This is a genomic window from Aminobacter sp. J41 (assembly GCF_000526635.1).
In the GTDB taxonomy this organism is placed as follows: domain Bacteria; phylum Pseudomonadota; class Alphaproteobacteria; order Rhizobiales; family Rhizobiaceae; genus Aerobium.
Genome location: NZ_JAGL01000012.1, coordinates 54,737 through 102,055 on the forward strand (window position 1 = coordinate 54,737; position 47,319 = coordinate 102,055).

44 protein-coding genes and 1 pseudogene (1 of these 45 running past the window's edge) are annotated in these 47,319 nt (G+C 64.3%); 28 read left to right on the top strand and 17 right to left on the bottom strand.

What is annotated here, in order from left to right:
- From L630_RS0110450 to L630_RS0110465, 4 genes are all read left to right on the top strand, one after another.
- Positions 1-856, top strand: the 3' portion of a protein-coding gene (locus L630_RS0110450; protein ID WP_024848204.1) for a pirin family protein. It extends 65 nt beyond the left edge of the window; the window shows 856 of its 921 coding nt (coding positions 66-921); its start codon lies beyond the left edge, outside the window; it ends in the stop codon at positions 854-856.
- Between the two features lie 89 nt (positions 857-945).
- On the top strand, positions 946-2,859 hold the full coding sequence (gene dxs, locus L630_RS0110455) for a 1-deoxy-D-xylulose-5-phosphate synthase (protein WP_024848205.1): 1,914 nt from the start codon (positions 946-948) through the stop codon (positions 2,857-2,859).
- A 14-nt stretch (positions 2,860-2,873) separates the two neighbouring features.
- Positions 2,874-3,635 carry a TlyA family RNA methyltransferase gene (locus L630_RS0110460; RefSeq protein WP_024848206.1) on the top strand — a complete coding sequence of 254 codons (762 nt, stop codon included), beginning with the start codon at positions 2,874-2,876 and terminating at the stop codon, positions 3,633-3,635.
- Positions 3,632-4,876, top strand: coding sequence for a class I SAM-dependent RNA methyltransferase (locus L630_RS0110465; RefSeq protein WP_024848207.1), 1,245 nt, complete (start codon positions 3,632-3,634; stop codon positions 4,874-4,876). The genes L630_RS0110460 and L630_RS0110465 overlap by 4 nt, the downstream gene beginning before the upstream one ends.
- A gap of 563 nt (positions 4,877-5,439) precedes the next feature.
- On the opposite strand, the gene L630_RS0110470 is transcribed toward L630_RS0110465, so the two are convergent.
- Positions 5,440-6,135: an NAD-dependent deacylase gene (locus L630_RS0110470; RefSeq protein WP_024848208.1), complete on the bottom strand. Its 696-nt coding sequence runs from the start codon at positions 6,133-6,135 to the stop codon at positions 5,440-5,442.
- A 74-nt stretch (positions 6,136-6,209) separates the two neighbouring features.
- Between L630_RS0110470 and L630_RS0110475 the strand changes: the two genes are divergently transcribed.
- Positions 6,210-6,581 (top strand): MbcA/ParS/Xre antitoxin family protein, encoded by a 372-nt coding sequence (locus tag L630_RS0110475; protein WP_024848209.1) that lies wholly within the window; start codon positions 6,210-6,212, stop codon positions 6,579-6,581.
- A complete protein-coding gene (locus tag L630_RS0110480) occupies positions 6,574-7,089 on the top strand; it encodes an RES domain-containing protein (protein WP_024848210.1) in 516 nt (171 codons plus the stop codon). The genes L630_RS0110475 and L630_RS0110480 overlap by 8 nt, the downstream gene beginning before the upstream one ends.
- Before the next feature lie 10 nt (positions 7,090-7,099).
- Here L630_RS0110480 and tldD read toward each other — a convergent pair whose 3' ends face one another.
- Together tldD and L630_RS0110490 are read right to left on the bottom strand one after the other, a co-directional pair.
- Entirely contained in the window at positions 7,100-8,515 is a 1,416-nt protein-coding gene (gene tldD, locus L630_RS0110485) for a metalloprotease TldD (RefSeq protein ID WP_024848211.1), read from the bottom strand.
- A 107-nt stretch (positions 8,516-8,622) separates the two neighbouring features.
- Positions 8,623-9,141 carry an invasion associated locus B family protein gene (locus tag L630_RS0110490; protein ID WP_024848212.1) on the bottom strand — a complete coding sequence of 173 codons (519 nt, stop codon included), beginning with the start codon at positions 9,139-9,141 and terminating at the stop codon, positions 8,623-8,625.
- A 297-nt stretch (positions 9,142-9,438) separates the two neighbouring features.
- Between L630_RS0110490 and coxB the strand changes: the two genes are divergently transcribed.
- The 11 genes from coxB to rnhA all read left to right on the top strand — a co-directional run bounded on the left by coxB (position 9,439) and on the right by rnhA (position 18,401).
- Complete coding sequence (gene coxB / locus L630_RS0110495; protein ID WP_245263707.1) at positions 9,439-10,311, top strand: cytochrome c oxidase subunit II; 873 nt, start codon at positions 9,439-9,441, stop codon at positions 10,309-10,311.
- A gap of 34 nt (positions 10,312-10,345) precedes the next feature.
- A complete protein-coding gene (gene ctaD, locus L630_RS0110500; RefSeq protein ID WP_024848214.1) occupies positions 10,346-11,998 on the top strand; it encodes a cytochrome c oxidase subunit I in 1,653 nt (550 codons plus the stop codon).
- Between the two features lie 89 nt (positions 11,999-12,087).
- On the top strand, positions 12,088-13,026 hold the full coding sequence (locus L630_RS0110505) for a heme o synthase (protein ID WP_024848215.1): 939 nt from the start codon (positions 12,088-12,090) through the stop codon (positions 13,024-13,026).
- Entirely contained in the window at positions 13,020-13,187 is a 168-nt protein-coding gene (locus L630_RS23155) for a hypothetical protein (RefSeq protein WP_034329937.1), read from the top strand. The genes L630_RS0110505 and L630_RS23155 overlap by 7 nt, the downstream gene beginning before the upstream one ends.
- A gap of 10 nt (positions 13,188-13,197) precedes the next feature.
- Positions 13,198-13,824: a cytochrome c oxidase assembly protein gene (locus L630_RS0110515; RefSeq protein WP_024848216.1), complete on the top strand. Its 627-nt coding sequence runs from the start codon at positions 13,198-13,200 to the stop codon at positions 13,822-13,824.
- A 1-nt stretch (position 13,825) separates the two neighbouring features.
- A complete protein-coding gene (locus L630_RS0110520; protein ID WP_024848217.1) occupies positions 13,826-14,707 on the top strand; it encodes a cytochrome c oxidase subunit 3 in 882 nt (293 codons plus the stop codon).
- A gap of 83 nt (positions 14,708-14,790) precedes the next feature.
- The gene (locus L630_RS0110525; protein WP_024848218.1) at positions 14,791-15,189 is read left to right on the top strand and encodes a DUF983 domain-containing protein; all 399 of its coding nucleotides are present in this window, start codon (positions 14,791-14,793) and stop codon (positions 15,187-15,189) included.
- Positions 15,186-15,935 (top strand): SURF1 family protein, encoded by a 750-nt coding sequence (locus L630_RS0110530; protein WP_024848219.1) that lies wholly within the window; start codon positions 15,186-15,188, stop codon positions 15,933-15,935. Before L630_RS0110525 ends, L630_RS0110530 begins: the two co-directional genes overlap by 4 nt.
- Before the next feature lie 53 nt (positions 15,936-15,988).
- On the top strand, positions 15,989-16,990 hold the full coding sequence (gene ispH, locus L630_RS0110535) for a 4-hydroxy-3-methylbut-2-enyl diphosphate reductase (RefSeq protein WP_034329940.1): 1,002 nt from the start codon (positions 15,989-15,991) through the stop codon (positions 16,988-16,990).
- Between the two features lie 5 nt (positions 16,991-16,995).
- Positions 16,996-17,964 (top strand): homoserine kinase, encoded by a 969-nt coding sequence (locus L630_RS0110540; protein WP_024848221.1) that lies wholly within the window; start codon positions 16,996-16,998, stop codon positions 17,962-17,964.
- Positions 17,961-18,401, top strand: a complete 441-nt coding sequence (rnhA, locus tag L630_RS0110545) for a ribonuclease HI (protein ID WP_024848222.1) — start codon at positions 17,961-17,963, stop codon at positions 18,399-18,401. The genes L630_RS0110540 and rnhA overlap by 4 nt, the downstream gene beginning before the upstream one ends.
- Positions 18,402-18,445: 44 nt before the next feature.
- Here the strand turns inward: rnhA and L630_RS0110550 are convergent, their stop codons facing one another.
- A complete protein-coding gene (locus L630_RS0110550; protein WP_024848223.1) occupies positions 18,446-18,928 on the bottom strand; it encodes a peroxiredoxin in 483 nt (160 codons plus the stop codon).
- A 76-nt stretch (positions 18,929-19,004) separates the two neighbouring features.
- Positions 19,005-19,826 carry a protein-disulfide reductase DsbD domain-containing protein gene (locus tag L630_RS0110555; RefSeq protein WP_051473193.1) on the bottom strand — a complete coding sequence of 274 codons (822 nt, stop codon included), beginning with the start codon at positions 19,824-19,826 and terminating at the stop codon, positions 19,005-19,007.
- 144 nt (positions 19,827-19,970) lie between these two features.
- On the opposite strand from L630_RS0110555, the gene L630_RS0110560 reads away from it, so the two are divergent.
- A complete protein-coding gene (locus L630_RS0110560; RefSeq protein ID WP_245263709.1) occupies positions 19,971-20,555 on the top strand; it encodes a YqgE/AlgH family protein in 585 nt (194 codons plus the stop codon).
- 38 nt (positions 20,556-20,593) lie between these two features.
- On the opposite strand, the gene L630_RS0110565 is transcribed toward L630_RS0110560, so the two are convergent.
- The 4 genes from L630_RS0110565 to thrC form a co-directional block, all read right to left on the bottom strand.
- Positions 20,594-23,401, bottom strand: coding sequence for an EAL domain-containing protein (locus L630_RS0110565; protein ID WP_084465903.1), 2,808 nt, complete (start codon positions 23,399-23,401; stop codon positions 20,594-20,596).
- Positions 23,402-23,485: 84 nt separating this feature from the next.
- Positions 23,486-24,082, bottom strand: coding sequence for a GNAT family protein (locus L630_RS0110570; protein WP_024848227.1), 597 nt, complete (start codon positions 24,080-24,082; stop codon positions 23,486-23,488).
- Positions 24,083-24,098: 16 nt separating this feature from the next.
- Positions 24,099-25,385, bottom strand: coding sequence for a pitrilysin family protein (locus tag L630_RS0110575; protein ID WP_024848228.1), 1,287 nt, complete (start codon positions 25,383-25,385; stop codon positions 24,099-24,101).
- A gap of 14 nt (positions 25,386-25,399) precedes the next feature.
- Positions 25,400-26,800, bottom strand: coding sequence for a threonine synthase (gene thrC / locus L630_RS0110580; RefSeq protein ID WP_024848229.1), 1,401 nt, complete (start codon positions 26,798-26,800; stop codon positions 25,400-25,402).
- A gap of 119 nt (positions 26,801-26,919) precedes the next feature.
- On the opposite strand from thrC, the gene L630_RS0110585 reads away from it, so the two are divergent.
- Positions 26,920-27,498 (top strand): hypothetical protein, encoded by a 579-nt coding sequence (locus L630_RS0110585; RefSeq protein ID WP_024848230.1) that lies wholly within the window; start codon positions 26,920-26,922, stop codon positions 27,496-27,498.
- A 65-nt stretch (positions 27,499-27,563) separates the two neighbouring features.
- On the opposite strand, the gene L630_RS0110590 is transcribed toward L630_RS0110585, so the two are convergent.
- Positions 27,564-28,253 carry an HAD family hydrolase gene (locus tag L630_RS0110590; protein ID WP_024848231.1) on the bottom strand — a complete coding sequence of 230 codons (690 nt, stop codon included), beginning with the start codon at positions 28,251-28,253 and terminating at the stop codon, positions 27,564-27,566.
- Between the two features lie 144 nt (positions 28,254-28,397).
- Here L630_RS0110590 and L630_RS0110595 point away from each other — a divergent pair, with 144 nt between their 5' ends.
- On the top strand, positions 28,398-29,531 hold the full coding sequence (locus L630_RS0110595; protein ID WP_024848232.1) for a site-specific DNA-methyltransferase: 1,134 nt from the start codon (positions 28,398-28,400) through the stop codon (positions 29,529-29,531).
- A 335-nt stretch (positions 29,532-29,866) separates the two neighbouring features.
- Here the strand turns inward: L630_RS0110595 and L630_RS0110600 are convergent, their stop codons facing one another.
- Positions 29,867-30,475 (bottom strand): HAD family phosphatase, encoded by a 609-nt coding sequence (locus tag L630_RS0110600; RefSeq protein WP_024848233.1) that lies wholly within the window; start codon positions 30,473-30,475, stop codon positions 29,867-29,869.
- Entirely contained in the window at positions 30,472-31,590 is a 1,119-nt protein-coding gene (gene mutY / locus L630_RS0110605) for an A/G-specific adenine glycosylase (RefSeq protein ID WP_024848234.1), read from the bottom strand. Before mutY ends, L630_RS0110600 begins: the two co-directional genes overlap by 4 nt.
- Positions 31,591-31,624: 34 nt before the next feature.
- Between mutY and L630_RS0110610 the strand changes: the two genes are divergently transcribed.
- From L630_RS0110610 to smc, 3 genes are all read left to right on the top strand, one after another.
- Positions 31,625-32,119: a DUF721 domain-containing protein gene (locus tag L630_RS0110610; RefSeq protein ID WP_024848235.1), complete on the top strand. Its 495-nt coding sequence runs from the start codon at positions 31,625-31,627 to the stop codon at positions 32,117-32,119.
- A 132-nt stretch (positions 32,120-32,251) separates the two neighbouring features.
- Complete coding sequence (locus tag L630_RS0110615) at positions 32,252-32,947, top strand: DsbA family protein (RefSeq protein WP_024848236.1); 696 nt, start codon at positions 32,252-32,254, stop codon at positions 32,945-32,947.
- Positions 32,948-33,001: 54 nt separating this feature from the next.
- Entirely contained in the window at positions 33,002-36,460 is a 3,459-nt protein-coding gene (smc, locus tag L630_RS0110620) for a chromosome segregation protein SMC (protein ID WP_024848237.1), read from the top strand.
- Here smc and L630_RS0110625 read toward each other — a convergent pair.
- Together L630_RS0110625 and L630_RS0110630 are read right to left on the bottom strand one after the other, a co-directional pair.
- Positions 36,457-36,801 carry a GFA family protein gene (locus L630_RS0110625; protein ID WP_024848238.1) on the bottom strand — a complete coding sequence of 115 codons (345 nt, stop codon included), beginning with the start codon at positions 36,799-36,801 and terminating at the stop codon, positions 36,457-36,459. The two genes, smc and L630_RS0110625, sit on opposite strands and share 4 nt — an antisense overlap.
- Positions 36,802-36,818: 17 nt before the next feature.
- A complete protein-coding gene (locus tag L630_RS0110630; protein ID WP_024848239.1) occupies positions 36,819-37,163 on the bottom strand; it encodes a VOC family protein in 345 nt (114 codons plus the stop codon).
- Positions 37,164-37,367: 204 nt separating this feature from the next.
- Between L630_RS0110630 and ppdK the strand changes: the two genes are divergently transcribed.
- Positions 37,368-40,037: a pyruvate, phosphate dikinase gene (gene ppdK, locus L630_RS0110635; RefSeq protein ID WP_024848240.1), complete on the top strand. Its 2,670-nt coding sequence runs from the start codon at positions 37,368-37,370 to the stop codon at positions 40,035-40,037.
- 538 nt (positions 40,038-40,575) lie between these two features.
- Here the strand turns inward: ppdK and L630_RS0110640 are convergent.
- Entirely contained in the window at positions 40,576-42,195 is a 1,620-nt protein-coding gene (locus tag L630_RS0110640; RefSeq protein WP_024848241.1) for an ABC-F family ATP-binding cassette domain-containing protein, read from the bottom strand.
- Between the two features lie 67 nt (positions 42,196-42,262).
- The gene (locus L630_RS0110645) at positions 42,263-42,667 is read right to left on the bottom strand and encodes a hypothetical protein (RefSeq protein WP_024848242.1); all 405 of its coding nucleotides are present in this window, start codon (positions 42,665-42,667) and stop codon (positions 42,263-42,265) included.
- A 154-nt stretch (positions 42,668-42,821) separates the two neighbouring features.
- Here L630_RS0110645 and L630_RS0110650 point away from each other — a divergent pair, with 154 nt between their 5' ends.
- On the top strand, positions 42,822-44,450 hold the full coding sequence (locus tag L630_RS0110650) for a 3-(methylthio)propionyl-CoA ligase (RefSeq protein WP_024848243.1): 1,629 nt from the start codon (positions 42,822-42,824) through the stop codon (positions 44,448-44,450).
- A 196-nt stretch (positions 44,451-44,646) separates the two neighbouring features.
- Positions 44,647-45,477, top strand: a complete 831-nt coding sequence (locus L630_RS0110655) for a DUF1499 domain-containing protein (RefSeq protein ID WP_024848244.1) — start codon at positions 44,647-44,649, stop codon at positions 45,475-45,477.
- Here L630_RS0110655 and L630_RS0110660 read toward each other — a convergent pair.
- Positions 45,448-46,353, bottom strand: coding sequence for an MBL fold metallo-hydrolase (locus L630_RS0110660; protein WP_024848245.1), 906 nt, complete (start codon positions 46,351-46,353; stop codon positions 45,448-45,450). The two genes, L630_RS0110655 and L630_RS0110660, sit on opposite strands and share 30 nt — an antisense overlap.
- A gap of 110 nt (positions 46,354-46,463) precedes the next feature.
- Between L630_RS0110660 and L630_RS0110665 the strand changes: the two genes are divergently transcribed.
- Together L630_RS0110665 and L630_RS22840 are read left to right on the top strand one after the other, a co-directional pair.
- A complete protein-coding gene (locus L630_RS0110665; protein ID WP_024848246.1) occupies positions 46,464-47,054 on the top strand; it encodes a biotin transporter BioY in 591 nt (196 codons plus the stop codon).
- 98 nt (positions 47,055-47,152) lie between these two features.
- Positions 47,153-47,319: pseudogene (locus L630_RS22840) on the top strand (IS5/IS1182 family transposase); the annotation flags it as partial.

A 47,319-nucleotide genomic window follows, 5' to 3' on the forward strand; every position in this document is an offset into this window, starting at 1 on the left:
GCTGATCATCCCGAACGCGAAGGACCTCGCCGGTTTCGAGGTGCGCCGGGCGCTGCCGACGGCGCGACGCAAGCTCGTCGGTCCGTTCATCTTCTTCGACCGCATGGGCCCCGCTATCCTGCGGCCCGGGCGGATGATCGATGTGCGGCCGCATCCGCATATCGGCCTCTCCACCGTGACCTATCTTCTGGACGGCAAGATCCGCCACCGCGATTCGCTCGGCACCGAAATGGTGATCGAGCCGGGCGACGTGAACCTGATGACGGCGGGGCGCGGCATCGTCCATTCCGAACGCTCGCCGGAAGAACTGCGGGGCAATCCGATGTCGATGTCTGGCCTGCAGACCTGGCTGGCGCTGCCGGACGGGCAGGAAGAGATCGACCCGATGTTCCAGAACACGGGGCGCGGCGAGCTGCCGGAAATCGACGCCGAGGGCATCTCCGGCCGCGTCATCATCGGCTCGTTTCATGGCTGGAAGTCGCCGGTGCGCACGGCCTCCGAAACGCTCTATGTCGAGCTTCGCCTTGCGCCCGGCGCGCGGCTGCAAATCCCGGCCGATGCCGAGGAACGCGCCATCTACATCCTCGACGGCGAGGTCGACGTGCTCACCGACCGCTTCCCGGCAGACCGGCTGCTCGCCTTTCGCCCCGGCGACGAGATCGTCGTCTCGACGGAGCGCGGGGCGCATCTGATGTTGTTCGGCGGCGACTCGCTCGGCTCGCAGCGCTACATCTGGTGGAACTTCGTCTCCTCCTCGAAGGAGCGCATCGAGCAGGCCAAGGAGGAATGGCGAACCGGGCGTTTCGACATCGTCCCAGGCGACGAACACGAATTCATCCCCTTGCCGCAGTACTGACTCAGGCCTTTGCACGGCAGCGCGCATTTACTTTCTTGGCCCGAAAGCCTATTTCCCCCTCAAACCAACAGGAACGGTCGAAAAAGCCCGTGTCGCCAGCCCCCAGCACGCCACTCCTCGATAAGGTCCGGATTCCGGCTGACCTTCGCGCCTTGCCCGAAACCGATCTCCCGCAGCTCGCCACCGAGTTGCGCACGGAGCTGATCGACGCGGTATCGCAGACCGGCGGGCATCTCGGCGCGGGGCTGGGCGTCGTCGAGCTGACGGTCGCGTTGCACTACGTCTTCAACACGCCGGACGACAAGGTGATCTGGGACGTCGGCCACCAGGCCTATCCGCACAAGATCATCACCGGCCGCCGCGATCGTATCCGCACGCTGCGCCAGGAAGGCGGCCTGTCGGGCTTCACCAAGCGCGACGAGAGCGAGTACGACCCGTTCGGCGCGGCGCATTCCTCGACCTCGATTTCGGCTGGCCTTGGCATGGCGGTCGGCCGCGACCTCAAGGGCGGCACCAACAATGTGATCGCCGTCATCGGCGATGGCGCGATGTCGGCCGGCATGGCGTATGAGGCGATGAACAATGCCGGCGCGCTCGATGCGCGGCTGATCGTCATCCTCAACGATAACGACATGTCGATCGCCCCGCCGAGCGGCGCGATGAGCCACTATCTGGCGCGCCTTGCCTCGGGCAAGACATACCAGGGCATCCGCGACTTCGGAAAGAAGCTGACTTCTTATCTCGGCAAGCGCATGGACCGCGCCGTCACGCGCGCCGTCGAGCACGCCCGCGGCTATGTGACCGGCGGCACGCTGTTCGAGGAGATGGGCTTCTTCCACATCGGCCCCATCGACGGCCACAATCTCGAGCATCTCGTTCCGGTGCTGCGCAACGTACGAGACCACATCACCGGTCCGGTGCTGATCCACGTCGTCACGCAGAAGGGCAAGGGCTACGCACCCGCCGAAGCTGCGGCGGACAAATACCACGGCGTCAACAAGTTCGACGTCATCAGCGGCGCGCAGGCCAAGGCGCCCGCCAATGCGCCGGCCTACACCAAGGTGTTCGCCGAAAGCCTGATCCAGGAAGCGAAGCTCGACGACCGCATCGTCGCGATTACGGCGGCCATGCCGAGCGGCACCGGCCTCGACCTGTTCGGCGAAGCATTTCCGACCCGCACCTTCGACGTCGGTATTGCCGAGCAGCATGCGGTAACCTTTGCGGCTGGCCTTGCGACGGAAGGGCTGAAGCCGTTCACCGCGATCTACTCGACCTTCCTGCAGCGCGCCTATGACCAGGTGGTTCACGACGTCGCGATCCAGAAGCTGCCGGTGCGCTTCCCGATCGACCGCGCCGGCTATGTCGGCGCTGATGGCCCGACCCACTGCGGCGCGTTCGACATCACGTACCTTGCCTCGCTGCCGAACTTCGTGGTGATGGCCGCTGCCGACGAGGCAGAGCTGCGCCATATGGTGCGCACCGCGGCCGACTATGACGAGGGTCCGATCTCGTTCCGCTATCCGCGCGGCAATGGCGTCGGCGTCGAGATGCCGGAACGTGGAAAATTCCTCGAGATCGGCAAGGGCCGCATCGTCAAGGAAGGCACCAAGATCGCGCTGTTGTCGCTCGGCACGCGCCTCGCCGACTGCCTTGCGGCAGCCGAGGAACTTGATGCGGCAGGCCTTTCGACCACAGTCGCGGACGCGCGCTTTGCCAAGCCGCTCGACGTTGACCTCCTGCGCCGTCTTGCGCGCGAACACGAGGTGCTGATCACCGTCGAGGAAGGTTCGATCGGCGGCTTCGGCAGCCACGTGCTGCACCAGCTGGCGCATGACGGCCTGCTCGACAACGGGCTCAAGGTGCGCCCGCTCGTCCTGCCGGACGAGTTCACCGACCACGGCAAGCCGGAGAAGATGTACGCTCGCGCAGGGCTTGATGCTGCCGGGATCGTCCGCACCGTCTTCACGGCGCTCGGCCGCTCGACCAGCGCGGCATCTGCCTGAGCGGCGGAGCGGGCGTGAGCTTGCCCACCTCCACCGAGAAGCTGCGGCTGGACGAACTGCTCGTCCGGCGCGGCTTTTTTGCCAGCCGCTCGCGGGCGAGGGACGCGGTGGCGCGCGGGGCGGTTTCGGTCGGCGGCAAGGTGGTCTCGAAGCCGGGACAGCCGACGCCGGAAGATGCAGACATCGTGGTTGATGACCCGGCGCGCGGCTATGTCTCGCGCGCGGCGCTGAAGCTGATTGCCGGGCTCGATGCGTTTGGCTTCGATCCGGCGGGGATGGTCGCCATCGACATCGGCGCCTCGACCGGCGGGTTCACGCAGGTGTTGCTTGAGCGCGGCGCTTCCCACGTCTACGCGGTCGACGTCGGTCATGGCCAGATCGATCCGGGGCTGGCAAGCGATCCGCGGGTGACAAACCTCGAGAAGCTGAACGCACGGGAGCTTTCCGCCCATCACATCGACGGTGCGGCGCCGAATTTCGTCGTCTCGGATGTGAGCTTCATTTCGCTGAAGCTGGCGCTGCCGCCTGCACTTGCACTTGCGGCCCCGGGCGCACGCTGCGTGCTGCTGGTGAAGCCGCAGTTCGAGGCAGGCCGCGAGGCGATCGGCAAGGGCGGCATTTTGCGCGATCCGGCACTCGGGCCGAAGATCGCCGAAGATCTTTCCGCCTGGCTGGGCACCCAGCCCGGCTGGCGCAGCATTGGAACTGCTCCGTCCCCCATCGAAGGCGGCGACGGCAACATGGAATTCCTGCTTGGCGGGATAAAGGACAGATGAGCAGCATAGTCACGATCTCGCGCCTCGGCGCACAGGCCGACGGCATCGCCGAGACCGAAGGCGGGCAGGTCTTCGTGCCCTTCACGCTGCCCGGAGAGAAGGTGAACATCGCCGTCGGCGGCAAGCGCGCCGACATCGTCGCGCTGCTGGAGACCTCGCCGCAGCGTGTTGCCCCGCCATGCCGGCATTTCGGCGATTGCGGCGGCTGCGCGATCCAGCACCTCGAGCACGGCGCCTATCGCGATTGGAAGCGGCAGATCCTGGTCGATGCGCTGCGCGCCCGCGGCATCGAGACGGAAGTCGACTCGATGGTCGATTGTCCGCCGCATTCGCGCCGCCGCGCGGCACTCACCGCCCGCAAGACCGAAAAGGGCCTGCTCCTCGGCTTCAACGCCGCCCTGTCGCACCGCATCGTCGACATGGAAGAATGCCCGGTGATGCTGCCGTCGATCGTCGAAAAGCTCGACGTGCTGCGCCAGCTTGGGCTGCTCGTCGCGCAGACGAAGGATCCGTTCCGCTTCGGCGTGACGCAGACGGCCTCAGGCCTGGACGTCGCGGCGCAGGACAGCGGCAGGCTCGAAGGCCCGGCGCGGCAGGCGGCGATCGAGTTCTGCCTCGCCAACGGCATTGCGCGCCTGTCGGTCGATGGCGAGATCATCGTCGAGCCGAAGAAGCCGATGGTGATGGTCGATGACATCGCCGTCATTCCGCCCCCCGGCGCGTTTCTGCAGGCGGTCGAGAGCGCCGAGCAGGTGATGGCCGGGCTCGTGACCGAACACTTGAGGAAGGCCAAGCGCGTCGCCGACCTCTTTGCCGGCATTGGCACCTTCGCGCTGCGCCTTGCGCGTCAGAGCGAGGTGCATGCGGTGGAGGGCGACGCGCCGGCGCTCGCCGCGCTCGACCGCGCCTTCCGCTTCGGGACGGGCCTGAAGCGCGTGACGATCGAGAAGCGCGACCTGTTCCGCCGCCCGCTGACCTTCAAGGAACTTGATTTTGGTTTCGACGGCCTTGTTTTCGACCCGCCGCGCGCGGGCGCCGAGGATCAGGCGAAGCAGATCGCACGCTCGAATGTGCAGCGTGTGGCGGCGGTGTCGTGCAATCCAACGACGCTCGCGCGCGACCTGCGGATTCTCATCGACGGCGGCTATACGCTGAAGCGCGTGGTGCCGGTCGACCAGTTCCTCTGGTCGCCGCATCTGGAAACCGTCGCTCTGCTCGAGAAGCCGAAGAAGCGGAAGTAGGCGAGCGGGACGCTTGTCTCGCCCCCTCCGGCGCTTCGCGCCACCTCCCCCGCTTCGCAGGGGAGGATCCTCGTGCAGTGTCGGTCCGGCGTAGCACGCAACCGGAGATGCTCCGGCATGGACCCTCGGGTCAAGCCCGAGGGTGACGATGTGGGGATGTGGTCGGCCAGATGGGGTCGTCGCGCCCTCGGGATCGTCGCGCGCTCGGCCACCTACTCGTTCCAAAGCCCTGAACTCAAGGGTCTCGCCAAGGTGTTATGGTGCTGGATGAATGCAACCCGATCTCGCAGACACCACTTCTTAGCTAAGGCTTCGCCAATGCCTAGAAAACCGGGCGCAGGGTGCGGGTGACCTCAGCGACAGTCGTGGAAGTTTGAGCTCAACATCTCAATCTTCGTCACCCTCGGCTTGACCCGAGGGTCCATGCCTGAACGCTAAAAGCGGCAGAGCCGTCGCGGGTTATAAGGTCATCCCCGAGCGACGAGGTTGCATAGTTGAAGCATCGGCGGAACGGTTCAATGCGTCGACGCTCTAAACCCGTAAACCCTTAGGATTCTACGTCCCTATCCCCTTAGCACCTTCTCCACATACTCCGGCACGATGTCCGTCGCCTTGCCGTGGATGGTTTCGTGGAAGGCGGAGGCGTTTTCGGACGGTTCGAGGTTGAGCATCACGGTATGCGCGCCGTTGAGGCTGGCTTCCTCGACGAAGTCGGCGGCCGGATAGACCGCGCCGGAGGTGCCGATGGCGATGAAGAGGTCGGCCGTCGCCAGCGCCTGATAGATCTTGTCCATGTGGTAGGGCATCTCGCCGAACCAGACGATGTCCGGCCGCAGGCGCCCCGGCGACTCGCAGGACGGACAGCGAGAGTCGATCGTCATGTCGCCGAGCCACGGGCTGCGCGCGCCGCGGGAGCGGCACAGCGCCGAACGCAGCTGGCCGTGCATGTGGATGAGGTTCTTCGTGCCGGCAGTCTCGTGCAGGTCGTCGACGTTCTGGGTGATGATCGTCACCGATCCGGAAAATTCACGCTCGAGGCGGGCGAGCGCATAGTGCGCCTCGTTGGGTTTCACCTCATGCAACTGGCGCCGCCGCGCATTGTAGAAGTCGTAGACGCGGGCAGGGTGGCGGGCAAAGGCATCGGGCGTGGCATAATCGCGCCAGTCGAACTTCGACCAGATACCGTGGGCGTCGCGGAAGCTGGCGATCCCGGATTCCACCGAAATGCCCGCGCCGGTGAGGATGACGATCGAATTCACGGGTCTGCCTTGAACCGAACAGATGTTGAGCTCATATTGAGCACGTGAGTGCCAAAACGCGCAAGGATTTTGTCATGGCAGACGCTGTCCTCGACATTCAGGCTTCGAAGTTCGGCGAGAAGGGATCGCCGTTCCTGTCGCCGCGCCGTGTTGCAGAGCTTCTTGGCGTTACGATGACCGAGCTCGCCGGCCTGATCGGGGTGGCCCGCAACACCTTGGCGGCCAAGACAGGCGCGCGCAAGGTTGATGCCGCCCTGAGCCCGGTGGTGCGCGTGCTGGCCATGGCCTCCGAAATGGCGGGTGGCGAGGAACGCGCAGCGATCTGGTTCAAGCACCAGCCGATACCGGGCTGGGCCGGCAAGACGGCTTACGATCTGGTTCAGGAAGGCAAGGCGGACAAGGTGCTCGCCTATCTCGAGGCAGTGCGCTCCGGCGTCTATGCCTGAGAAGCAGGACGAACCGGTCGACCTCTGGCGTGCCTACGTGCCGCAATGGGCGCATGCTCCTCTGTCCGGAGACGGCGCGGCGCGGTTCGGCGGCAGGTGGAACCCGGTAGGTGCCCCCACCATCTACGCCGCGCGCGAACTGTCGACGGCCTGGGCCGAGTACAACCAGGGTTTCGTCCAGCATCCGGCGCTCATCGCCAGGCTGATCCTCACTGGAGCAAGGCTGGCGGATTTCACCAACGGTGATGTGCTGGCGTCATTCGGCGTGGATAAGACGATCCACGCCTGCGAATGGCGCGCCGATCTGGACGAGGGAAGGCGGCCGGCAACGCACCGGCTGCGCGAGGAGCTGCTGAAACAGGGCTTCGACGGCCTGATCTATCCGTCGTTCATGTCGCCGGGCGGAACCTGTGTCGCGCTGTGGCGCTGGAATCGCGGGGAGGGGCCGCGGCTCGAGGTGATCGATCCGGAAGGCAGGCTGCCGAAGACGCCTGCCTCCTGGCTCTGAGGCGGCCGCGTCAGGTGCGGGTGCCGCCGATCGTCATCGCGTTCATGCGCAGGTGCGGCTGGCCGACGCCGACCGGCACGCCCTGACCGGCCTTGCCGCACATGCCGATGCCATTGTCGAGCTTCATGTCATTGCCGATCATGGTGATGCGGTGCATCGCATCCGGTCCGTTGCCAATAAGCATCGCGCCCTTGATCGGCTGGGTCACCTTGCCGTTTTCGATCATGTAGGCCTCGGTGCAGCCGAACACGAACTTGCCGCTGGTGATGTCCACCTGGCCGCCGCCGAACGAAACGGCGTAGATCCCGTTCTTGACCGAGGAGATGATCTCCTCCGGCGTGTGGGAGCCTGCGGTCATGTAGGTGTTGGTCATGCGCGGCATCGGCGCGTGCGCGTAGGATTCGCGGCGGCCGTTGCCAGTTGGCTTCATGCCCATCAGCCGCGCGTTCTGCCGGTCCTGCATATAGCCGACGAGCTTGCCGTCCTCGATGAGGACGGTGCGGTTGGTCGGCGTGCCTTCGTCGTCGATGGTAAGCGAGCCGCGGCGTTCGGTGATGGTGCCGTCGTCAACGACGGTGACGCCCTTGGCGGCAACCTGCTGGCCCATCAGCCCGGCAAAGGCCGATGTTTTCTTCCGGTTGAAGTCGCCCTCAAGGCCGTGGCCGACCGCCTCGTGCAGCATGACGCCCGGCCAGCCGGAAGAAAGAACGATGTCGAAGGTGCCGGCGGGTGCCGGGACCGCCTCGAGGTTGACGAGTGCCTGGCGCAGCGCTTCCTCGCAGGCATGCTGCCAGGAGCCTTCGGCAAGGAACTCACCAAAACCCTTGCGGCCGCCCATGCCGTAGGAGCCGGTCTCCTGCCGGTCGCCTTCACCCACGACGACCGAGACGTTGAAGCGAACCAGCGGGCGGATGTCGCGCGCAACGCGGCCATCGGCGCGCAGGATTTCGACGTGCTGCCAGGAGGCGGCCACCGAGGCCGTCACCTGCCGCACGCGCGGGTCCTTGTTGCGCAGGTAAGCGTCGACCTCCTGCAGGAGCTTCGCCTTGTCGGCAAAGCCTGGCTCGGCGATCGGGTTCTCTTCGCCGTAGAGTTTCACGTTGGTGCCCGACGGCGCTTCGGCGAGCGTGCCGGAATACCCGGCCTTCACGGCCGAGACGGCGGACGAGGCGCGAAGCAGTGCCGCCTGCGACAGCTCGCCCGCATGCGCGTAGCCCGCAGCTTCGCCGGCAACGGCGCGCAGGCCGAAACCCTGCTCGGTGTTGAAGTTGGCCGTCTTCAGGCGGCCGTTGTCGAAGACAAGCGCCTCGCCCTCGCGGTATTCGACGAAGAGCTCGCCGTCGTCCGCGCCGGCGACCGTCTCCGCCACGATGCGGCGCAACGTCTCTTCGGACACATCGAACTGTTCGAGAAGTCTGGCTGTCACCGCATCGCTCCGAAATCTGAATGGCGTTGGCGAGTCATATAGTCGCCCGCAAGGCAAGTTGCACCTTGCGATTGGCCGTCAGAGCGTTTCGGCGGCGTTAAGCCCGATCAGGGGAGAGCGGCAAAACCCGCGGAAAAACCTTCGAGGTCGACCGGGATGCCGACGCCTTCCTCAGGCGTCTGGAAGACGATGAAGGTGGCCGACTTGCCGGACTTGAGAGTGCCGAGCAGCGGCTCCTCCAGAATCACCTCGGCGTAGCAGCCGTCCTGGAAGCAGCGGACGAAGTAGGCGCGGCCGATGTCCTTGCCGTCGACATTGAGGCCGAGGCCGTTGGGCAGAAGCACGCCGAGCGGCGCGAGCACGCGGAGAATCTCGGCGCTCTTGTCGGCAGTGCGCAGCACGACGACCGAGAGGCCCACTTCCGGGCGATCCTCGGCGACGACGTTCTGCATCAATGCGCACTGTTCGCTGGTGGCACCGCCGGGGGTGTCGCAGATGATCGACCAGCTGCCGTGAGTCGAGCGGACGACGCCTTGCTGCTGCTTCTGCTGGGCTGCGGCCGGCAATGCCAGCAGTGCCGCGCAGGCGGCTGCGGCAGAGATCTGCACGAACTTACGAAGCGACATCCAACCAATCCCGACTTTGCGAATCACGCCAATTTAGCGTGCCCGCGCCTGTGCGCAACAAGCCTGCACGCCATGCGCGACGAATGGTCTCCAATTTGGTATGAGTTGAGCGAAATCAAGGCGGGACTGAAAAACTTCGCCCTGCGCGCGCAAAAATGCCGCACATATCCACCGACGCCTTCCTTGCGGTAGATATGAGAGTGTGTTTGAAGTCACGATGATCGCCGCGCGCCTTACACGAGGAGCGAGCTGGCGCCTTAAGATTTCGTCGAGAGGATCGACTGGGAGATGAAGAGGGTGACTAAGAGAATCATTGCGGGACTGGGCGCATTTTCGCCGGTCCTGGCGGCGACGGCTGCATTTGCAGGCCAGCCGACTGCGTGGCAGCTGAACTTCCAGGAACCTGCAACGCGAATCATGGAAGAGATCATCTGGTTTGAACGCTACACGCTGGCGTTCATCGTGCCGGTGACTCTCTTGGTTCTGGCGTTGCTGCTTTGGTGCCTGATTCGTTACCGCGAGAGCGTCAACAAGACGCCGTCGCGCACCAGCCACAATACTCTGATCGAGGTGATCTGGACGGTCGGCCCGGTCATTGCCCTCATTTTCATTGCTGTTCCCTCGTTCCAGTTGCTCACCGCGCAGTACACGCCGGAAGAGGAGCCTGGCCTCACGGTCAAGGCGACCGGCGTCCAGTGGTACTGGGACTATGAGTACCAGGACGAAGAGCCTCTCACCTTCTCGTCGTTCCGCCTCGTGGACGAAGATCGCGAGGCAACGGGCAAGCAGGACACTGCGCGCTACCCGCGTCTGCTGGCCGTCGACAATGACCTTGTCGTTCCGGTCAACACGACCGTTCGCGTCCTCGTGACCGGCGGCGATGTGATTCACGCCTTCGCGGTTCCGTCTTTCGGCATCAAGGTCGACGCCGTGCCGGGCCGTATCAACGAAACCTGGTTCAAGGCAGAGCGCGAGGGCATTTTCTACGGCCAGTGCTCGGAGCTGTGTGGCAAGGATCATGCCTTCATGCCGATCGCGGTCCGCGTCGTGAGCCAGGAGCAGTACGACATCTGGCGCGCCGCTGCGCAGAACGATCTTGGCGAAGCGAACAAAGCGCTGCTGGCCGCAGTTGATGGCAAGCAGCTCAACGTCGCCAACGCAGGCAACTGAGTTGGCGCAGAATAACAAGATACGGAGCGGGAATATGGCAGGCGCTGCGGCCCATGGAGCCCACGACGACCACAAGCCGACTGGCTGGACGCGTTGGGTCTATTCTACAAACCACAAGGACATCGGGACGCTCTATCTGATCTTCGCGATCTTTTCGGGTCTCCTCGGTTTCTTCCTTTCCGTGATGATGCGCTGGGAGCTGGCTGAGCCCGGCATCCAGATCTTCCACGGCCTTGCCTCGATGGTCTACGGCCTCGAGGGTGATGCCGCGATCGATGGCGGCAAGGAGATGTTCAACGTCTTCACCACCTATCACGCCCTGATCATGATCTTCTTCATGGTCATGCCGGCGCTGATCGGCGGCTTCGCCAACTGGATGATCCCGATCATGATCGGTGCTCCGGACATGGCGTTCCCGCGTCTGAACAACATCTCGTTCTGGCTGCTGCCGCCCGCGCTGCTGCTGCTGATCATCTCGTTCTTCATGCCGGGTTCGGCTGGTAGTTATGGTGCCGGTACTGGCTGGACGATGTATCCGCCGCTGTCGACGATGGGCTCGCCTGGGCCGGCTGGTGACTTCGCGATCTTCTCGCTGCACGTTGCTGGTGTCTCGTCGATCCTCGGCGCCATCAACTTCATCACCACGATCTTCAACATGCGTGCGCCGGGCATGACCCTGCACAAGATGCCGCTGTTTGCCTGGTCTGTGCTGGTGACGGCATTCCTGCTGCTGCTGACGCTGCCAGTTCTCGCTGGTGCGATCACCATGCTGCTGACCGACCGCAACTTCGGCACTGCCTTCTTCACGCCGGAATTCGGCGGTGACCCGATCCTGTACCAGCACCTGTTCTGGTTCTTCGGTCACCCGGAGGTGTACATCCTGATCCTGCCGGGCTTCGGCATCGTCAGCCACATCGTCTCGACCTTCTCGCGCAAGCCGATTTTCGGCTACCTGGGCATGGCCTACGCCATGGTCGCGATCGGGGTCGTCGGCTTCGTCGTGTGGGCGCACCACATGTACACCACCGGCATTTCGCTCAATGCACAGCGCTACTTCGTGTTCGCCACGATGGTGATCGCCATCCCGACGGGCATCAAGGTGTTCTCGTGGATCGCGACCATGTGGGGCGGCTCGCTCTCCATGCGCGCTCCGATGCTGTGGTCGATCGGCTTCATCTTCCTGTTCACGGTTGGTGGCATGACCGGCGTTCAGCTCGCGAATGCAGGCCTCGACCGCTCGCTGCATGACACCTACTATGTGGTTGCGCACTTCCACTACGTGCTGTCGCTGGGCGCCGTGTTCGCGATCTTCGCTGCCTGGTACTACTGGTTCCCGAAGATGTTCGGCTACATGTACTCGCCGCTGATCGCGCGCACCCACTTCTGGGTCACCTTCATCGGCGTAAACCTGATCTTCTTCCCGCAGCACTTCCTGGGTCTGGCCGGCATGCCGCGCCGCTACATCGACTACCCGGATGCATACGCTGGCTGGAACATGATCTCGTCTTGGGGTTCGTACATCGCGGGCATCGGCGTCCTGATCTTCCTCTACGGCGTGTTCGAGGCCTTCTCGAAGAAGCGCGAGGCTGGCGCCAATCCGTGGGGTGAGGGTGCAACGACCCTCGAGTGGCAGCTTTCGTCGCCGCCGCCGTACCACCAGTGGGAGCAGCTGCCGAAGATCAAGTGATCGCCGGTAACTGACCAAAAGAATCCGGATCGCCGGCTCCGGCCGGCGATCCAACCAGAATAAGAAATAACAAGTGGAACACGTGAGTAATGTCCCTCGTGGAAAAGCAAAGTTTCGATGACGTCGCGCTTCGTGTGTCAGAGGCACACGCGAGCGATTACATCGCGCTTCTGAAGCCACGGGTGATGTCGCTCGTCGTCTTCACGGCATTCGTCGGACTCGTCACTGCGCAGGCCCCGATCAATCCGTTCATCGCCTGCTTCGCCATCATTGCTATCGCAGTCGGTGCGGGTGCGTCCGGCGCACTCAATATGTGGTACGACGCCGACATCGACGCCGTCATGTCGCGCACCCACAAGCGGCCGGTGCCGGCGGGGCGCGTGCTGCCGGGCGAAGCACTTGTCTTCGGCCTGGTGCTTTCCGGTTTCTCCGTGCTTGCGCTCGGTCTGATCGCCAACTGGCTGGCCGCCGGGCTGCTCGCCTTCACGATCTTCTTCTACGCTGTGATCTACACGATGTGGCTGAAGCGCTGGACGCCTCAGAACATCGTCATCGGTGGCGCCGCGGGCGCGTTCCCGCCCATGGTGGGCTGGGCAGCTGCGACCGGCGACATCAGCCTCTACAGCGTTCTCCAGTTCATGATCATTTTCCTGTGGACCCCGCCGCATTTCTGGGCGCTCGCGCTGTTCAAGTCGGGAGACTATGAGCGCGCCGGCGTTCCGATGATGCCCAATGTGGCAGGCGAGGCGTCCACTAAGCGGCAGATCTTCGCCTACGCCGTCCTGGTTGCCATCACTGGCGTCTTGCCCACGTTGGCGGGCTATGCCGGCTATTCCTACGGTATCCTGGCTGCGGCTCTCGGTGCCGGCTTTGTCTGGTACTCCTGGAAGGTCCTGCTGATGCCGGAGAGCGACCGCGGCATGAAGCCCGCCAAGGCGCTGTTCGGGTATTCGCTGCTGTATCTCTTTGCCATCTTCACGGCGTTGCTTGCCGACAGCATCCTCGCAGATTTCGGAGTTGCATGGTGACTGCCGTGGGTAATGACCGCATCGAGTTGACCGACAAGCAGAAGAAGGCGCGCCGCAACCGTTCGGTCGCGCTGGGCGTGGCGCTCGCCGCCTTCGTCGTGGTGGTCTACATCGTCACCATCGTGAAGATGGGTCCGAACGTCTTCAGTCGGCCTTTTTAGGAAGATCGGGATGAGCGACGCACAGCCACCTGTCAGCGACAACGTCCAGCGGTCCAACCGCCGGCTGGCCCTCGTCTGTGTCGGGTTCTTTGCCGGCATGATCGGCATGGCCTACGCGGCAGTCCCGCTCTACGACATGTTCTGCCGCGTGACCGGTTATGGTGGCACGACGCAGCGCACCAACCAGTATTCGGATGTCATTCTCGACAAGGAGATCAAAGTCCGCTTCGACGCCAACGTGTCGGGCGGGCTTGGCTGGGAGTTCACGCCGAAGCAGCGCGAAGTGACGCTAAGGATTGGCGAGACTGTCCAGGTAGCCTACGAGGCCACGAACATTACGTCTAAGCCGCTCGCAGGGCGCGCCACCTTCAACGTATCGCCGCCGCTGTCCGGCGCCTACTTCATGAAGATGGAATGCTTCTGTTTCACGGACACGACACTGCAGCCGGGAGAGACTATGGAGATGCCGGTTGTGTTCTACGTTGACCCGGAAATAGTCAACGTCAAGGAACTGAAGAACCTTACCACATTGACGCTGTCCTATACCTTCTTCCCGATAAACGGGGAGAAGTCGGAGGTTTCATCGGCAGCGTCGATCAAGAGCAAAACTGACGCCGATACCAGTTTCGGGGGATGACATGGCAGAAGCACACGCAAAACAACACGACTATCACATCATCGACCCCAGTCCCTGGCCGTTCCTGGCGGGCGTATCCGTCTTCACCATGGCGGTGGGCGGCGTCTCGTGGATGCAGTACCTGAAGGGTAACGTCGATTACACCTTCCTCGGTATCCCGCTTGCGACGCCGTGGCTGTTCTTCGTTGGTCTCGCCGGTGTGCTCTATGTGATGTACGCTTGGTGGGCTGACACCATCCGCGAGGCACACGAAGGGCACCACACCCGCGTGGTCTCCCTGCACCTTCGCTACGGCATGATCATGTTCATCGCGTCCGAAGTGATGTTCTTCGTGGCGTGGTTCTGGGCTTTCTTCGACGCGAGCCTCTTCCCGAATGAGGCAGCGCAGGTTGCCCGCGTCGAGTACACCGGTGGCCAGTGGCCGCCGAAGGGTCTGGAGATCATCGACGCCTTCCACCTGCCGCTCTACAACACCATCATTCTGCTGCTGTCCGGCACGACGCTGACCTGGGCGCACCATGCGCTGCTCGAGAACGACCGCCGCGGTCTTGTCTGGGGCCTGGTCATCACGGTCCTGCTCGGCATCCTGTTCACCGGCGTGCAGGCCTACGAGTACATGGTTGCCCCGTTCGACTTCACCAACTCGATCTACGGCGCGACCTTCTTCATGGCGACCGGCTTCCACGGCTTCCACGTGATTGTCGGAACCCTCTTCCTGCTCGTCTGCCTGCTGCGCGCCATGGCAGGCCACTTCACGCCGAAGCAGCATTTCGGCCTCGAGGCAGCCGCCTGGTACTGGCACTTCGTTGACGTGGTGTGGCTGTTCCTCTTCGCCGCGATCTACGTCTGGGGTTCGTGGGGCGCACCGATCGCGCATCACTGATCCCGCGGTGATTAGACAATGAAAGGCGGTCGCGTGGCGCGGCCGCCTTTTTTCTATCGCCTGGCTATGCAAAGAACCGCGCAATGAGTGAACATCACCATCACGACGAAGCTCTCTGGCCGCCGGTCGACCCGATCAAGGCCGGTCTTTCCGGCCACTGCCCGTGCTGCGGGCAGGGACGCCTGTTCAAGGGTTTTCTGTCGGTCGGCGAGCGCTGTGGCGTGTGCCGCCTCGATTACTCCTTTGCCGATTCTGGCGACGGTCCGGTCGTCTTCGTCATTCTGTTGATTGGCTTCCTGGTCTGCGGCCTCGCCCTGTGGCTGGAGGTCTCCTACAACCCGCCGCTCTGGTTGCACTTCGTGTTGTGGGTACCGATGATCCTTATCCTCGGCCTGATGGCGCTCAGGATGCTGAAGGGCCTGCTGATCGTCCTGCAGTACCGCAACAAGGCCGCGGAAGGCCGCCTCGGAGACCGGCAATGACCCAGGCCGGCACTGCCCGCGGCGGCTGGGGTCTGGGGCAGGTCGTATTCCTGGCCGCGGCGCTGGTCGCGCTGGCGATCCTGCTGGGCCTCGGCACCTGGCAGGTGCAGCGCCTGGGCTGGAAGGAGAACCTGATCGCGACGATCGAGCAGCGCGTCGCCTCGGAGCCGCGCCCGCTTGCGGAGATCGAGCAGTTGCTCGGGTCGGAAGGCGATGTCGACTACTGGCCGGTTACGGTGGAAGGCACCTTCCGTCACGAAGGCGAGCGCCATTTCTTCGCGACCCACGAGGGCAAGTCGGGCTACTACGTCTACACGCCGCTCGAATTGCAGGACGGCCGCCTGCTGTTCATCAATCGCGGCTTCGTCCCCTTCGACCTGAAGGATGCCTCGAAGCGCCAGGACGGCCAGGTGGAGGGCGTCATGCGCATCACCGGTCTTGCGCGCAACGAGCTCGACGGCAAGCCGTCGATGATGGTGCCCGACAACGACCTGGCGAAGAACGTCTTCTACTGGAAGGACCTGCAGGCTATGGCGGGGACTTCGGGTGTCGGCCAGCCGGATAACTATCTCCGCTTTTTCGTCGATGCCGACGATACGCCTAACCCGGGCGGGCTGCCGGTCGGCGGGGTGACGATGATCAGCCTGCCGAACAGCCATCTTGAGTACGCGCTCACCTGGTACAGCCTTGCCGCGGTGCTGGTGGGGGTCCTTGCTGTATGGCTGGTGCGCCAGCGCAAAACTTGACATCGCGGGCCGGCAGACGCCATCTGCCTTCCGTGAACAGGCACGATTTGGACATGTCGATGAAAACTCCGTTGACCATCAGGCTCTGCAACCCGCGCGGCTTCTGCGCCGGCGTGGATCGGGCCATCCAGATCGTGGTGCTTGCGCTGAAGAAATACGGCGCGCCGGTCTATGTCCGCCACGAGATCGTCCACAACAAGTATGTGGTCGAGGGGCTGGAAGCCAAGGGCGCGATCTTCGTCGAGGAACTCGACGAGATCCCGGCGGAACATCATTCGCAGCCGGTGGTGTTTTCCGCCCATGGCGTGCCGAAGTCGGTGCCGGCGGATGCCGAGCAGCGCAACTTGTTCTATCTCGACGCGACCTGCCCGCTGGTGTCGAAGGTGCACAAGCAGGCGATGCGCCATGAGCGCCAGGGCCGCCATGTGCTGCTGATTGGCCATGCGGGCCACCCCGAAGTTATCGGCACGATGGGTCAGCTGCCGGAAGGCTCGGTGACGCTTGTCGAGACCGAGGCTGACGCTATGGCCATCCAGCCGAACGATCCGGACGCGCTCGGCTTCGTCACCCAGACGACACTGTCGGTGGACGACACCGACGGCATTATCCGTGTGCTGAAGCAGCGCTTCCCGAACATCCAGGCGCCGGCGGCCGAATCGATCTGCTATGCGACCACGAACCGGCAGGAAGCAGTGAAGTACGCGGCACCCGGCACCGACCTCTTCCTCGTCGTCGGTGCGCCGAACTCGTCGAACTCCAAGCGCCTCGTTGAGGTCGCCGAGCGGGCTGGCGCCAAGCGCAGCATGCTGGTGCAGCGGGCCGATGAAATCCCGTGGGGCGAGATCGGCGACATTTCCGTTCTCGGCCTGTCCGCGGGTGCCTCTGCGCCGGAGCTGATCGTCGACGAGATCATCAACGCCTTCCGCGATCGCTTCGAGGTTGCCGTCGAACTGGCTGTTACTGCCGAAGAGACCGAAAACTTCCCCGTCAACCGCGTGTTGCGCGACGTCGAGCTGACGGCCGCCGACATGGCTTTCGTCAACGGAAACGCCTGACCCACATGGCCGTCTACACCGACATCACCGAGCAAGAGCTTGGCGCATTCCTGCGCGATTACGACATTGGCGATCTGCTGTCCTACAAGGGCATCGCGGAGGGCACGGAAAACTCGAACTTCCTGCTGCACACGACCAAGGCGTCCTACATCCTGACGCTCTACGAAAAGCGCGTCGACCGCAACGATCTGCCGTTCTTCCTCGGCCTGATGGTACATCTCGCCACGCGCGACGTCACCTGCCCGCTGCCGGTGAAGCGCAATGACGGCAGCCTGATCGGCGACCTTGCCGGGCGCCCGGCGGCGATCATCACCTTCCTCGAAGGCATGTGGCCACGCCGTCCGACGGCCGTCCACTGCCGCGCGGTCGGCGAGGCGCTGGCAAAGCTGCATGTGGCGGGCTCTGACTTTGAACTGAAGCGCGCCAACGCGCTTTCAGTACCGGGATGGAAGACGCTGTGGGACGGCTGCCATGAGCGCGCCGACGAGGTCGAGAAGGGTCTGGTGGCCGAAGTCGATGCCGACTTTGCCGCCATCGCCTCGGCATGGCCGAAGGACCTGCCGGCGGGCGTGATCCACGCCGACCTGTTTCCCGACAACGTCTTCTTCCTCGGCGACGAGCTGTCGGGACTGATCGACTTCTACTTCGCCTGCAACGACTTCTTCGCCTACGATCTGGCGATCTGCCTCAATGCCTGGTGCTTTGAGCGCGACCATTCGTACAACCTGACCAAGGGCACTGCGATGCTGGCGGGCTACCAGAGCATCCGGCCGCTGCGGAAGGATGAGGTCGAGGCGCTGCCGCTGCTATGCCGTGGCGCATCGCTGCGTTTCATGCTGACCCGCCTCTACGACTGGCTGCACGGTCCCAACGGCGCGCTGGTGCAGAAGCGCGATCCGCTCGAGTATGTGCGCAAGATGCGGTTCCACCGCCAGATCGCCTCGGCCAGCGAATACGGCCTCGAGAGCAAATGAAGCGCGTCGAAATCTTTACCGACGGGGCTTGCTCGGGAAATCCAGGTCCCGGCGGATGGGGCGCGATCCTGCGCTTCAACGGCGTGACCAAGGAACTGAATGGCGGCGAGGCGGAGACGACCAATAACCGCATGGAGCTGCTGGCGGCCATCACGGCGCTCAACGCGCTGAAGGAGCCGTGTGAGGTCGATCTCTATACCGACAGCAAATATGTGATGGATGGCATCTCGGGCTGGATCCATGGCTGGAAGCGAAACGGCTGGCGAACGGCCGACAAGAAGCCGGTGAAAAATGCCGAGCTGTGGCAGGCGCTCGACGAGGCGACGCGTCGCCACAAGATCCACTGGAACTGGGTGAAGGGCCACGCCGGACATCCGGAGAACGAGCGCGCCGACGAACTGGCGCGCCTCGGCATGGAGCCTTTCAAGAAGAGATAGGCGAAGGCCGCGCCCATAAGGACGCGGCCAACTGCAATCAGCTATCAGAGCTGCTGGAGAATCGTGGCGGCACCCGACGCGTCGACGCCAGCGCCTTCCTCTATGTTAAGCGACTTGACCACACCATCCTCGACGATCATCGAGAAGCGGCGGTTGCGGAGGCCAAGGCCACGCTCCGACAGATCGAACTCGAGGCCGGCGGCCTTGGCAAACTGGGCGCTGCCGTCTGCGAGGTGCAGGATCTTGCCTTCCGCGCCGGAAAAGCGGGCCCAGGCACCCATGACGAAGGCATCGTTGACGGCGACCACGGCGACGGTGTCCACGCCCTTGGCGAGGATCGCGTCGAGGTTTTCGAGGTAACCCGGCAAGTGGTTGTTCGAGCAGGTCGGCGTGAACGCGCCGGGCACGCCGAACAGCACGACTTTCTTGCCGGCAAAGACTTCGCCCGTGGTGATCGGCTTCGGACCGTCAGACGTCGGGGTCATGAAGGTCACGTCAGGCAGCTTCTGGCCTACAGCAATGGTCATGGAGTACCTCGAAAAATGAGAGAGCGGTTTCGTTCCCGGTCAGCGATAGCCGGGCGCAGGTCGCTTTGCAACGAAACTAACGCAGGGAGAGTTCCCCGCTGAAAGCTCCGGCACTCGTCTGCAGCGTGTAGCGAAGCCGCTCAGGCTCCGCGCCCGGCGTGCGGAATGCGACTGGAATGCGGAAGCGGGGCGAGGTTCCGCCGCCCGCGGAAACGAGTTCGGGCGCCTCCAGCGACAGGTTTTCGTTGCCAGCAACGAACAGGTCGAGCGCAGAAACGCCCTCAGGCAGCTTTGTATCGATAACGATTGCCTTGTCGTCGGTGCTGACGAGGTCGACGTTGAGATTCTCCTCCGCAGGGGCGGGGAGGGCAGCAAAGGCCGCATCAACGATGGCTGCTTCTTCCGCAGCGTCCGCATTGTCGCCGAGCGACAGCGTCAGTTCCGCCTGCACGGGAATGCAGATCGTCTCGCAGACGCCCAGGAAGGTATGAGCGGTGACGTCCTGTGCGTTGGCGACGCCTTCCGGCAGGCGGAAGGTGAGGGCAAGGGCAACGGGTTCGTCGTAGCCGGCCCACTGGGCATAGCCGTCATCGAAACGCTGCGGCGCCGGAAAGCCGACCTCGACCTCGGCGGCCTTGTCCTGCACGTTGACCGACACTTGCGGCGGCACGCCGAAGGAGCCAGGGTCAAGCCAGTAAGTCTTCCAGCCGGGAGCCAGGTCGATCTGCAGCGCGCCCCTGATCAAACCGTCAGGACCGGGCTGGCCCGCCGTGACGAAACGGATGGCTCCGCCCTCGACCTGATACCACTCGCTTGACGCGGAAAAGGCGGGCGAGGCGAGCAGCAGGACCGGAGATGCGAGTGCAAGGAGGCGGATCATCGACATGGTACGGAACATTGTCTTTCACGCTGCATTAGGCAATCAGGGCGGCCTCGCAAGAGCATCATAAATGTGTGAGTGTAGTGACTGCACGAATTGTGTGCTGGCCAACCAAGCGCGAAAAGCAGTAGCTTCGTGTCGATGAGCTTGATGGGTTCGAAAATGAAAGCCAAGAGCGGCTTCCTCGATCACCAGTTCCTGGTGGCCATGCCCGGCATGCAGGACGAGCGCTTTGCGCGGTCGGTGATCTACATGTGCGCCCACAGCGAAGAGGGCGCCATGGGCATCATCATCAACCAGGTGCAGGAACTCCAGTTCCCCGACCTGATGGTGCAACTTGGCATTCTCGACGAGAAGCAGGCGATCCGCCTGCCGTCGCCGGCCCGCGACATCATCATCCGCAATGGCGGCCCGGTGGACCGCAGCAGGGGCTTCGTGCTCCACAGCGACGACTACATGGTCGAATCCACAATGCCGGTCTCCGACGATATCTGCCTGACAGCGACGGTCGACATTCTCCGCGCGATTTCCTCCGGCCGCGGCCCTCGCCACGCGCTGATGGCGCTCGGTTATTCCGGGTGGGGTGCGGGGCAGCTGGAGGATGAGATCGCGCAGAATGGCTGGCTGACCTGCCCGGCGAATACCGAACTGTTGTTCGACGCCGATATCGACCACAAGTACGAGCGGATTCTCGCGTCGATCGGCATCAATCCGATGCACCTGAGTTCGCAGGCCGGTCACGCCTGAGCGCCGTCCCTGAAACGCCGGGGCGGCTTTTTCCCTAATCAGACCTGAACCAGCGGATACTGCTCCTTGAGGAGCTTCATTGCCACGTCTGACGTCAGCGGCGGGCCAAACAGGAAGCTCTGAACGTATTCGCAGCCCATCTGACGCAGCTCGAGCGCGTCGTTCTCGTCGGCAACGCCTTCGGCGACAACCGACAGGCCGAGATCGTGCGCCATGTTGACCATGGAGCGCAGCAGCACCGAGCGCTTCGGGCTGGTGTCGTCGATGAAGCTGCGGTCGATCTTGATCGTGTCGAACGGGAAGCGCGTCAGGTAGGACAGCGACGAGTAGCCGGTACCGAAATCGTCGAGCGACAGGCCGACGCCAAGCTGCTTGAGGCGCGACAGGACGTGGGCCGACTGCTCCGGATTGTCCATCACCAGCGATTCCGTCAGCTCCAGCCGGAAGCAGCGCGGGTTGAGGCCGGCGCGGGCGACGACAGAGCGGACGTCGCTGATGAGGTCGCGGCGGATGAGCTGCCGGCTCGACAGGTTGACCGAAACGGACAGCGGCACGTCGCCGATCTGCTTGAGCCAGGATGCGAGGTCGTCTGCCGCCTGCTGCATCGCGAACAGGCCGAGCTGGACGATGAGGCCGCAGGACTCGGCCACCGGGATGAAGTCTGACGGCGGGATCGAGCCGCGGCGCGGGTGCTCCCAGCGCAGCAGCGCCTCGAAGCCGGCGACCGAGCGGTCCTCTAGACGGACGATCGGCTGATAGACGAGACGCAGTTCCTGACGCTCGACGGCCCGGCGCAGGTCCGATTCCAGTTGCAGCCGGTCGGTGCCCACGGAGCGGAAGGCCGGGCGGAACGGCTCGATGCGGTCGCCGCCGAAGCGCTTGGCCTGATACATGGCAAGCTCGGCGTCCTTCACCATGTCCTCGGCGCTCGACTGCGACGAGTTCCACGAGACGAGGCCGATCGATGCGGCGAGGATGATCTCGCGCTTGGCGAAGGTGATCGGCAGGTTGATCGCCTGCTTCACAGCTTCGGCCACGTCGGCGATGCGCTGCGAGTTCTGCTCCGACAGGATCAGCATGGCGAACTGGTCGCCGGCAAAGCGCGACAGCGAGTCGCCGGGCTTGAGCAGCCGGTGCAGGCGCCGGGAAATAGTCAGGAGGATCGTGTCGCCGCCCGAAATGCCAAGGCCTTCGTTGACCATCTTGAAGCGGTCGAGGTCGATGACCAGTACCGTCGGGCGCACGTTCTCCTCGGTCTTGGCGATCGAGATGACGGCTTCGAGGCGGTTCAGGAAAAGCTCGCGCGAGGGCAGGCCGGTGAGGTTGTCGTGGACGGCGTCGTGCAGCAGGCGCTCTTCCGCTTTCTTCTGCTCGGTGACGTCGACCAGCGTGCCGACGCAGCGGATGATCTCGCCGTCGGAGCCGATGACCGGACGCGCGCGCAGCGTGAACCAGTGATAGTGCCCGTCGGCGCCGCGCAGGCGGAACGACTGCGAGATGCGGCCGCGCCGGTGCTCGAGGATCACGTCCAGCGTGGTGCGGAAGGTGTCGCGGTCGTCGGCGTGCAGCGCAGGCAGCCAAAGGCGCGCAGCGCCGTGCAGCGCGCCGGGCTCGAGGCCGATCATGCGGCTGACATCCGGCTTGGTGATGACGCGGTCGCGCAGCACATCCCAGTCCCAGACGATGTCGCCGGAGCCGGTGACCGCGAGCGCTTGGCGCTCCATGTCGCTGAACAGGCCCTGGTGCAGGGCGCCGCCGGCAAAGGCGTGCTGCATGACGGTGAAGCCGATCAGCAGGATGATGAGGACGAGGCCGCCGGTCAGAGCCGACTGGACAATGTCGTTGGCGAGCGAGCCGGTGACGGCGAGCCAGCCGCCGGCGAGCCAGACCAGGATCATCAGCCAGCTGGGCACCAGCATAATGGCGCGGTCATAGCCCTGGAACGACAGGTAGGCGATGATGCCGAGGCCGACGACGGCGGTGAGCGCAAACGAGAAGCGGGCAATGCCGGCCGCGACAGCCGGGTCGAAATAGGCGACGCCCGCAAGCAGGCAGAGCGCCAGCACCCAGGCGGCCGTGCCGTAGCTGAAATGCAGATGCCAGCGGTTGAGGTTGAGGTAGGTGAACAGGAACACGACCAGCGTCGCAGCAAGCGCCACCTCCGTGCCCGCGCGCCACAGCCGCGCATCCTGCGCCGAGATCGACAGCATCTGGTTGAGGAAGCCGAAGTCGATGCAGATATAGGCGAGCACCGCCCAGGAAAGCGCCGCGGTGGCCGGGAACATCGACGTTCCCTTGACCACGAACAGGATGGTCAGGAACAGCGCCAGCAGGCCCGCGATGCCGATGACGATGCCTCGGAACAGCGTGTAGGAGTTGATGGTGTCCTTGTAGGCCTCCGGCTCCCAAAGATAGACCTGCGGCAGGTTCGGCGAGGACAGTTCGGCGATGAAGGTGACGATCGAGCCGGGGTTGAGCGTGACAAGGAAGACGTCGGCGTCGCGGCTCGGCTGGCGGTCGAGCGCGAAGCCCTCGCTCGGCGTGATCGCCGCGATGCGGTTGGAGCCGAGATCCGGCCACGCAAGTCCCGAGCCGACCAGGCGGTAGTGCGGCGCCACGATCAGGCGGTCGATCTGTTCGTCGGTGGTGTTGGCGAGGGCGAATACGGCCCAGTCACCCGTCGAACGCTCATCGAGCGCGCTCACCTCGATGCGGCGGACGATGCCGTCGAGGCCCGGGGCTGTGGATACCTGAAAGTTTTCGCCCTGGTCGCGGTAGATTTCCACAGCGCGCGAGAGGTCGAGGGCAACATCGTTCTTCGAGATCGTGATCGGCTCAATCGCCATCGCCGGCAGCAGGGGCAACGCGAAGAGAAGCACCAGCGCCGCGCAGACAGAGGAGAGCGCCGTTCGAACCGTTGATCTCACCGATCAGCCTCTTGTTTCATTGGCCCTGCGGTCATCCGCGATCAGGGCGTAGATGAAGTGATCCTGCCAGACGCCATTGATGCGCAGGTAGGAGCGCAACAGGCCTTCGCGCGTAAATCCGGCTTTTTGAAGCACATGAATGGAACGTGCGTTTGAGGGAATACAGGCCGCCTCGATCCGGTGCAACCTCATCTGGTCGAACGCATAGGAAATCAGGGCCTGAATGGCGTCCTGCATGTAGCCTTTGCCGGCGTAGCGCTCTCCCATCCAGTAGCCGATCTGCGCGGTCTGAGCCACGCCGTAGCGGATGTTGCCGATGGTGATGCCCCCCACCATCCGGTTCTCTTCGTTCTCGAAGATCAGGTAGGCGATGGCCGATCCGGCGGCATATTCCTGCCGGTAGCGGCGGACGCGGTTGTTCCAGCCGCTGCGATGCAGCTCGTCGGGAGCCCAGCGTGGCTCCCACGGCTCAAGGAAGGCGCGGCTGTCACGGCGCAGCGCCGCCCATTCGCGATAATCGGAGGGGCGTGGAAAGCGGAGCGTGGCACGCTTCCCCTTCAGCACCGGAGGTTCGCGGCGGAGGAAGGGGAAGTCGAACACGCGCAGTGCCCGGCACCTAGACGGCGAGCTTGCGCTCGACCGGGGAGGGCAGGGCGCTGCTGATCGCCTCGTAGGCGGGCAGCTTGCTGACGGGGCCGACCGCGGCAATCGTCGGTCGGGTCGAGAACAGCCGCTGCGACAGGTCGCGGAGGCGCTCGACGGTGAGCGCGCCGAGGCGCGTCATCAGCTCGTCCTTGTCCACAGGCTTGCCGAACAGCAGCATCTGCCGGGCGATCTGCGAGGCGCGGCTTGCCGCGCTTTCCTCGGACATGATCAGGCCGGCGCGGTATTGCGCGCGGGCCCGGTCAAGCTCTTCCTGGGTGATGTTCTCGCCGGCGCGCTGCAGCTCCTTGGCGATGACCGGGACCAGCTTGGCGATGCCGCCCTTGTCGGTCGCGGCGTGGATTCCGAAGATGCCGGTGTCGGAAAAGCCCCAGTGGAACGCGTAGACCGAGTAACAGAGGCCGCGCTTCTCACGCACTTCCTGAAACAGGCGTGACGACATGCCGCCGCCGAGGATCATCGACAGAACCTGCGAGGCGTAGAAGTCGCGGACGTGGTAGGCGCGGCCCTCGAAGCCGAGCACGACCTGCGCGTCCATCAGGTCGCGCACCTCGCGGAAGTCTCCGCCGACATATTTCGCCGGCTGCGGGTCCTCGACCTGCGCATGCGGACGGAAGGTGCCGAACTTCTTTTCGACCTCGCGCACGAACTCGTCGTGGGTAACGCCACCGGCGGCGACCACGACCATGCGGTCGGCGCCGTACTGGCGCTCGATGAAGGCGCGCAGATCCTGCGAGGTGAAGGACTGCACCGTCTCGGGCGTGCCGAGAATCGAGCGGCCGAGCGTCTGGTTGAGAAAGGCGGTCTCGGTGAAGCGGTCGAACACGATGTCGTCAGGCGTGTCGTGCGCCGCACCGATTTCCTGCAGGATGACATGCTGTTCGCGCTCGAGCTCCATCGGATCGAACTTCGAATCCGTGAGGATGTCGGCAAGCAGGTCGATGGCGAGCGGGACGTTGTCCTTCAGCACGCGGGCATAGAAGGACGTTGATTCAACGCTGGTGGCGGCGTTGATCTCGCCGCCCACATCTTCGATTTCCGAGGCGATCTTCCAGGCGCTGCGGCTTCCGGTACCTTTGAAAGCCATGTGTTCGAGAAGATGGGCGAGGCCGTGCTCGTCGTCGCGCTCGTTGCGCGCACCCGACTTTACCCAAACTCCCAAAGCGACGGATTCGAAATTCGGAATGGTTTCGGTTGCGACTGTCAGGCCGTTCGACAGACGGCTTACCTCAACACCCATATAGTCTGAACTCCCTAGACTTGGGTCGCCCTTGTCAGACGGCCAATATGATCTTCCACCATTTTCGGGTCCGATGGAAGCACCGTAAACTTCTCATCCCGCTCCATCAGTTTGCCAAGCCACAGCGGAAGCGCGGGCGAGATGCCGGAGGCCTTTTCCACCGCTGTGGGGAACTTCGCCGGATGAGCCGTCGACAGGACGATCATCGGCGCGGCCGTCGAAGCCTGCTCGCGCGCAACCTTGATGGCGGTCGCGGTGTGCGGGTCGGCGAGGTAGCCGGACGATTCGAGCACGCTGCGGATGGTCGCCGCGGTCTCGTCCACCGAGGAGCGGCCGGCCGAGAATTCGGCACGGATGCGCTCAAGCTCGTCCGCGGCAATCGTGAACTGGCCGGACTGCTTGAGGCTCTGCATGTAGCGGACGACCGTGTCCGCATTGCGGCCAGCGGCTTCGAACAGCAGGCGCTCGAAATTGGACGACACCTGGATGTCCATCGACGGCGAGGTCGTCTCGATGACGCCGCGCGTCTCATAGACGCCGGTGGCGAGGGTGCGGGCGAGGATGTCGTTGTCGTTGGTGGCGATCACCAGCTTCTCGATCGGCAGGCCCATGCGCTTCGCTGCATAGCCGGCGAAGATGTCGCCAAAATTGCCGGTCGGAACCGTGAAGGAAACCGGACGGTCTGGAGCGCCTACGGAAAGGGCCGACGAGAAGTAGTAGACGATCTGGGCCATGATGCGGGCCCAGTTGATCGAGTTGACACCTGCTAACTGCACGCGGTCGCGGAAGGCATGGTTGTTGAACATGCCTTTCACGAGGTCCTGGCAGTCGTCGAAGTTGCCCTCAACGGCGATAGCATGGACGTTCGCCGCGCTCGACGTCGTCATCTGGCGCTGCTGCACCGGCGAGACGCGGTTGTGCGGGAACAGGATGAAGATGTCGGTGCGGTCGCGGCCGCCGAAGGCTTCAATCGCGGCGCCGCCAGTGTCGCCCGAGGTGGCGCCGGCAATGGTCGCACGCTGGCCGCGCTCGGCAAGCACATGGTCCATCAGCCGCGCAAGCAGCTGCATCGCGACGTCCTTGAACGCCAGCGTGGGGCCATGGAAAAGCTCGAGGATGAACTCGTTCGAGCCGGTCTGGACGATCGGGCAGACCGCGTCGTGGCGGAAGGTGGCGTAGGCCTCGTGCACGATGCGCGAGAAGGTCTCGGCCTCGATCTCCCCGTCGACGAACGGGGTGAGAAGCTTGACCGCGAGCTCGGGGTAAGAAAGGCCGCGCAGCGAGCGGATCTCGTCGCCCGTCAGCGTCGGCCATTCGGCGGGCACGTAGAGGCCGCCGTCGCGCGCCAGCCCTGCCAGCAGTACATCGCGAAAACCGAGTTCGGGCGCGCTGCCCCTTGTGCTCACATAGCGCATATCGGACTGTCCATTTTGTCGTAGACGATGATGTATGGGTAAAAACCGCAAACGCCCCGTCGCATTTTCGTTGGCGCGTTGGTATAGAACGGCAGCTTTGCTGTAGGGAAGTGCAGTTTATGGTGGCACGAGCATCTCGACGCGGGTCTGCCGCAGTTTTTTCCATTCTGGGCCTGGCGCTCGCGCTTTCCGGCTGTCAGTCGAGCAATCCGCTTGCTGCACTCGGCGGCGGCGCGAGCGAGCAACAGCAGGTGCAGCAGACGATCCCGGAGGGGAAGGTCACGGCCGATGAGCTGCTGGCCTACTGCCCGGCAGTGTCGATGCGCGAGCGCAACGCGGTGCACGACACCTACCAGCGCGGCGGTGATGGTGACCCGTCCAAGCTGGTCTACCGCGCGATGATTTCCGATGCGACCCGCGCCTGCACCTATGGCAACGGCATGACCAACATGACGATCGCGGTCGCGGGCAGGGTCATTCCGGGTCCGGTCGGCGCCGTCGGCACCGTCCAGCTGCCGCTGCAGATCACCATTTACCGGGACAACGAGGTCATCGACGAACGGACGATCAATCATCAGGTCGCCATCTCCGATACCGTCGGCGCAACGCAGTTCATGCTGACCGACACCTCGGTTTCGATGCCCAATCCGGATCAGCGCAACATCCGCATCCTGATCGGCTTCAAGCAGCCGAAGTAATTCGGCAAAGCCTCCGGCATTTCCGCGGGGGCCGCGGAAATGCTCCTTGCGCGTGCGGCTGACGCTCACGCGTCTTCCGACCATTCCGACAACGCGGCGAGCACCGCAGGGAAATCCGCCCAGCGGCGGATGACGGTTTCCGCGCCTGCTTCCATCAACAGGTCCGCATGGCCGGGATGCGTGTGCGACGCGCCGGTAAAGCCGATGACGCGCATGCCGGCGGCCTTGGCCCCGGCAATGCCATGCACCGAATCCTCGATCACGAAGCAGCGCTTCGGGTTCGCTTCCATCTTCTCAGCCGCATAGAGGAACACGTCCGGTGCCGGCTTCGGCCTCGCGGACGGAGTTTCGAGTGAGGAAAAGATCACGTCCTTGAAGTAGGGCGCGAGATTGGTGCGCGCCAGCATCGCGTTGATGCGCTCCTTCGCGGAGTTCGAGCAGATGCAGCGCTTGCCGGTGACCGAGCCAACGGCGGCATGCACGCCCTCGATCGGCTTTACCTCGGTTGCAAGCCGGCGGTCGACTAGCTTCTCGGCCTCGTCGATCAGCGTCGCCTGGAACAGCTGCTGCGATTCCTGCTCGATGCGCAGCATGATCTCCTTGAAGGTCAGACCCGCATAGACGCGAGCAAGGTCTTCCGGTTCGATCGGGTAGCCGGCCTTGGTCAGCAGCTCGGCTTCGACGCGCGCGGCGATGATTTCGGAGTCCACGAGGACGCCGTCGCAGTCGAAGATGACGAGATCGATTTCTGACATAGGCGCTACTCCAGCAATTTCGCGATCAGGCCGCGCCGCTTACACCATGCGCGCCGCGCCGGCAAATTTTCGAGGTTCACCAAAAATTTACGCTGCTCGGTAACCATAACGGACAGTAAACCAGTAAGCGTTTTTCGGTGTCCCATGTCAGCAGTGCGTCCTTTCCACGAGCTTTCCTCAGTCGCTCCTGCAGCCCAGTGGCTCGACACGATCCTGAAAGGGGATTGTGTGGCGGCGCTGAACCGCTTGCCGGAGAAGTCGGTCGACGTGATTTTCGCTGACCCTCCCTACAACCTGCAGCTCGACGGCGACCTGCACCGTCCGGACCAGTCCAAGGTCGACGCGGTCGACGACGAGTGGGACCAGTTCGAGAGCTTCGAGGCCTACGACGCCTTCACCCGCGCCTGGCTGCTGGCCGCGCGCCGCGTGCTGAAGCCCGAAGGCACGATCTGGGTTATCGGTTCGTACCACAACATCTTCCGCGTCGGCGCCATCATGCAGGATCTCGGCTTCTGGATCCTCAACGACATCATCTGGCGCAAGACCAATCCGATGCCGAACTTCCGCGGGCGCCGGTTCCAGAACGCGCACGAGACCATGATCTGGGCTTCACGCGATCCGAAGGCAAAGGGCTACACCTTCAATTACGAGGCGATGAAGGCCGCCAACGACGACGTGCAGATGCGCTCGGACTGGCTGTTCCCGATCTGCACCGGCTCGGAGCGCCTCAAGGACGAGAACGGCGACAAGATCCACCCGACGCAGAAGCCGGAGGCGCTGCTGGCCCGCGTTCTGCTGTCGTCGACCAAGCCGGGCGACGTCGTCCTCGACCCGTTCTTCGGCTCGGGCACGACCGGCGCCGTCGCCAAGCGTCTTGGCCGTCACTTCGTCGGCGTCGAGCGCGAGCAGAAATACATCGACGCGGCCCTCGACCGCATCGCCAAGGTGCATCCGCTCGGACATGCCGAGCTCAAGGTCATGACCGGCAAGCGCGCCGAGCCGCGAGTCGCCTTCGTCAGCCTGCTCGACAACGGCCTCATCAAGCCGGGCGCACGCCTTTATGACGCCAAGCGTCGCTACTCGGCGCAGGTCCGCGCCGACGGCACGCTCGACTGCGGCGAGCTGACCGGCTCGATCCACAAGGTCGGCGCCCATGTTCAAGGGCTGGACGCCTGCAACGGCTGGACCTTCTGGCACTATGAGCGCGAGGGTGGCCTGATGCCGATCGATGAACTGCGCCGGATCGTCCGCCTCAGCATGGAGAAGGCCGGGGCGTAAGGGACTGGACGGCGAGACGAATATGGAAAAGGGTCGCTGATGCGGCCCTTTTTGTTTGGCGTTGGTTTTCTCAAGGGCGTGGGTTCTGCGCCGCCGCCCCGCTTCACAGTTCCGGCATGGATGCCCGTGTCGAGCACGGGCATGAGGGAAGTGGATATGTATTTTCCCTCGCTTCGTTCGCCGTATCCGTGAGCGGAGTACACTATAGTGCCCGTTATTGCCGAACGTCTCATTCATCGTCATACCCCGGCTTGACCGGGGTATCCATGCCTGAACGGCGAACCAGCCACGGCGGTGCAGAAATTGCAGTCGGTTTCTCGCGACGGCAGCCTTCCCTACAGCACCCCGTAACGCTGCAAATCCGCCCGGAAGGCAGCGGCGCCGGTGAAGAGCACCGCGTTCCAGCCGACGGCCTTTGCACCCTCGACATTGGCCGCACTGTCGTCGACGAACAGCGTGGCCGACGGCTCAAGGCCGAAGGTTTCCGTGTGCAGCCGGTAGATCGCCGCATCCGGTTTAATGAGCTTGACCTCGCCAGAGACGGTGACGCCGCGCGGCTTCTTCAGGAACGGGAATTTTTCCTTCGCCTCGGCAAAGGTGTCGGCGGCGAAGTTGGTGAGCATGGTCACGTCGTGACCGTTCTTGAGAAGCTCCTCGAGGATCGCGACCGTGTCGTCATAAGCGTGCGAGACCATCTCATGCCAGTAGCGGCGGAAGCTGCGGATCAGCTCTTCCTTTTCCGGATGCTCGGCGATCAGCAGCGCCTCGGCTTCCTCCCAGGTGCGGCCGCGGTCTTGTTCGAGATTCCATTCGTGCGTGCAGACGGTGGCGAAGAACTCGGCGCGCTCCTCGTCGTCGGGGATCAGCCGCCGAAAGGGCAGGTTCGGATCGTAGTGGATCAGCACCTTGCCGATGTCGAACACGATGTGACGAATCTCGCTCATTTTGTTCCTTTCAGACGGAGCCGGTTTCGGGTTGCGCCGGGTATTGCTGCCTCGATTGCCTTCTTCATCACGGTCGGGAGCGCCTCGCCGGGGATCTCGTCCGGCGTCGACCACCACGCGCCCGGCGGCGTCGGGAAGGCATCGCCATCGGCGCGCCAGACCGAAAGCGTCAGCTCGAAATGCGTGAAGACGTGACGAACTGCTCCCGCCGGGCGCCAGTTTGCAGGAAACGGCGCGCCCGCGACAGTGGTGTCACCGTCCTGGCGCGATGTCCAGCCGGTGGTGGGCGGCTCGCTCATGCCGCCGAGAAGGCCGGAGTTGGGCCGGGTGCGCAGCAGGATCGCGCCGTCGTCGCGCACGGCAACGAAGGCCGCGCCCTGCCGCAACGGCTTTTCCTTCTTCGCGGCCTTGACCGGATAAAACTCCGGATCGCCCTGGCTGAGCGCGGTGCAGGATTCGTTGACCGGGCAGAGCATGCATTTTGGCCGCTTCGGCGAGCAGATGGTGGCGCCGAGGTCCATCATCGCCTGGGCAAAGTCGCCGGGACGGTCGTGCGGAAGAATTTGAGCGACGCGTGCCTTGATCTCCGGCTTGGCGGCGGGGAGGGGGGTGGCGATGGCATAGAGGCGCGAGATGACGCGCTCGATATTGCCGTCGACAACGGCGGCTGGCTGGTTGAAGGCGATCGCCGCGATGGCGGCCGCCGTGTAAGGGCCGATGCCGGGCAGTGCCCGCAGCCCTTCCTCGGTGTCGGGAAAGACGCCGCCGTGCTTTTCTGCCACTTCCTCGGCGCAGGCTTTTAGGTTGCGGGCGCGCGAATAATAGCCGAGCCCGGCCCAGGCCTTCATCACGTCGGCGGTGTCGGCGGCAGCCAGTTCTTTCACGTCCGGCCACTGCTCGACGAAGCGGGTGAAGTAGGCCTTCACGGCCTCCACCGTCGTCTGCTGCAGCATCACCTCCGACAGCCAGACGCGGTAGGGATCGGGTCGCACACCCTCGCGCAGCGCGCGCGGCGGCGTGCGCCAGGGCAATTCGCGGTGGTGCGCGTCGTACCAATCCAGTAATGCCGGGGCGACCTGATTTGCGCCGCGATTGATGCTAGTGTGCGCCTTCATTCAAACATTCGCCTGACCGCAACGGAGAAAGCTCATGGCAGGGAAAAGCGACCGCGGCAATGCCGTGCCGGTTAGCGACCTCGCTGCAAGCCTGCTCGATCCGCTGCTGCGCAAGCGCGCCGGCATCAATATCGGGCTGGTGCAGTCGTGGGAGGAGATCGCCGGGCCGCGCCTGGCCGCGGTGACAAGGCCCGAAAAGATCGTCTGGCCGCGCCGGCTGCACGAGGACGACCCGTTCGAGCCGGCAACGCTGGTCATTGCCTGCGACGGCTCGGCCGCCTTCCGGCTGCAGCATGAAACGGGTGAGATCATCGCGCGCGTCAACGCCTTCCTTGGTTTCATGGCGGTTGCCCGCATCAAGATCGTGCAGAAGTCGGTGGCGCCGCAGGTCAAGCCGAAGCCGAAGCTGCGCCCCCTGAGCGGGGCCGAGGAAAAGCGGCTCGACGGTATGGTCAGCGGCATCGAGGATGATGGGTTGCGCGAGTCGCTGGCGAAGCTCGGCCGCTCGATGCTGGGCGAGCGATCCTGAGCCTCACCTATTTTCGCGCATTCGTGAACATCGGCGAGCGGGATTGGATTGGAAAGCCCCGGAATTTGCCTTATTCGGCATCATGTAATTTTTTAGAGCGCAGCCTCAAGTTTGCCCGCTAACAGGTGATATATGACCGCTATTCTTTCGCGCAGGACAGTTCTTGGCTCGCTGGCAGCCGTATCTGCAGCATCCCTGCTTGCCGCGTGCAATGATTCCGGAGGCAGCGCCAACGCGCAGCCGACGACCAGTTCCACCGCTGCCAACGTGCCACAGCCGAGCGGTAAGGTCGATATGGCCAAGGTGCTGGCTGAGGGCGCGCTGCCGGACAAGGTGCTGGGCAACGCCGATGCGCCGATCACCATCGTTGAATATGCTTCGATGACCTGCGGCCACTGCGCGAACTTCCACCGCAATACGCTGCCGGACATCAAGAAGAACTACATCGACACCGGCAAGGCGCGCCTGGTGCTGCGCGAGTTCCCGTTCGACCCGCGCGCGGAGGCTGGCTTCATGCTCGCCCGCTGCGCCGACGACAAGTATTTCGCCATGGTCGACGTGCTGTTCCAGCAGCAGCAGAACTGGGCGCCGGTCGAAAATGCCCGCGAAGCGCTGCTCCAGATCGCCCGTCTGGGCGGTTTTTCACAGGAGTCCTTCGAGGCATGCTTGACTGATCAGAAGCTTCTGGATGATGTCAGGAAGGTACGAGATCGAGGCGCCAAGGAATTCAACGTCGATTCCACGCCCACCTTCTTCATCAACGGAAACGTTTACAAGGGGGCTATGAGGGTTGAGGAGATGTCGGCCATCCTCGACAGCATGCTCTAGTCGCAACCTGGCGACAGCGTTTCTGCGCGCGCCGGCCCGACGGAGGGCGCGCGCATGAAGTTCTCCCGGCTCCGCCTTCTCGGCTTCAAGTCCTTCGTCGAACCCAGCGAATTCGTCATCGAGCGCGGGCTGACCGGCATCGTCGGCCCCAACGGCTGCGGCAAGTCCAATCTTGTCGAGGCGCTGCGCTGGGTGATGGGCGAAAGCTCGTACAAGAACATGCGTGCGTCCGGCATGGACGACGTGATCTTTTCCGGCTCGGCGACGCGCCCGGCGCGCAATACCGCCGAGGTCACCCTCTTCCTCGACAACACGGACCGCTCCGCGCCGCCCGCCTTCAACGACGCGGACGAGCTGCAGGTGTCGCGCCGCATCGAGCGCGAGGCAGGGTCAGTCTATCGCATCAACGGCAAGGAAGCGCGCGCCAAGGACGTGCAGCTGTTGTTCGCCGACCAGTCGACGGGGGCGCGCTCACCGTCGATGGTGGGGCAGGGGCGTATCGGCGAGCTGATCCAGGCAAAGCCGCAGGCGCGCCGTGCGTTGCTGGAAGAGGCGGCCGGCATTTCCGGCCTGCACACCCGCCGCCATGAGGCGGAGCTGCGCCTGCGCGCAGCCGAGCAGAACCTCGAGCGTCTCGACGACGTCGTCGGCGAACTCGAAAGCCAGATCGAGAGCCTGAAGCGTCAGGCGCGGCAGGCGACCCGCTTCCGCAACCTGTCGGCTGAAATCCGCAAGGCGGAGGCGATCGTGCTGCATCTGCGCTGGTCGCAGGCGAAGGCGCAGGAGGCCGAGGCAAAGTCCGCGCTGGCCGAGGCGACCAAGCTGGTCGGCGACCGTGCAGCGGCGCAGATGAATGCCGCGCGCGAGCAGGCGATCGGCGCCCACCATCTGCCACAGCTGCGCGACGCGGCGGCGGCTGCTGCGGCGACGGTGCAGCGGCTGACGATCGCCAAGACTCAGCTTGAAGACGAAGCGAACCGCATGCGGGCGCGCGCTGCCGAGCTGCAGAAGCGCCTGTCGCAATTCGATGATGACATCGCCCGCGAAGAGCGGATGGTGCGAGATAATGCCGAAGTGCTAGCCCGGCTCGACGAGGAAGAGCGCACGCTGAACTCCGAGAATGCGGGCGCGACCGAGCGTGAGGCGCAGACCCGCGCCGAGTTCGAGGAAGCGCAGGCACGCCTTGCGGCAAGCGAAGCGGCGCTTGCGAAGCTGACGTCCGAGCGCGCCGAGGCTGCTGCAGCCCGCGCGCAGGCCGAACGCGCGCTGCGCGATTCCACCGAGCGGCGCGACCGCCTGATGCGCCAGCTCGCAGAGATCGATCGCGAGGCGTCGGAAATCACGCAGCAGATCGCTGCGCTGGCAGATCCCGCCGAGAAACGGATGCTGGCCGAAGAGGCCGAGGAACGCGCTGTCCAGGCCGAGGAGGCGGTTGCCATCGCTGAAGATGCCGTGGCCGAAGCACGCGAGGCGGAAGCAGCGGCACGTCCGCCGCTCGCCGAAGCGCGAGCCCGCCTGCAGGGCATCGAGACGGAGGCGCGGACGCTCGCAAAGATGCTGAGCGCGGTTTCCGGAGATGGATTCCCGGCGGCACTCGAGCAGGTGCGCGTCGAACGCGGCTACGAGACCGCGCTGGGCGCGGCCCTGGGCGAGGACATCGACCTGCCGCTGGATGCCGCTGCACCGGTCCACTGGGCCAATGTTCCGCCACAGGATGGCGACCCGGCGCTGCCGGCTGGTGTCCGGCCGTTGTCAGAACTCGTCCGCGCACCGGAGCAACTGGCGCGGCGCTTGTCGCAGATCGGCGTTTGCGATGACGAGCAGGGACCGGCGCTGCAATCGCAGCTTCAGGTCGGTCAGGTGCTGGTCAGCCGCGCGGGCGCCGTGTGGCGCTGGGATGGCGTGACGGCGAGTGCCGATGCGCCGACAGCGGCTGCACTCAGGCTGGCTCAGAAAAACCGCCTCGCCGAACTTGAGGCCGAGGCGCAGGAAGCTGCGGACGCGCTGCGTGCCGCCGAGGACGTGCTGGCGCGGGCCGAAGCCCGCGTGAAGCAGGCCGTCGAAGATGAGCGGCGGGCACGTGAGGCATTGCGCGAGGCGCAACGCACGGCATCTGAGGCACGCGATGCGCTGGCGCGTGCCGAAAAGGCTGCCGGCGAGCTGTCGAGCCGCCGTGATGCGCTGGTTGACGCACGCGAGCGCCTGGCGGAGACTGCGTCGGAAGCCGCCGAAAGCGTCGAGGAAGCGCAAATGGCGCTGGCGGAAGCGCCTGACCTGACCGAGCTGCAGATCCAGCTTGATCGGCTTGCGAAGGACGTCGCCGAAGATCGCGCCCGCCTGGCTGATGCCCGCGCGGCGCACGAAGGTCTTGGCCGTGAGGCCGAGGCGCGTACGCGCCGGCTCGCCGCCATCCAGGTCGAGCGCGAGTCGTGGATCGAGCGCGCCGCCAATGCCGACCGGCAGATTGCCTCGCTGCGCGAGCGCCGCGAGGAGGCCGCAGCCGAATACGAGGCGCTGGCCGAAGCTCCCGACGAAATCGATGAGCGCCGCCGCAGCCTGATGTCGGAACTGTCCAAGGCCGAGGCGGCGCAGCGCGAGGCAAACGACCGGCTGCAGACCGCCGAAACCAAACAGGCGCAGGCGGACCGCGCCGCGACCGAGGCGATCCAGGCGCTGTCGGAAGCGCGCGAGGCGCGCGGCCGCGCCGAGGAGCGCCTGACGGCTGCCGATGAGCGCCGCCGCGAGGCCGAGGCGCGTATCCAGGAAGTGCTCAATGTGCCGGCGCACATGGTGCTGAAGCATGCCGGGCTCGAGCCCGACGCGCCATTGCCGGACATGGCGGCGACGGAGCGCGACCTGGAGCGCCTCAAGATCGAGCGCGAGCGGCTGGGGGCGGTGAACCTGCGCGCCGAGGAAGAGCAGCGCGAACTGATGGAACGCCACGGCACGATCATCACCGAGCGCGAGGACGTGATCGAGGCGATCCGCAAGCTGCGCCAGGCGATCCAGAGCCTTAATCGAGAGGGCCGCGAACGGCTGCTGGCGGCGTTCGAGGTGGTCAACGGCCACTTCCAGCGCCTGTTTACGCACCTGTTCGGCGGAGGCACCGCCGAGCTGCAGCTGATCGAGTCCGACGATCCCCTCGAAGCCGGCCTCGAAATCCTCGCCCGCCCTCCGGGCAAGAAGCCGCAGACGATGACGCTGCTTTCAGGCGGCGAGCAGGCGCTCACTGCGATGGCGCTGATCTTTGCCGTGTTCCTGACCAACCCCGCGCCGATCTGCGTTCTCGACGAGGTCGACGCGCCGCTCGACGATCACAATGTCGAGCGCTTCTGCAATCTGATGGACGAGATGGCGAAAACGACGGAGACGCGTTTCGTCGTCATCACCCACAACCCCATCACCATGGCGCGCATGAACCGCCTGTTCGGCGTCACCATGGCCGAGCAGGGCGTCAGCCAGTTGGTTTCCGTCGACCTGCAGACGGCCGCCGAACTCGCCGAGGCAAGTTAGAAGCTGCGCCCGTCGACAGGCTGGCGCTTGATTGTCGTGAGGTCGATTCCCTCGATGCAGCGGATGTTGATGGCGGCGGTGGCGCTTCCGTCGGGTGCGGTGCCGAACGCGATCGGCGCGCAGCCACATTCAGGGCAGAAGTGGTGGTCGATGACGTGCCGGTTGAAGTGGTAGGTCGAAAGCTGCTCCATCGGCGTCAGCATCTTCACCTTGTCGCGGGGCACGAAGCTGAGCAGATAGCCCTTCCGGCTGCAGTGCGAGCAGTTGCACTCCAGCCCCTCGGTGAATTCGGCGTCGACCTCGTATTTCACATTGCCGCAATGACAGCTGCCGATGTGCATGCTGTTTCCTCCTTCAGTTATTTTTCGCTCCAGACCGCAAGCTCGTTGCCGGCGGGATCGGTGAAGTGGAAGCGCCGCCCGCCGGGGAACGAGAAGATCGGCCGGACGATCTTGCCTCCCGCCTCGGTGACCGCGTCGAGCGTCCGCTCAAGATCGGCAGAGTAGAGAACCGGCAGCGGCTTTGTCTCGCGTGTAGTTGAACTGTCGAAGCCACCGTCAAGACCTTCAGAATAGGCCGAGTAGGTCGGGCCGTAATCGGTGAACGTCCAGCCGAAGGCCGCGCTGTAGAACGCCTTGACGCTGTCGAGCGTGCCGTTTGCTGCCTGCATTTCCAGATAGTCGAGTTTGCCGTCTTCGCGCATGCTGAAGTCTCCTCGCTTGTTCTGGTTTTGTTCAAGTCTAGGCCACCCTGCTGATCTTGGGAAGAAAGAATTTTGACCCAAATCGATTGAGGTTGCCGGCAGCCGAATGCAGTCCTTGCTTTCGTGCCATTCGGGTTCTAACGCTCAGGCGCGAGGGGCTGACGAGTTTGAACCGGCTAACTGTACGAGAGGCGGACGGCTGCCATGGCTAAGTGGGTCTACAGCTTCGGTGGAGGCAAGGCAGAGGGTACGGCGGGCGACCGCGCGCTGCTCGGCGGCAAGGGCGCGAACCTTGCGGAGATGTGCAATCTGGGCCTTCCCGTACCGCCAGGCTTTACGATCACCACCGAGGTCTGCCGCTGGTACTACGAGAACGCACGGAGCTATCCTCCGGAACTGAAGGAGCAGGTACAGGCCGCGCTTGACGGCGTGGCCGAGATCACCGGCCGCCGGTTCGGCGATCCTGAGAAGCTGCTGCTGGTATCGGTCCGCTCGGGCGCGCGCGCCTCGATGCCGGGCATGATGGACACGGTGCTCAATCTTGGCCTCAACGACCAGACGGTTGAGGCGCTCGCCCGCGACTCCGGCGATCCGCGCTTTGCCTATGACAGCTACCGCCGCTTCATCCAGATGTATTCCGACGTCGTGCTCGGTCTCGATGACGAGTACTTCGAGGAGATCCTCGAGGACGAGAAAGCCAGCCGCGGTTACGAATACGACACCGACCTGACAGCCGAGGACTGGCAGCAGGTCATTACGCTCTACAAGGCGAAGGTCGAGGAAGAGCTGGACGAGCCGTTCCCGCAGGACCCGCATGCGCAGCTGTGGGGCGCAATTGGCGCCGTCTTCTCCAGCTGGATGAACCCGCGTGCGATCACTTATCGCCGCCTGCACGACATTCCAGAAAGCTGGGGCACCGCCGTCAACATCCAGGCAATGGTGTTCGGCAATATGGGCGAGACGTCGGCGACAGGCGTTGCCTTCACCCGCAACCCCTCGACCGGTGAAAAGCGCCTCTATGGCGAGTTCCTGATCAACGCGCAGGGCGAGGACGTCGTCGCCGGCATCCGCACGCCGCAGAACCTTACCGAGGAAGCGCGCATTGAGGCCGGCTCCGACAAGCCGTCTATGGAAAAGGCGATGCCGGAAGCTTTCGCCGCCTTTGTCGAGATCGCGGATAAGCTCGAGCGCCACTACCGCGACATGCAGGACCTGGAGTTCACCATCGAGCGCGGGCGGCTGTGGATGCTGCAGACCCGCTCGGGCAAGCGCACGGCGCGGGCAGCACTCAAGATCGCCGTCGACATGGCGAACGAGGGGCTGATCACCGAGGCGGAAGCCGTCGCGCGCATCGACCCGGCTTCGCTCGACCAGCTGCTGCACCCGACCATCGACCCGAAGGCAACGCGCGACGTCATCGCGGTCGGTCTGCCGGCTTCACCGGGTGCCGCGACCGGCGAAATCGTCTTCACCTCGGACGAGGCGGAAGAGATGCGGGCCCAGAACCGCAAGGCGATCCTCGTGCGCGTCGAGACGAGCCCCGAGGATATTCATGGCATGCATGCCTCGGAAGGCATTCTCACCACCCGCGGCGGCATGACCAGCCACGCGGCGGTGGTCGCCCGCGGTATGGGCAAGCCGTGCGTTTCTGGCGCCGGCACGCTGCGTGTCGACGCGCGGGCCGGCACGCTGGTGGCGATGGGCCGCACCTTCCACCGCGGCGACATCATCACAATCGACGGCACCACCGGGCAGGTGCTGAAGGGTGCCGTGCCGATGCTGCAGCCGGAGTTGTCGGGCGACTTCGCCGCCATCATGAGCTGGGCCGACAAGCTGCGCCGCATGAAGGTGCGCACCAACGCCGAGACGCCGGCGGATGCGCGCATGGCGCGCTCGTTCGGCGCCGAGGGCATCGGCCTTTGCCGCACCGAGCACATGTTCTTCGACGACGACCGCATCGTCGTCATGCGCGAGATGATCCTCGCCGACACCGAGAAGGACCGCCGCGCGGCACTGGCGAAGCTGCTGCCAATGCAGCGCTCCGATTTTGTCGAGCTGTTCGAGATCATGGCGGGTCTGCCGGTGACGATCCGCCTGCTCGACCCGCCGCTGCACGAGTTCCTGCCGAAGACCGAGCAGGAAATCGCTGACGTTGCCGCGGCGATGGGCGTGTCCGCTGAGAAGCTGCGCCAGCGCACCGAGGCGCTGCACGAATTCAACCCGATGCTCGGCCATCGCGGCTGCAGGCTCGCCGTCTCCTATCCGGAGATCGCCGAGATGCAGGCGCGCGCGATCTTCGAGGCGGCTGCCGAAGCCGGAAAGAAGACCGGCAGCCCGGTCGTGCCGGAGATCATGGTGCCGCTGGTCGGCCTCATGAAGGAGCTCGACTACGTCAAGGCGCGCATCGACCACGTCGCCCAAGCGGTGATGCAGGAGACGAGCAGCAAGTTCGACTACCTTGTCGGCACGATGATCGAGCTGCCGCGCGCGGCCTTGCGCGCCAATGCGATCGCCGAGGCCGCCGAGTTCTTCTCGTTCGGCACCAACGACCTCACCCAAACCACCTTCGGCATTTCGCGCGACGACGCCTCGTCGTTCCTCGAGACCTATCGCCAGAAGGGCATCGTCGAGCAGGACCCGTTCATTTCGATCGACGTCGAGGGCGTTGGCGAGCTGGTCCGCATTGCCGCCGAGCGCGGCCGGCAGGCCAAGCCCGGCCTCAAGCTCGGCATCTGCGGCGAGCATGGCGGCGACCCGCGCTCGATCGAGTTCTGTGAGGAAGTGGGGCTCGACTACGTCTCGTGCTCGCCGTTCCGCGTACCGATCGCGCGGCTAGCAGCGGCGCAGGCGGCGGTGAAGCAGTGGCAGAAATAGTTCTGAGAGGGGGGCTCTTGAACGCCCCCTTCGTCGCTTCGCGACACTTCCCCCGCACGCGGGGGAAGATCCCGGAGACGTAATTTCCAGAACGGTCTTTACAGGCTCAAAGCTGGATCCTCCCCCTCGTGAGGGGGAGGTGGTCCGAAGGACCGGAGGGGGCTGACCGAGAGCATGCTCACCAAGGTTGGAGCCAGACGCCCCTTCGTCGCTTCGCGACACTTCCCCCGCACGCGGGGGAAGATCTTGGAGACGTGGTTTCCAAACGGATCTTACAGGCTCAAAGCTAGATCCTCCCCCTCTTGAGGGGGAGGTGGTCCGAAGGACCGGATGGGGCTGACCGAGAGCATGCTCACCAAGGTTGGAGCCAGACGCCTCCTTCGTCGCTTCGCGACACTTCCCCCGCAAGCGGGGGAAGATCCCGGAGACGTAAGTTTCAAGCTGGATAAAGCGTGGCGTTGCCGCTGGATCCTCCCCCTGGAGAGGGGGAGGTGGTCCGAAGGACCGAGGGGGCTCTTAGAGCGCTACCGCAACAGACCTACCGCAACCCGGGCGCTTCCTGGCCGGTGCTGGCGACGTATTCGGTGTAGCCGCCGCCATAGGTGCGGGGGCCTTCTTCAGTGAGTTCCAGTACGCGGTTCGAAAGCGCCGACAGGAAGTGGCGGTCGTGCGAGACGAACAGCATCGCGCCTTCATATTTCGACAGCGCATCGACGAGCATTTCCTTGGTGGCGATGTCGAGGTGGTTGGTCGGCTCATCGAGAACGAGGAAATTCGGCGGGTCGAACAGCATGATTGCCATGACGAGCCGCGCCTTCTCGCCGCCTGACAGCACCCGGCAACGCTTCTCCACGTCATCACCGGTAAAGCCGAAGCAACCGGCAAGCGCGCGCAGCGGCGCCTGACCCGCCTGCGGGAACTGATGCTCCAGGTTTTGGAGGATGGTGAGGTCGCCCTCCAGCACTTCCATCGCATGCTGGGCGAAATAGCCCATCTTGACGCTCGGCCCGCGCGAGACCGTTCCCTTATCCGGCTCGGAAGCGCCGGCGATGAGCTTGAGCAGCGTCGACTTGCCGGCGCCATTGACGCCGAGGACGCACCAGCGCTCGCGGCGCCGGACCTGAAAGTCGAGGCCTTCGTAGATGACCTTCGAGCCATAGCTCTTGTGAACGCACTTCACGGTCGCGACGTCCTCGCCAGAGCGTGGTGCCGGCTGGAACTCGAAGCGGACGGTCTGACGGCGCTTGGGCGGCTCGACCTTATCGATCTTGTCCAGCTTCTTGACGCGGCTCTGCACCTGGGCGGCATGCGAGGCGCGGGCCTTGAAGCGCTCGATAAAGGCGATTTCCTTGGCGAGCATAGCCTGCTGGCGCTCGAACTGCGCCTGCTGCTGCGCTTCGGCCAGTGCACGCTGCTCAAGGTAAAACGTGTAGTCGCCGGAGTAGGTCGTCAGGTTGCCGGCGTCGATCTCGATGATCTTCGAAACGATCCGGTTCATGAACTCGCGATCGTGCGAGGTCATGAGGATGGTGCCATCGTAGTTCTGCAGGAATTTCTCGAGCCAGATCAGGCTCTCGATGTCGAGGTGGTTGCTCGGCTCGTCGAGCAGCATGGCATCTGGCCGCATCAGAAGGATCTTGGCGAGCGCCACGCGCATCTTCCAGCCGCCCGACAAGTTGCCGACATTGCCGTCCATCATTTCCTGCGAGAAGCCGAGGCCGTCGAGAACCTCGCGCGCGCGCCCGTCGAGCGAGTAGCCGTCGATCTCGTCGAAGCGGCTTTGCACCTCTCCGTAGCGCTCGATGATCTCGTCCATCTCGTCGGCGCGGTCGGGATCGCCCATTGCTGCCTCAAGCTCGGCCATCTCCGCTATCATCGCGCTGACGGGGCCCATGCCTTCCATGACCTCGGCAACGACGGTGCGGCCTTCCATTTCGCCGACATCCTGGCTGAAGTAGCCGATGGTCACGCCGCGATCGATGGAAACCTGTCCTTCATCCGGCGATTCCTGACCGGTAATCATGCGGAACAGCGTGGTCTTTCCCGCGCCGTTCGGACCGACGAGACCGATCTTTTCGCCTCGCTGCAGGGCCGCAGACGCTTCGATGAAGACGATCTGCTGACCGTTCTGCTTGCTGATGTTTTCGAGACGAATCATGCCGGAAGGACCCCTGGAAGATGGCTAGGGGTCCCTTAAGCGATGGCGTTTGGTTGAGAAAGGGGCGTCAGGCCGTTTCGAGCGTGCCCTGCGTGCGGCTCTTCGCCCAGCATTGGGCGAGGTTGGCATAGGCCACGGCCAGCGACGCCAGCGGCAGGCTGGACTGCGTGACGGGCGTCACCTCGATAGGGCTGCCGTCGCAGGGGATCGAAATCACCGCATATTCCTGGCGGTCCTCCTCGGCGAAGGCGACCGCTCCCAGCCAGCGCTGGTCCCTTCCTTCTCCGATCCTGATCTGGAACAGCAGGATGCCGCCGACGCTCTCCACCGTTTCGCGGATGATCTGCTCGCACAGATCCTGCTTCGTGTCTCGTTTTCCGAGGGCAAGTTCGAGCTCGACGGCTTCAAGGGCAGCTTCAAATGGGGGTGGCGGTGGCTTCAGTGCGGGTGAGAGCGTGTCGCTCGCGGTCATTCGTTGCCTCTCCATGGGTGCCGAAGCCAAACGCTGCGCGGAACCGGCGGTTCCAGATCCTTCGCGACAAGCGTCACCCCCGGCCTTCGCATCCTCTGGACAGCGGGCTCATTCCGGCGAACACTGCCCTGGCAACGCAAGGAGGAGGAACGCGATGCAAGGACTGATGCAGGAATGGCCTCTGCTCTGTCACAAGATACTGGATCATGCCGCGAGACAGCATGGCGAACGGGAGGTGGTCACACGCTCAATAGAAGGACCCATCGTCCGCCAGACCTACGCCCAATTGCGTAGCCGTGCCCTGAAGGTTGCGCAGCAGTTGCAGCGGGATGGTTACGGCTTGGGCGATCGCATCGCCACTCTTGCCTGGAACACAGCCCGTCACCTCGAAGCCTGGTACGGCATCAACGGCATCGGCGCCGTCTACCACACGCTCAACCCGCGCCTGTTTCCCGACCAGATCGCCTGGATCATGAACCACGCCGAGGACAAACTCCTGTTCGTGGACCTGACGTTCGTGCCGCTGGCGGAAAAGATCCTGCCGCAGGTGCCGAGCGTGAAGAAGGTGATCGTCTTCACTGACGCCGCGCACATGCCGCAGACCACGCTGCCGGGCGCTGTGGCGTACGAGGACTGGCTCGCCCAGGCCGACGGCGACTTCCAGTGGCTCGCGCTGGACGAAAACACGGCGAGCGGCATGTGCTACACCTCCGGCACGACGGGCGACCCCAAGGGCGTCGTCTACTCCCACCGCTCGAACGTGCTGCACGCGATGATGGCGGTTCAGCCCGACGCGATGGGCCTGTCGTCGCGCGATGCCGTCATGCCGGTCGTGCCGATGTTCCATGCCAACGCCTGGGGTCTTGCCCAAAGCGCGCCGATGGTGGGGGCAAAGATGGTGATGCCGGGCGGCAAGCTCGACGGCGAGTCGGTCTACGAGCTGCTGGACACGGAGAAGGTGAGCTGCACCGCGGCGGTGCCGACCGTCTGGCTGATGCTGCTGCAGTACCTCGAAAGCTCCGGCAAGAAGCTGCACTATCTGAAGCGCGTCATCATCGGCGGCTCGGCCTGCCCGCGGGCGATGACGGAAAAATTCGAGCGCGACTTTGGCGTCGAGGTCATCCACGCCTGGGGCATGACGGAGATGAGCCCGCTCGGTTCGCTCTGCACCATGAAGCCGCAGCATGCGAACCTCGCGGGCGACGCGCTGCTCGACGTCAAGCAGAAGCAGGGCTTTGCCCCCTTCGGCGTCGAGATGAAGGTCACCGACGACGACAACAACGAGCTGCCCTGGGACGGCAAGACCTTTGGCCGCCTGAAGGTGAGGGGCCCGGCGGTCGCCCGGGCCTACTATGGCGGGGCCGGATACGAGCAATTCGACGACGAGAACTGGTTCGACACGGGCGACGTCGCCCATATCGACGAGAACGGCTACATGCAAGTGACGGACCGCGCCAAGGACGTCATCAAGTCCGGCGGCGAATGGATCTCGACCATCGAGCTGGAGAATCTCGCCGTCGGGCATCCGGATGTGGCGGAGGCGGCCGTCATCGGCGTCCGGCACCCGAAATGGGACGAGCGCCCGCTGCTGGTAGTGGTGCCAAAGCCCGGCAAGCAGCCGGACAAGCAGGAACTGCTGAATTTCCTCGAGGGCAAGGTCGCCAAGTGGTGGCTGCCGGACGACGTGGCCTTCGTCGACGAGATCCCGCACACGGCGACCGGCAAGATCCAGAAGACGACGCTGCGCGAACAGTTCCGGCAATACCAGCTGCCGACGGCGTAAGGGGCGTGGTCTTGATCGGACGCTCGGCAGGACGGTCGTCCGCCTGTCATGCCGTGCTGCCCCTCATCCGCCCTTCGGGCACCTTCTCCCTGCGAGCGGGGAGAAGGTACAGGCTGAAACCGATACCGTTTCAAATCCGCTTGCCGTAGATTGCGCTCAGATTCATTGCTGCTTCATTGCTGCGGGCAGGCACGGCATGGCAACGACGATACTGGCGGATCGCAGGGTTTCGCGCTCGGCCGACTGGGCGCGGAAGGTGTCTTCGTTTTCGCTGATCCTGCTGTTGGTGGCCTGCGTGGGCCATCGCTACGGGTTGATGGAGACGGCTGCCTTCCTGTGGGTGCTGGCGCTGGTCGCGGGGCTTGCGATCCTCGCCATCTTGCTGGCGGCACTCGGATTCCATCGCCTGTGGCACTACGGCGCGAAGGGCGGGCGCGCGTCGTTGGTGGCAGTGCTTCTCTCGGCGCTGGTGCTGGCACCTTACGGCTATGGCGTCTATCTCTACCTGACCCATCCGCCGCTCGCCGATGTTTCGACGGATCTCATCGACCCGCCCGCCTTCATCACCGCCCAGAATAACCGCACCGCGGGCATGAACCCGCTTGGCCGCATCACGCGGGAAGAGGCTTCGGTGCAGGCGGAGGCCTATCCGGACCTGACGGGCCGCCGCTTCGATGCGTCGATGGAGCGGGTATTCAGCGCCCTCAAGGTTGCGCTGGAGCAACAGGGGTGGCGTCCGACGCGTCAGCTGCCGGTTGAGACAGAACAAACCCGGCTGACTTTGGAGGTCTATGCGCCGACCTGGCTGCTGCGGCTCCCATCAGACGGGGTGCTGCGGCTCGTCGACGAGGGCGAGACGGTGTTCGTCGACCTGCGGCTCGCCCAGCGCTACTTCTGGCACGACCTTGGCAGCGGCGCGCGGCGCATCAACCGCTTCATGACGGCGCTGGAGGCGGAGTTCGAGCGCCAGTCGCTCGAGATCATCGATATTCCCGCCTCAGCGGGGGATGAAGATCCCGCCAATTGATGGCTCGCCTTCGGCCTCGACGAGACCGCGCGCGACCATGTCCTCAAGATGGGCAAGGACCGACAAGCCAGCGGCGTTATGGAGCCGCGGGTCGGTGTCGCGGTAGATCGCCGCAACCATTTCCGGAATGGTGCGGTCGCCGCTGCGCAGCCGCTCGAGGATCGCGCGCTCGCGCATCCTGCGGTGCGTCTTGAGGCCGCGCAGGAACGCGGATGGCTGACGCACCGGCCCGCCGTGGCCCGGCAGATAAAGCGTGTAGTCGCGCTCCATGAGCTTATCGAGCGAGGCCATATAGTCCGACATCGCGCCGTCGGGCGGGGCGACGATCGTCGTTGCCCAGGCCATCACGTGGTCGGCGGAAAAGAGGATGCCGGTGCCTTCGAGCGCAAAGGCGAGGTGGTTGGCGGTGTGCCCCGGTGTGTAGATCGCGCGCAGGCTCCAGCCGTCGCCCTCGACGAGTTCGCCATCGGCAAGCGAAACGTCCAGCATAAACTCGGTGTCGGCGCTGGCGTCGAGCGGATTGATTTCACCGATGCGCAGCGGCCGGGCAGGGCGGTGGGGACCCTCGGCATAGACCTTCGAGCCAGTCGCTTCCTTGAGCTGGCGCGCGAGCGGCGAGTGGTCGGCATGGGTGTGCGAAACGAAGATGTGGCTGACCGGGCGGCCGCCGATCGCGCGCAGCAGTGCCTGGAAATGATTCTCGCTGACCGGGCCAGGATCGATCACCGCCAGTGTATCGGTGCCCAGTATGTAGCTGTTCGTCCCGTGGAAGGTGAAGGCGCTTGGATTATCGGCCGTGATTCGTCGCACGCCGGGGGCAACTTCAATCGCCTCGCCGTGCGCAGGCTCGAAGTGGTTGTCAAAATCCAGAGCCATTAGCGGTTTCCTTGTGAACAGGCACTGCGAGCGAAACGTGTTGCCGCATATCACGGAAGGCCATATACGGAAAACCGTGTATTGCCTTCCGGATCCTGATGGAGAACCCGATGTCAGCTGCAGTTCTTTCCCGTCCGCTCGTTTCGCTTGCCTTGCCTGAAAAGGGCATTGCTCGCTACGCGGCCCTCGGTTTTCTGGCCGTAGCCGGCACGTTGCTGCTTACCGTTGCAGCCAAGACCAAGGTGGTTCTGGGACCGGTCGACCTCTATCTCGGCAACTTCGCCGTGCTGGCGCTCGCAGCCGCCTACGGCTCGCGCCTCGGCCTTGCGACCTTCCTGCTCTACCTCGCCGAGGGTGCTGCCGGCTTCCCGGTCTTCCAGAGCACCCCTGAGAAGGGCATCGGTCTCGCTTACATGATGGGCACCACCGGTGGCTACCTTGTCGGCATGATCGCCGCGACCGCGATGGTCGGCTGGGCGGCTGACCGCGGCTGGGGTAACAAGCCGTTCCGTCTGTTCGCCGTCATGGTTGCCGCTGTCGCAACCATCCTTGCTGCCGGCTTCGCCTGGCTGTCGGTCCTGATCGGTGCCGAGGCCGCATGGCAGTTCGGTGTCGTTCCGTTCATCGTGCCGGACCTCGTTAAGGCAGCGCTCGCTGCTTCGGTCGTCCCGGCCGTCTGGGCGCTCTTCCGCCGCGCCTGAGACTTGGCAGGTTTCAAAAAGAAAGGTCGGTCGCGAGACCGGCCTCAGACTGCTGACAAACCTCTGGCTTCGGCCGGAGGTTTTTGATTCAGTGGGGCATGCTGAAGAAGCCTGCTCCCGAACAGACGGCGCTCGAGATAGTGACGCTTGAGAGCCTGGTGCCGAAGGATCACCTGCTGCGCAAGATCGACGCGGTGATCGACTTTTCCTTCATCCACGATCGTGTCGCGGGGCTCTACTGCCCCGACAACGGCCGGCCGCCGCT

Excerpts from the sequence above, each read along its gene's own strand:
- L630_RS0110665 (WP_024848246.1), top strand. The coding sequence starts at position 46,464 with ATGTCAGCTGCAGTTCTTTCCCGTCCGCTCGTTTCGCTTGCCTTGCCT.
- L630_RS23155 (WP_034329937.1), top strand. The coding sequence starts at position 13,020 with ATGGTGACTGCCGTGGGTAATGACCGCATCGAGTTGACCGACAAGCAG.
- L630_RS0110590 (WP_024848231.1), bottom strand. The coding sequence starts at position 28,253 with ATGTCAGAAATCGATCTCGTCATCTTCGACTGCGACGGCGTCCTCGTG.
- L630_RS0110600 (WP_024848233.1), bottom strand. The coding sequence starts at position 30,475 with ATGAGCGAGATTCGTCACATCGTGTTCGACATCGGCAAGGTGCTGATC.
- L630_RS0110490 (WP_024848212.1), bottom strand. The coding sequence starts at position 9,141 with ATGTCGCTTCGTAAGTTCGTGCAGATCTCTGCCGCAGCCGCCTGCGCG.
- L630_RS0110640 (WP_024848241.1), bottom strand. The coding sequence starts at position 42,195 with ATGATTCGTCTCGAAAACATCAGCAAGCAGAACGGTCAGCAGATCGTC.
- L630_RS0110540 (WP_024848221.1), top strand. The coding sequence starts at position 16,996 with ATGGCCGTCTACACCGACATCACCGAGCAAGAGCTTGGCGCATTCCTG.
- rnhA (WP_024848222.1), top strand. The coding sequence starts at position 17,961 with ATGAAGCGCGTCGAAATCTTTACCGACGGGGCTTGCTCGGGAAATCCA.
- L630_RS0110660 (WP_024848245.1), bottom strand. The coding sequence starts at position 46,353 with ATGGCTCTGGATTTTGACAACCACTTCGAGCCTGCGCACGGCGAGGCG.
- L630_RS0110525 (WP_024848218.1), top strand. The coding sequence starts at position 14,791 with ATGAGTGAACATCACCATCACGACGAAGCTCTCTGGCCGCCGGTCGAC.
- L630_RS0110655 (WP_024848244.1), top strand. The coding sequence starts at position 44,647 with ATGGCAACGACGATACTGGCGGATCGCAGGGTTTCGCGCTCGGCCGAC.
- L630_RS0110630 (WP_024848239.1), bottom strand. The coding sequence starts at position 37,163 with ATGCGCGAAGACGGCAAACTCGACTATCTGGAAATGCAGGCAGCAAAC.
- ctaD (WP_024848214.1), top strand. The coding sequence starts at position 10,346 with ATGGCAGGCGCTGCGGCCCATGGAGCCCACGACGACCACAAGCCGACT.
- L630_RS0110595 (WP_024848232.1), top strand. The coding sequence starts at position 28,398 with ATGTCAGCAGTGCGTCCTTTCCACGAGCTTTCCTCAGTCGCTCCTGCA.
- L630_RS0110625 (WP_024848238.1), bottom strand. The coding sequence starts at position 36,801 with ATGCACATCGGCAGCTGTCATTGCGGCAATGTGAAATACGAGGTCGAC.
- thrC (WP_024848229.1), bottom strand. The coding sequence starts at position 26,800 with ATGCGCTATGTGAGCACAAGGGGCAGCGCGCCCGAACTCGGTTTTCGC.
- smc (WP_024848237.1), top strand. The coding sequence starts at position 33,002 with ATGAAGTTCTCCCGGCTCCGCCTTCTCGGCTTCAAGTCCTTCGTCGAA.
- L630_RS0110475 (WP_024848209.1), top strand. The coding sequence starts at position 6,210 with ATGGCAGACGCTGTCCTCGACATTCAGGCTTCGAAGTTCGGCGAGAAG.
- L630_RS0110520 (WP_024848217.1), top strand. The coding sequence starts at position 13,826 with ATGGCAGAAGCACACGCAAAACAACACGACTATCACATCATCGACCCC.
- L630_RS0110565 (WP_084465903.1), bottom strand. The coding sequence starts at position 23,401 with ATGGCGATTGAGCCGATCACGATCTCGAAGAACGATGTTGCCCTCGAC.
- L630_RS0110560 (WP_245263709.1), top strand. The coding sequence starts at position 19,971 with ATGAAAGCCAAGAGCGGCTTCCTCGATCACCAGTTCCTGGTGGCCATG.
- L630_RS0110480 (WP_024848210.1), top strand. The coding sequence starts at position 6,574 with ATGCCTGAGAAGCAGGACGAACCGGTCGACCTCTGGCGTGCCTACGTG.
- L630_RS0110575 (WP_024848228.1), bottom strand. The coding sequence starts at position 25,385 with ATGGGTGTTGAGGTAAGCCGTCTGTCGAACGGCCTGACAGTCGCAACC.
- L630_RS0110505 (WP_024848215.1), top strand. The coding sequence starts at position 12,088 with ATGTCCCTCGTGGAAAAGCAAAGTTTCGATGACGTCGCGCTTCGTGTG.
- L630_RS0110615 (WP_024848236.1), top strand. The coding sequence starts at position 32,252 with ATGACCGCTATTCTTTCGCGCAGGACAGTTCTTGGCTCGCTGGCAGCC.
- mutY (WP_024848234.1), bottom strand. The coding sequence starts at position 31,590 with ATGAAGGCGCACACTAGCATCAATCGCGGCGCAAATCAGGTCGCCCCG.
- L630_RS0110515 (WP_024848216.1), top strand. The coding sequence starts at position 13,198 with ATGAGCGACGCACAGCCACCTGTCAGCGACAACGTCCAGCGGTCCAAC.
- L630_RS0110555 (WP_051473193.1), bottom strand. The coding sequence starts at position 19,826 with ATGTTCCGTACCATGTCGATGATCCGCCTCCTTGCACTCGCATCTCCG.
- L630_RS0110530 (WP_024848219.1), top strand. The coding sequence starts at position 15,186 with ATGACCCAGGCCGGCACTGCCCGCGGCGGCTGGGGTCTGGGGCAGGTC.
- L630_RS0110465 (WP_024848207.1), top strand. The coding sequence starts at position 3,632 with ATGAGCAGCATAGTCACGATCTCGCGCCTCGGCGCACAGGCCGACGGC.
- L630_RS0110585 (WP_024848230.1), top strand. The coding sequence starts at position 26,920 with ATGGTGGCACGAGCATCTCGACGCGGGTCTGCCGCAGTTTTTTCCATT.
- ispH (WP_034329940.1), top strand. The coding sequence starts at position 15,989 with ATGTCGATGAAAACTCCGTTGACCATCAGGCTCTGCAACCCGCGCGGC.
- L630_RS0110645 (WP_024848242.1), bottom strand. The coding sequence starts at position 42,667 with ATGACCGCGAGCGACACGCTCTCACCCGCACTGAAGCCACCGCCACCC.
- ppdK (WP_024848240.1), top strand. The coding sequence starts at position 37,368 with ATGGCTAAGTGGGTCTACAGCTTCGGTGGAGGCAAGGCAGAGGGTACG.
- L630_RS0110550 (WP_024848223.1), bottom strand. The coding sequence starts at position 18,928 with ATGACCATTGCTGTAGGCCAGAAGCTGCCTGACGTGACCTTCATGACC.
- L630_RS0110610 (WP_024848235.1), top strand. The coding sequence starts at position 31,625 with ATGGCAGGGAAAAGCGACCGCGGCAATGCCGTGCCGGTTAGCGACCTC.
- L630_RS0110650 (WP_024848243.1), top strand. The coding sequence starts at position 42,822 with ATGCAAGGACTGATGCAGGAATGGCCTCTGCTCTGTCACAAGATACTG.